This is a genomic window from Ramlibacter sp. bp-362 (assembly GCF_054956735.1).
In genome coordinates this window covers 1-54608 of record NZ_JBUDXE010000006.1, presented here as the reverse complement: position 1 = coordinate 54608, position 54608 = coordinate 1, and the positions used below count along the sequence as shown (strand labels likewise).

At 69.9% G+C, this 54608-nt stretch carries 57 protein-coding genes (1 of these 57 running past the window's edge); 23 read left to right on the top strand and 34 right to left on the bottom strand.

Translation table 11 applies throughout. The features are described 5' to 3' along the window. On the top strand, positions 1-432 hold the 3' end of the coding sequence (locus ACY0MJ_RS09900) for a hypothetical protein (protein ID WP_462638248.1). Its footprint begins 549 nt before the window's first position; the window shows 432 of its 981 coding nt (coding positions 550-981); the start codon falls outside the window, past its left edge; it ends in the stop codon at positions 430-432. A 4-nt stretch (positions 433-436) separates the two neighbouring features. Here ACY0MJ_RS09900 and nadA read toward each other — a convergent pair whose 3' ends face one another. Together nadA and nadC are read right to left on the bottom strand one after the other, a co-directional pair. Further along, positions 437-1555 carry a quinolinate synthase NadA gene (gene nadA, locus ACY0MJ_RS09895; RefSeq protein WP_462638247.1) on the bottom strand — a complete coding sequence of 373 codons (1119 nt, stop codon included), beginning with the start codon at positions 1553-1555 and terminating at the stop codon, positions 437-439. Further along, positions 1552-2418 carry a carboxylating nicotinate-nucleotide diphosphorylase gene (nadC, locus tag ACY0MJ_RS09890; RefSeq protein ID WP_462638246.1) on the bottom strand — a complete coding sequence of 289 codons (867 nt, stop codon included), beginning with the start codon at positions 2416-2418 and terminating at the stop codon, positions 1552-1554. The genes nadA and nadC overlap by 4 nt, the downstream gene beginning before the upstream one ends. A gap of 99 nt (positions 2419-2517) precedes the next feature. Here nadC and ACY0MJ_RS09885 point away from each other — a divergent pair, with 99 nt between their 5' ends. Next, positions 2518-2910, top strand: coding sequence for a PaaI family thioesterase (locus ACY0MJ_RS09885; RefSeq protein ID WP_462638245.1), 393 nt, complete (start codon positions 2518-2520; stop codon positions 2908-2910). 105 nt (positions 2911-3015) lie between these two features. Beyond that, positions 3016-3339: a thioredoxin family protein gene (locus tag ACY0MJ_RS09880; protein ID WP_462638244.1), complete on the top strand. Its 324-nt coding sequence runs from the start codon at positions 3016-3018 to the stop codon at positions 3337-3339. A 96-nt stretch (positions 3340-3435) separates the two neighbouring features. On the opposite strand, the gene ACY0MJ_RS09875 is transcribed toward ACY0MJ_RS09880, so the two are convergent. The 5 genes from ACY0MJ_RS09875 to ACY0MJ_RS09855 all read right to left on the bottom strand — a co-directional run bounded on the left by ACY0MJ_RS09875 (position 3436) and on the right by ACY0MJ_RS09855 (position 6497). Further along, complete coding sequence (locus ACY0MJ_RS09875; RefSeq protein ID WP_462638242.1) at positions 3436-4119, bottom strand: hypothetical protein; 684 nt, start codon at positions 4117-4119, stop codon at positions 3436-3438. Between the two features lie 79 nt (positions 4120-4198). Then, positions 4199-5203: an NAD(P)H-dependent glycerol-3-phosphate dehydrogenase gene (locus tag ACY0MJ_RS09870; RefSeq protein ID WP_462638241.1), complete on the bottom strand. Its 1005-nt coding sequence runs from the start codon at positions 5201-5203 to the stop codon at positions 4199-4201. A gap of 23 nt (positions 5204-5226) precedes the next feature. Continuing rightward, entirely contained in the window at positions 5227-5697 is a 471-nt protein-coding gene (secB, locus tag ACY0MJ_RS09865; RefSeq protein ID WP_462638240.1) for a protein-export chaperone SecB, read from the bottom strand. Between the two features lie 102 nt (positions 5698-5799). After that, complete coding sequence (gene grxC, locus ACY0MJ_RS09860; protein ID WP_462638239.1) at positions 5800-6066, bottom strand: glutaredoxin 3; 267 nt, start codon at positions 6064-6066, stop codon at positions 5800-5802. A gap of 20 nt (positions 6067-6086) precedes the next feature. Next, positions 6087-6497 (bottom strand): rhodanese-like domain-containing protein, encoded by a 411-nt coding sequence (locus tag ACY0MJ_RS09855; protein ID WP_462638501.1) that lies wholly within the window; start codon positions 6495-6497, stop codon positions 6087-6089. 93 nt (positions 6498-6590) lie between these two features. Between ACY0MJ_RS09855 and gpmA the strand changes: the two genes are divergently transcribed. The 3 genes from gpmA (at position 6591) to ACY0MJ_RS09840 (ending at position 9841) form a co-directional block, all read left to right on the top strand. Further along, entirely contained in the window at positions 6591-7337 is a 747-nt protein-coding gene (gene gpmA, locus ACY0MJ_RS09850) for a 2,3-diphosphoglycerate-dependent phosphoglycerate mutase (RefSeq protein WP_462638238.1), read from the top strand. Positions 7338-7515: 178 nt separating this feature from the next. Then, positions 7516-8961 (top strand): S41 family peptidase, encoded by a 1446-nt coding sequence (locus ACY0MJ_RS09845; protein WP_462638237.1) that lies wholly within the window; start codon positions 7516-7518, stop codon positions 8959-8961. Positions 8962-9085: 124 nt separating this feature from the next. Continuing rightward, the gene (locus tag ACY0MJ_RS09840) at positions 9086-9841 is read left to right on the top strand and encodes a HesA/MoeB/ThiF family protein (RefSeq protein WP_462638236.1); all 756 of its coding nucleotides are present in this window, start codon (positions 9086-9088) and stop codon (positions 9839-9841) included. Between the two features lie 4 nt (positions 9842-9845). On the opposite strand, the gene ACY0MJ_RS09835 is transcribed toward ACY0MJ_RS09840, so the two are convergent. After that, positions 9846-10001, bottom strand: a complete 156-nt coding sequence (locus ACY0MJ_RS09835) for a hypothetical protein (protein WP_462638235.1) — start codon at positions 9999-10001, stop codon at positions 9846-9848. 178 nt (positions 10002-10179) lie between these two features. Here ACY0MJ_RS09835 and ACY0MJ_RS09830 point away from each other — a divergent pair, with 178 nt between their 5' ends. Continuing rightward, complete coding sequence (locus tag ACY0MJ_RS09830; RefSeq protein ID WP_462638234.1) at positions 10180-10557, top strand: response regulator; 378 nt, start codon at positions 10180-10182, stop codon at positions 10555-10557. Positions 10558-10573: 16 nt separating this feature from the next. Here ACY0MJ_RS09830 and ACY0MJ_RS09825 read toward each other — a convergent pair whose 3' ends face one another. After that, positions 10574-11206, bottom strand: a complete 633-nt coding sequence (locus tag ACY0MJ_RS09825) for a response regulator (RefSeq protein ID WP_169418000.1) — start codon at positions 11204-11206, stop codon at positions 10574-10576. A gap of 119 nt (positions 11207-11325) precedes the next feature. Here ACY0MJ_RS09825 and ACY0MJ_RS09820 point away from each other — a divergent pair, with 119 nt between their 5' ends. The 7 genes from ACY0MJ_RS09820 to ACY0MJ_RS09790 all read left to right on the top strand — a co-directional run bounded on the left by ACY0MJ_RS09820 (position 11326) and on the right by ACY0MJ_RS09790 (position 15771). Beyond that, a complete protein-coding gene (locus tag ACY0MJ_RS09820; protein WP_462638500.1) occupies positions 11326-12702 on the top strand; it encodes a CHASE3 domain-containing protein in 1377 nt (458 codons plus the stop codon). Between the two features lie 143 nt (positions 12703-12845). Beyond that, on the top strand, positions 12846-13010 hold the full coding sequence (locus ACY0MJ_RS09815; RefSeq protein ID WP_462638233.1) for a DUF1328 domain-containing protein: 165 nt from the start codon (positions 12846-12848) through the stop codon (positions 13008-13010). A 30-nt stretch (positions 13011-13040) separates the two neighbouring features. Beyond that, positions 13041-13313, top strand: a complete 273-nt coding sequence (locus ACY0MJ_RS09810) for a glycine zipper domain-containing protein (protein ID WP_462638232.1) — start codon at positions 13041-13043, stop codon at positions 13311-13313. A gap of 14 nt (positions 13314-13327) precedes the next feature. After that, positions 13328-13702, top strand: a complete 375-nt coding sequence (locus tag ACY0MJ_RS09805) for a hypothetical protein (RefSeq protein WP_462638231.1) — start codon at positions 13328-13330, stop codon at positions 13700-13702. Beyond that, positions 13699-14154 carry a hypothetical protein gene (locus tag ACY0MJ_RS09800; protein ID WP_462638230.1) on the top strand — a complete coding sequence of 152 codons (456 nt, stop codon included), beginning with the start codon at positions 13699-13701 and terminating at the stop codon, positions 14152-14154. Before ACY0MJ_RS09805 ends, ACY0MJ_RS09800 begins: the two co-directional genes overlap by 4 nt. Before the next feature lie 97 nt (positions 14155-14251). After that, positions 14252-14566: a BON domain-containing protein gene (locus tag ACY0MJ_RS09795; protein ID WP_462638229.1), complete on the top strand. Its 315-nt coding sequence runs from the start codon at positions 14252-14254 to the stop codon at positions 14564-14566. A gap of 74 nt (positions 14567-14640) precedes the next feature. After that, a complete protein-coding gene (locus ACY0MJ_RS09790) occupies positions 14641-15771 on the top strand; it encodes a zinc-binding metallopeptidase family protein (protein ID WP_462638228.1) in 1131 nt (376 codons plus the stop codon). Position 15772: 1 nt separating this feature from the next. Here ACY0MJ_RS09790 and ACY0MJ_RS09785 read toward each other — a convergent pair whose 3' ends face one another. The 3 genes from ACY0MJ_RS09785 to ACY0MJ_RS09775 all read right to left on the bottom strand — a co-directional run bounded on the left by ACY0MJ_RS09785 (position 15773) and on the right by ACY0MJ_RS09775 (position 19313). Beyond that, the gene (locus tag ACY0MJ_RS09785; RefSeq protein WP_462638227.1) at positions 15773-16225 is read right to left on the bottom strand and encodes a BON domain-containing protein; all 453 of its coding nucleotides are present in this window, start codon (positions 16223-16225) and stop codon (positions 15773-15775) included. A gap of 99 nt (positions 16226-16324) precedes the next feature. Then, positions 16325-18793: a ligase-associated DNA damage response DEXH box helicase gene (locus tag ACY0MJ_RS09780; protein WP_462638226.1), complete on the bottom strand. Its 2469-nt coding sequence runs from the start codon at positions 18791-18793 to the stop codon at positions 16325-16327. A 1-nt stretch (position 18794) separates the two neighbouring features. Continuing rightward, the gene (locus ACY0MJ_RS09775) at positions 18795-19313 is read right to left on the bottom strand and encodes a MarR family winged helix-turn-helix transcriptional regulator (protein ID WP_462638225.1); all 519 of its coding nucleotides are present in this window, start codon (positions 19311-19313) and stop codon (positions 18795-18797) included. 84 nt (positions 19314-19397) lie between these two features. Between ACY0MJ_RS09775 and ACY0MJ_RS09770 the strand changes: the two genes are divergently transcribed. From ACY0MJ_RS09770 to ACY0MJ_RS09755, 4 genes are all read left to right on the top strand, one after another. Further along, positions 19398-20354 (top strand): Bug family tripartite tricarboxylate transporter substrate binding protein, encoded by a 957-nt coding sequence (locus tag ACY0MJ_RS09770; protein WP_462638223.1) that lies wholly within the window; start codon positions 19398-19400, stop codon positions 20352-20354. A 13-nt stretch (positions 20355-20367) separates the two neighbouring features. After that, the gene (locus ACY0MJ_RS09765) at positions 20368-21348 is read left to right on the top strand and encodes a Bug family tripartite tricarboxylate transporter substrate binding protein (RefSeq protein ID WP_462638222.1); all 981 of its coding nucleotides are present in this window, start codon (positions 20368-20370) and stop codon (positions 21346-21348) included. Continuing rightward, complete coding sequence (locus tag ACY0MJ_RS09760) at positions 21348-22682, top strand: sulfatase family protein (RefSeq protein ID WP_462638221.1); 1335 nt, start codon at positions 21348-21350, stop codon at positions 22680-22682. The genes ACY0MJ_RS09765 and ACY0MJ_RS09760 overlap by 1 nt, the downstream gene beginning before the upstream one ends. A gap of 144 nt (positions 22683-22826) precedes the next feature. Then, positions 22827-24521, top strand: a complete 1695-nt coding sequence (locus ACY0MJ_RS09755; RefSeq protein ID WP_462638220.1) for a SulP family inorganic anion transporter — start codon at positions 22827-22829, stop codon at positions 24519-24521. Here ACY0MJ_RS09755 and ACY0MJ_RS09750 read toward each other — a convergent pair. The 22 genes from ACY0MJ_RS09750 to ACY0MJ_RS09645 all read right to left on the bottom strand — a co-directional run bounded on the left by ACY0MJ_RS09750 (position 24478) and on the right by ACY0MJ_RS09645 (position 49319). Next, positions 24478-25554: a flavodoxin family protein gene (locus ACY0MJ_RS09750; protein WP_462638219.1), complete on the bottom strand. Its 1077-nt coding sequence runs from the start codon at positions 25552-25554 to the stop codon at positions 24478-24480. The two genes, ACY0MJ_RS09755 and ACY0MJ_RS09750, sit on opposite strands and share 44 nt — an antisense overlap. Before the next feature lie 64 nt (positions 25555-25618). Continuing rightward, complete coding sequence (locus tag ACY0MJ_RS09745) at positions 25619-26425, bottom strand: DUF429 domain-containing protein (protein ID WP_462638218.1); 807 nt, start codon at positions 26423-26425, stop codon at positions 25619-25621. Continuing rightward, positions 26425-26847: a BLUF domain-containing protein gene (locus ACY0MJ_RS09740; protein WP_462638217.1), complete on the bottom strand. Its 423-nt coding sequence runs from the start codon at positions 26845-26847 to the stop codon at positions 26425-26427. Before ACY0MJ_RS09740 ends, ACY0MJ_RS09745 begins: the two co-directional genes overlap by 1 nt. An 8-nt stretch (positions 26848-26855) precedes the next feature. Further along, complete coding sequence (gene folE / locus ACY0MJ_RS09735; protein WP_462638216.1) at positions 26856-27587, bottom strand: GTP cyclohydrolase I; 732 nt, start codon at positions 27585-27587, stop codon at positions 26856-26858. A 41-nt stretch (positions 27588-27628) separates the two neighbouring features. Next, positions 27629-29329: an ATP-dependent DNA ligase gene (locus ACY0MJ_RS09730; protein ID WP_462638215.1), complete on the bottom strand. Its 1701-nt coding sequence runs from the start codon at positions 29327-29329 to the stop codon at positions 27629-27631. Beyond that, complete coding sequence (locus tag ACY0MJ_RS09725) at positions 29326-30375, bottom strand: ligase-associated DNA damage response exonuclease (protein WP_462638214.1); 1050 nt, start codon at positions 30373-30375, stop codon at positions 29326-29328. Before ACY0MJ_RS09725 ends, ACY0MJ_RS09730 begins: the two co-directional genes overlap by 4 nt. Further along, positions 30372-31586, bottom strand: coding sequence for a cardiolipin synthase ClsB (clsB, locus tag ACY0MJ_RS09720; RefSeq protein ID WP_462638213.1), 1215 nt, complete (start codon positions 31584-31586; stop codon positions 30372-30374). Before clsB ends, ACY0MJ_RS09725 begins: the two co-directional genes overlap by 4 nt. Before the next feature lie 9 nt (positions 31587-31595). After that, positions 31596-32324: an endonuclease/exonuclease/phosphatase family protein gene (locus tag ACY0MJ_RS09715; protein WP_462638212.1), complete on the bottom strand. Its 729-nt coding sequence runs from the start codon at positions 32322-32324 to the stop codon at positions 31596-31598. Then, positions 32321-32773, bottom strand: a complete 453-nt coding sequence (gene nudB / locus ACY0MJ_RS09710; protein WP_462638211.1) for a dihydroneopterin triphosphate diphosphatase — start codon at positions 32771-32773, stop codon at positions 32321-32323. Before nudB ends, ACY0MJ_RS09715 begins: the two co-directional genes overlap by 4 nt. Positions 32774-32791: 18 nt before the next feature. Continuing rightward, complete coding sequence (gene aspS / locus ACY0MJ_RS09705; RefSeq protein ID WP_462638210.1) at positions 32792-34591, bottom strand: aspartate--tRNA ligase; 1800 nt, start codon at positions 34589-34591, stop codon at positions 32792-32794. Positions 34592-34630: 39 nt separating this feature from the next. Then, a complete protein-coding gene (locus ACY0MJ_RS09700; RefSeq protein ID WP_462638209.1) occupies positions 34631-35239 on the bottom strand; it encodes a DUF502 domain-containing protein in 609 nt (202 codons plus the stop codon). A gap of 7 nt (positions 35240-35246) precedes the next feature. Then, positions 35247-35597, bottom strand: coding sequence for an FmdB family zinc ribbon protein (locus ACY0MJ_RS09695; RefSeq protein ID WP_462638208.1), 351 nt, complete (start codon positions 35595-35597; stop codon positions 35247-35249). Between the two features lie 91 nt (positions 35598-35688). Then, positions 35689-37158, bottom strand: a complete 1470-nt coding sequence (locus ACY0MJ_RS09690; protein WP_462638206.1) for a high affinity choline transporter 1 — start codon at positions 37156-37158, stop codon at positions 35689-35691. A 76-nt stretch (positions 37159-37234) separates the two neighbouring features. Continuing rightward, positions 37235-38797 carry a ubiquinone biosynthesis regulatory protein kinase UbiB gene (gene ubiB / locus ACY0MJ_RS09685; protein ID WP_462638205.1) on the bottom strand — a complete coding sequence of 521 codons (1563 nt, stop codon included), beginning with the start codon at positions 38795-38797 and terminating at the stop codon, positions 37235-37237. Further along, a complete protein-coding gene (locus ACY0MJ_RS09680) occupies positions 38794-39372 on the bottom strand; it encodes a hypothetical protein (protein WP_462638204.1) in 579 nt (192 codons plus the stop codon). The genes ubiB and ACY0MJ_RS09680 overlap by 4 nt, the downstream gene beginning before the upstream one ends. 22 nt (positions 39373-39394) lie before the next feature. Beyond that, positions 39395-40375, bottom strand: a complete 981-nt coding sequence (locus tag ACY0MJ_RS09675; protein ID WP_462638203.1) for a Tim44 domain-containing protein — start codon at positions 40373-40375, stop codon at positions 39395-39397. A 31-nt stretch (positions 40376-40406) separates the two neighbouring features. Beyond that, entirely contained in the window at positions 40407-41138 is a 732-nt protein-coding gene (gene ubiE, locus ACY0MJ_RS09670; RefSeq protein WP_462638202.1) for a bifunctional demethylmenaquinone methyltransferase/2-methoxy-6-polyprenyl-1,4-benzoquinol methylase UbiE, read from the bottom strand. Between the two features lie 8 nt (positions 41139-41146). Further along, positions 41147-41572, bottom strand: coding sequence for a gamma-butyrobetaine hydroxylase family protein (locus ACY0MJ_RS09665; protein WP_462638201.1), 426 nt, complete (start codon positions 41570-41572; stop codon positions 41147-41149). A 26-nt stretch (positions 41573-41598) separates the two neighbouring features. Beyond that, positions 41599-43227, bottom strand: a complete 1629-nt coding sequence (locus tag ACY0MJ_RS09660) for a ShlB/FhaC/HecB family hemolysin secretion/activation protein (RefSeq protein WP_462638200.1) — start codon at positions 43225-43227, stop codon at positions 41599-41601. 247 nt (positions 43228-43474) lie between these two features. Next, positions 43475-44851: a FecR family protein gene (locus ACY0MJ_RS09655; protein WP_462638199.1), complete on the bottom strand. Its 1377-nt coding sequence runs from the start codon at positions 44849-44851 to the stop codon at positions 43475-43477. Between the two features lie 140 nt (positions 44852-44991). Further along, entirely contained in the window at positions 44992-45426 is a 435-nt protein-coding gene (locus tag ACY0MJ_RS09650; protein ID WP_462638198.1) for an HIT family protein, read from the bottom strand. Then, positions 45423-49319 (bottom strand): DUF3683 domain-containing protein, encoded by a 3897-nt coding sequence (locus tag ACY0MJ_RS09645; protein ID WP_462638197.1) that lies wholly within the window; start codon positions 49317-49319, stop codon positions 45423-45425. The genes ACY0MJ_RS09650 and ACY0MJ_RS09645 overlap by 4 nt, the downstream gene beginning before the upstream one ends. A 194-nt stretch (positions 49320-49513) precedes the next feature. On the opposite strand from ACY0MJ_RS09645, the gene ugpB reads away from it, so the two are divergent. The 5 genes from ugpB to ugpQ all read left to right on the top strand — a co-directional run bounded on the left by ugpB (position 49514) and on the right by ugpQ (position 54489). Further along, positions 49514-50824, top strand: a complete 1311-nt coding sequence (gene ugpB, locus ACY0MJ_RS09640) for a sn-glycerol-3-phosphate ABC transporter substrate-binding protein UgpB (RefSeq protein ID WP_462638196.1) — start codon at positions 49514-49516, stop codon at positions 50822-50824. Positions 50825-51003: 179 nt separating this feature from the next. Continuing rightward, entirely contained in the window at positions 51004-51885 is an 882-nt protein-coding gene (gene ugpA / locus ACY0MJ_RS09635; RefSeq protein ID WP_462638195.1) for a sn-glycerol-3-phosphate ABC transporter permease UgpA, read from the top strand. Between the two features lie 7 nt (positions 51886-51892). Next, positions 51893-52747 (top strand): sn-glycerol-3-phosphate ABC transporter permease UgpE, encoded by an 855-nt coding sequence (gene ugpE / locus ACY0MJ_RS09630; RefSeq protein WP_462638194.1) that lies wholly within the window; start codon positions 51893-51895, stop codon positions 52745-52747. Further along, the gene (locus ACY0MJ_RS09625) at positions 52748-53758 is read left to right on the top strand and encodes a sn-glycerol-3-phosphate import ATP-binding protein UgpC (RefSeq protein WP_462638193.1); all 1011 of its coding nucleotides are present in this window, start codon (positions 52748-52750) and stop codon (positions 53756-53758) included. It abuts the gene before it with no gap. Continuing rightward, complete coding sequence (ugpQ, locus tag ACY0MJ_RS09620) at positions 53755-54489, top strand: glycerophosphodiester phosphodiesterase (RefSeq protein WP_462638192.1); 735 nt, start codon at positions 53755-53757, stop codon at positions 54487-54489. Before ACY0MJ_RS09625 ends, ugpQ begins: the two co-directional genes overlap by 4 nt. Positions 54490-54608 lie beyond the last annotated feature (119 nt).

The following is a 54608-nucleotide window of genomic DNA, read 5'->3' as shown; positions in this document are numbered from 1 at the left end:
ATGCGGCCGCCCAACCTGGTGCTGTGCTTCACCACCGGCACCACGCTGCGCCTGCACTGCGCGAGCGGCGCCACGGCCCGGCGGGTCGCGGAACTGCTCATGGCCTCGCCGGCGATCCTGGAGGAAGACGACCCGGCGCTTGCGGTTGCGAAGCCGCAAGCGGTGCGCCGGCGCTGGCACGAGGTGCTGGCCTCGCTGCTGGTGCCCGGGACGGGGCAGTGGCTGCAGGGCCGCTTCGCCACGGGCGCCGTGCTGTTCGCGGCGGCCGTGCTGCTGGCGGTCTACGACTGGGCGCCGGTGGTCTGGGCGTTGCAGGCGCCGAAGGTGGACGTGTCGGCGCTGAGCGTGGTGTCGGCGGGGTTCACGTGGCTGCTGCTGGTGGGGCTGGCGAGCAGCGATGCGTGGCAGTTCAGCGCGACGCGGCGGCGTTGAGGCCTCACGCGGCGCCGATGTTCGGAACCAAGGCGCCCGCGGGCTGCCCCGCCTTCAACGCCGCCGTGAACGCCAGCATCCGGTCGATCGGCACGCGCGCCCGCTCGCCCAGCGCCGCGTCCACGAACACCTCGTTCGCCCCCGTCTCCAGCACGTGCGCCAGGCCCGCCAGGCCGTTCATGGCCATCCAGGGGCAGTGCGCGCAGCTCTTGCAGGTGGCGCTGTTGCCCGCCGTCGGCGCCTCGATGAACACCTTGCCGGGGTTCAGCGTGCGCAGCTTGTGCATCATGCCGTTGTCGGTGGCGACGATGAATTCGCGCGCGTCCATCTCGCGGGCCGCCTTCAGGATGCCCGAGGTGGAGCCCACCGCGTCCGCCAGCGCCACGACGTCGGCCGGCGACTCCGGGTGAACCAGCACCTTGGCCTTCGGATACTGCTTCTTCAGGTCCTCCAGCTCGAAGGCCTTGAACTCGTCGTGCACGATGCACGAGCCGTTCCAGAACACCATGTCGGCGCCGGTCTCGCGCTGGATGTAGCTGCCCAGGTGCTTGTCGGGCGCCCACAGGATCTTGTGGCCCTTGGCCTTGAGCGCGCCCACGATGTCCAGCGCGCAGCTGGAGGTGACGAGCCAGTCCGAGCGCGCCTTCACGGCGGCGCTGGTGTTCGCGTACACGACCACCGTGCGGTCCGGGTGCTGGTTGCAGAAGGCGTCGAATTCGTCGGCGGGGCAGCCGAGGTCCAGCGAGCAGGTGGCGTCCAGGTCCGGCATGAGCACGCGCTTCTCCGGCGACAGGATCTTGGCCGTCTCGCCCATGAACTTCACGCCCGAGACCACCAGCGTCTGCGCCGGGTGGTCGCGGCCGAAGCGCGCCATCTCCAGCGAGTCGCTGACGATGCCGCCGGTCTCCTCGGCCAGGTCCTGCAGGTCCGGGTGCACGTAGTAGTGCGACACCATGACGGCGTTGCGCTCCTTCAGCAGCTGCTTGATGCGCTCCTTCAGCGCCACGCGTTCGGCGGGCGAAGGCTCGACGGGCACGCGCGCCCAGGCATGCTTGGTGTCGCAGGTGCTCCCCGGCAGCGGGTGCTCGTATTCGACGTCCTTGATCGGGATCACGGCGCTCATGGCAGTTCTTTCAGCCGCATGGAGAAATCGGTCGCCTTCACGTCCTTGGTGAGGGTTCCGATGGAGATGCGGTCCACGCCCGTTTCCGCAAGGGCGCGCAGGGTCTCGAGGGTGACGCCGCCGGAGATCTCGAGGATCGCGCGGCCCGCGTTGAGCCGCACGGCCTCGCGCAGCACGGGCAGCTCCATGTTGTCCAGCAGGACCATCTTCGCGCCGGCGGCCAGGGCCTCTTCCAGCTGGGCCAGCGTCTCGACCTCGATCTCGATGAAGGCCGCATTCGCGGCCACGCGCTGCGCCGCCTGCAGCACGGGCGTGACGCCGCCGGCCGCCGCGATGTGGTTTTCCTTGATCAGGACGGCGTCGTAGAGGCCGATGCGGTGGTTCACGCCGCCGCCGGCCTGCACCGCGTACTTCTGCGCGAGCCGCAGCCCGGGCAGCGTCTTGCGCGTGTCGACGATCTGCGCGCGCGTGCCGCGCACGGCCTCGACGTAGCCGGCCGTCTTGGTGGCGACGCCGCTGAGCAGCTGCAGGAAGTTGAGCACCGTGCGCTCCGCGGTGAGCAGCCCGCGGGCGCTCCCCTCGACTTCCAGCACCACCTGGCCGGCCTCGCAGCGCCGGCCTTCCGGCACCAGCCAGCGCACCTGCGCGCCGGGATCCACCTGGTGCACGGTCGCCTCGGCCCAGGGGGCGCCGCAGATCACCGCGCTTTCGCGCGCGATCACGCGCGCCTGTGCGCGCCGCGCCGGGTCCACCAGGGCGGCCGTGAGGTCGCCCGCGCCGACGTCCTCGGCCAGGGCGCGCGCCGCATCGGCACGCGCGAGTTCCGCCACCGCGGCAGCGGAGAAATCGAACACCGCAGTCATCCCGCGAGCATAACGGAGGGCGCATCCACTGCTCGCCGCGGGGACAAGCTCGGCTACAGTGGGGCCTCCCTTTTCCGGAGCGAGGCGATGGATCTTGACGTGGAACAAATCCAGCAGCTGTTCCAGGACCAGTTCCCGGGACTGCTGGGCGTCCAACTCACCGAAGCGACCCCCACGCGCGTGGTCGCCACCCTGCGGGTGCGGCCCGAGCTCTGCACCGCCGGGGGCATCCTGCACGGCGGCGCGCACATGGCCTTCGCCGACACGCTGGGCGCGATCGGCACGCTGCTGAACCTGCCGAAGGGCAAGCGCACGACCACCACCGATTCCAGCACCAAGTTCATCGGCGGCGCGCGGGTGGACACGGTCGTGACCGGGGAAAGCGTGGCGCTGCATCGCGGGCGGACGACGAACGTGTGGCAGACGAGCATCCGGAATGCGGAGGGCAAGCTCTGCTCGGTGGTGACGCAGACGCAGCTGGTGCTTGACTAACGTTGCTGGGGTTCGCTCCGCTCACCTCCAGCCTACGGCAGGAACCCACAAGCAGTCCCGGGGGCCGCTGACGCGGCCGAAGCCCGTCGGCCCGACAATGGCGGCATGGAAACGAGCTATGCCACCGAAGCCGAGGCGCCCGAGCGCAGCGAGGTCGATGCCCTGCCCGGCCCCACGGTCCTGGAGTTCGGCACGGGCTGGTGCGGCTGGTGCCGCGCCGCCCAGCCGCTGATCGCCGGCGGCTTCGCCTCGCATCCGGGCGTGCGCCACATCAAGGTGGAAGACGGCCCCGGCCGCGCGCTGGGGCGCAGCTTCCGCGTGAAGCTGTGGCCCACCCTGGTCTTCCTCAAGGACGGACAGGAAGTCGCCCGCCTCACGCGTCCCTCGAACCTCGACGAAGTGCGCGAGGCAATGGCGAAGATCGCGTAGGCGCTGGGGTTCGCCTTCGGCTCACCGCCAGCCTACGATGCCCGCGCATCACGGGATTTCGTAGGCTGGCGGTGAGCGAAGCGAACCCCAGCAAACTCAGTCCGCCGCGAAGCAGTACAGCAGCCCCGCCCCGCCGGTCGCCTTCAAGGCCTCCATCCCGCACCCGCGCGTGGCGTGCGAGGAATTCCACGAACGCGAGGGCGCGTCGTCGCGCAGGCCCATGCGGTCGTGGTGGCCGACGATCGCGGAGCCCTCGCCGCTGCGCGTCCAGTTGCCGCAGGTGGTGTCGGCAGCGGCGCCGCCCGTGGCGCGGCCATCGGGCGTGGATCCCGTCAGGATGTCGTGCATGTTGACGGCGTCGCCGCGGCCCATCACCACCTCGCCGCGTTCCGTGAGCGCCGTCATCTTGTTCAGCTGGTTGTCGCCGTGCAGTTCGTCGACGTTGCGCGCGACCTGCACGCCCTTTGCGTCGACCCAGGGCCCCCGGCCGATGCGGTCGCGCGCGTTGACCGCGCCCGGCCCCGTGGTGCTCAGGTAGGCGCGCCAGGTGCGGTGCCCCGCGCCGGCCGAGGCCGCGAGGGCTTGGCAGTGCCGGTCGGCGCCCGCCAGCCCGCCGAAGTCCGCGCCCTGTCCCGGATTCCTGCTCGTGACGAAGAAGCTCATGGGATTCGCGGACTGCATGCGGTAGCCGTCGTCCATCATCCCGCCCATGCCGCCGGCGCAGGAGGCCAGCAGGAGGACGGACGCGGTGGCGGCGAGGGCAAGGGGCAGGCGGCGCATGGGGGTCTCCGGTGGGGATGGAGGCCGCAGGCTAGCCCAGCACCGCCACTGGCGGACGGGGGAAGCTCCCTACGTAACTTCAGGAATATTCTGCGGCCGGGTCGCGGCCCATGAGCTCCGCGACGGCCTGGGCCGGCGCCAGGCGCCCGGCGAGCAGTTCCACCACCGCCTCGGCGATCGGCATCTCCACGCCGAGCCGGCGCGCGCGCTCCACCACGGTGCGCGCGCTGTACACGCCTTCGGCCACGTGCCCCAGCGATTCCACCGCCTGCTGCAGGCTGCGGCCTTCCGCGAGCAACAGGCCGACGCGGCGGTTGCGGCTCAGGTCGCCGGTGGCCGTGAGCACCAGGTCGCCCAGGCCCGAGAGGCCCATGAAGGTCTCCGCCCGCGCACCCAGCGCGACGCCCAGGCGCGTCATCTCCGCCAGCCCGCGCGTGACCAGGGCGGCGCGCGCATTCATGCCCAGCGCGAGGCCGTCGCACAGGCCCGTGGCGATGGCCAGCACGTTCTTCACGGCGCCGCCGACTTCCACGCCGGCGAGGTCGTCATTCGCATAGATCCGCATCGCCGGCCCGTGGAAGGCGGCCACCAGCGCGTCGCGCAGCACGGGGGCGTGGCTGGCCGCGACCAGCGCCGTCGGCTGGCCGCGGGCCACTTCCTGCGCGAAGCTGGGGCCGCTCAGGGCGCCCGCCGCGAGTTGCGGCGCCACTTCGGCGTGCACCTCGTGGCCCAGCAGCCCGTAGTCGCGCGTGAGCGGCGCCTCGAAGCCCTTGCACAGCCAGGCGACCGGGCGGCCGGCATCCGCCAGCGCGCAGAGCATGCCGCGCAGGCCCGCCATGGGCGTGGCGACGATCACGAGATCGTGGCGTGGCGCGAGCGCGGCCGGCGCGCCCTCCTGCGGCGAAGCGACGGTCACGCCCGGCGGCAGCGCGTGCCCGGGGAGATAGGTGGGGTTCTCGCGGCGCGCCGCGAGCGTCGCGGCCTGCGCCGGATCGCGCGCCCACAGCGTGACGCCGTGGCGCGCGCCCGCGCTGATGGCGAGCGCCGTGCCCCAGGCGCCGGCCCCGAGCACCAGGATCTGCATCGTGCGCGGCCGCCCTGCGGCGCTCAGGCCGTGGTGATGATGGGCGAGGCCTGGCCGCCGTTGCCGGCCTGCTGGGCCTGCTGCTGCTCGTACATGGCCTGGAAGTTGATCTCGGCCAGGTGCACCGGCGGGAAGCCGGCGCGGGTGATCAGGTCGGAGACGTTGCCGCGCAGGTAGGGATAGACGATCTGCGGGCAGGCGATGCCCATCACGGCCTGCATCTGGTCGGCCGGGACGTTGCGGATCTCGAAGATGCCCGCCTGCTTCACTTCGACCAGGAACACCGTCTTGTCCTTGATCTTGGTCGTGACGGTCGCCGACACGGCGACCTCGAACATGCCCTCGGCCGCCTGCTGGGCTTCCACCCCCAGCTGGATGTCCACGCTGGGCTGCTCCTGCTCCAGCAGGATGGCGGGGGAATTCGGCTGCTCCAGCGAAGCCTCCTTGAGGTAGACGCGCTGGATCTGGAAAACGGGATCGTTGTTGTCGGCCATGGCCATGCCTTTCGGGTGCGAATGAAAAAGCCCGCCGGAACGCTCCGGCGGGCGCAGTGCGTGTCCCGGGGATTATCTCAGGCCGGAACGCCGGCCCGTGCCTCAGCCGGCCTGGCCGTTGAGCAGCGGCACCAGACCGCCGCGGCCGTCGAGCGCCACGAGGTCGTCGCAGCCGCCGACGTGGGTCTCGCCGATGAAGATCTGCGGCACCGTGCGCCGGCCGGTGATCTCCATCATCTTCATGCGCTCTTCGGGCTGCATGTCGATGCGGATCTCCTCGATGGCTTCGACGCCCTTGGACTTGAGGATCTGCTTGGCGCGGATGCAGTAGGGGCAAACGGCCGTGGTGTACATCTTGACGGGTTGCATGGAGGAATGGTGCTCTCGGTTCAGGCTTTCTCGACCGGGAGGTTAGCTTCTTTCCATGCGCGCAGTCCGCCACCCAGGACGACAGCCTTGTCGTACCCCAGGGATTTCGCGGTCGCCAGGCAGCGCTGGGCCCGGGCGCCGCTGGCGCATACCAGGATCAGCGGCACCGTCTTGTTCTTCACCACCTCGGGCAGCCTCTTCTGCAGGTCCGACACCGGGATGTTGCGCGAGCCGACGATGTGGCCGGCGGCGAACTCGTCCGCCTCGCTCACGTCCACCACCACCGCCCGCTCGCGGTTGATCAACTGCACGGCGCCGCCGGGCGTGAGGCCGCCCGCGCGGGTGCCCGCGCGGATGCTGGGCGCGAGCAGCATGCCGCCCGAGGCGACGGCGATGAGCACCAGCGCCCAGTTGTGCTGCAGGAAGGGCATGACGTCCATGGAAAGCTCTCTTGTAAGGATCCGGCCCGCGCCGGACAGCCCGCAATTCTAGAATGCCGGGTTTCCCCTTCCCGTCCAACCCTCATGCACAAGCTCGTCCTGATCCGCCACGGCGAATCGACCTGGAACCTGGAAAACCGCTTCACCGGCTGGACCGACGTGGACCTGACGCCGCTGGGCCTGGAGCAGGCGGTGCAGGCCGGCCGCCTGCTGAAGGCCGAAGGCTACGAGTTCGACCTCTGCTATACGAGCGTCCTGAAGCGCGCCACCCGCACGCTGTGGCACGTGCTGGACGAAATGGACCGCACCTGGCTGCCCGTGGTGCACTCCTGGCGGCTCAACGAGCGCCACTACGGCGCGCTGCAGGGCCTGAACAAGGCGGAGACCGCGCGCGAGTACGGCGATGCGCAGGTGCTGCTCTGGCGCCGCAGCTACGACGTGCCGCCGCCGGCGCTCGAGCCTGGCGACCCGCGCAGCGAGCGCGGCGACATCCGCTACGCCAAGCTCAAGCCGGAGCAGGTGCCGCTGACCGAGTGCCTCAAGGACACCGTCGCCCGCGTGCTGCCGTTCTGGAACGAATCCATGGCGCCCGCCATCCGCGCCGGCAAGCAGGTGCTGGTGGCGGCGCACGGCAACTCGATCCGCGCGCTGGTGAAGTACCTCGATGGCATCTCCGACCAGGACATCGTGGGCCTCAACATCCCGAACGGCATCCCGCTGGTCTACGAACTCGACGCGGACCTGAAACCGTTGCGCCATTACTACCTGGGCGATGCCGAGGCGGCGGCGAAGGCCGCGGCCGCGGTCGCGAGCCAGGGCAAGGGAACCTGAGCAGCGGCTTTCGCGTTGAGCGGGGACCCACTTTCTTCGTCCTTGTAGGACTGTTCCTGCGGCAATGCGCGTTTTTTTCACATGCCGTCCGTGGCCTCCTGGGAACCCCTGATCCGGCCCGGCGTCAGAGAAGTTTCTCAGGTGTATATTGAAGTCGAGAGGACCTGGACCCCATCCCATGAGCCACAAACTGAAGATTGCCGGCTGGATTTCCGTAGGCGCCCTCGCCGGAGCGCTGACCACGGTTTCGTTGCAGACCGTAGCCCGTGGCTCGCTCGCGCCGCTGCCGCTGGAAGAACTGCAGCAGCTGGCCGCCGTGTTCAGCATGGTCAAGACCGACTATGTCGAACCGGTCGACGAGAAGAAGCTGATCACCGACGCCATCTCCGGCATGGTGTCCAGCCTCGACCCGCACTCGCAGTACTTCGACAAGAAGTCCTTCAAGGAATTCCGCGAGGGCACGTCGGGGCGCTTCGTCGGCGTCGGCATCGAGATCTCGCAGGAGGATGGCCTGGTGAAGGTCGTCTCGCCGATCGAGGGCTCGCCCGCCTACCGCGCCGGCCTGAAGACCAATGACCTGATCACCAAGATCGACGACACCGCCGTCAAGGGCCTGTCGCTGTCGGAGGCGGTCAAGCGCATGCGCGGCGAGCCGAACACCAAGGTCACGCTGACGATCTACCGCAAGGACGAGAACCGCAGCTTCCCGGTGACGATCACCCGCGAGGAGATCAAGACCCACTCGGTCAAGGGCAAGATCGTCGAGCCGGGCTACGGCTGGATCCGCCTGTCGCAGTTCCAGGAGCGCACCGTCGAGGACTTCGTGAAGAAGATCGACGAGATGTACAAGCAGGAACCCAACCTGCGCGGCCTGGTGCTCGACCTGCGCAACGACCCGGGCGGCCTGCTGGATGCGGCGGTCGCGATCTCCGCGGCCTTCCTGCCGGAGAACGTGACGGTGGTCTCCACCAACGGCCAGCTGCCGGAAAGCAAGTTCGTCTACAAGGCGGCGCCGGAGTTCTACCAGCGCCGCGCCGGGGCCGACCCGCTGCGCCGCCTGCCGCCGCAGCTGAAGAACGTGCCGCTGGTGGTGCTGGTGAACGAAGGCTCGGCCTCGGCTTCCGAGATCGTGGCCGGCGCCCTGCAGGACCACCACCGCGCCACCATCCTGGGCAGCCAGACCTTCGGCAAGGGCTCCGTGCAGACGGTGCGCCCGCTGGGTCCGGACACCGGGCTGAAGCTGACGACGGCGCGCTACTACACGCCCAGCGGCAAGTCGATCCAGGCGCGCGGCATCGTGCCGGACGTGCTGGTCGACGAGACGGCGGAAGGCAACATCTTCGCGGCGCTGCGCACGCGGGAAGCCGACCTCGACAAGCACCTCTCGAGCGGCCAGAACACGACCGAGATCACCAAGGATCCGGCGTTCGAGCGGGCCCGCGAGGAAGCGCGCAAGCGCGCCGAGGAAGAGGCGAAGAAGGCCCCGGCCGATCGCAAGATCCCGGAGTTCGGCAGCGACAAGGACTTCCAGCTCGCCCAGGCCCTGAACCAGCTGAAGGGCCGGCCGGTGATGGTCTCCAAGACCCAGGTCGTGGAGAACAAGGAAGAGAAGAAGGAGAACTGATCTCCTTCGTCATCCCCGCGGAGGCGGGGACCCAGAGAAGCGGCCCGGCGGGCCGCTTTTTTTTGGAAGCCCTGGGTTCCCGCCTTCGCGGGAATGACATTGGCGGGTGCCGCACAATCCGCTCATGACCGACGACCAGCTCCTGCGCTACTCCCGGCACATCCTGCTCGATGAACTGGGCGTGGAGGGCCAGCAGCGCCTGCTCGCCTCGCACGCGCTGGTGCTGGGCGCGGGCGGCCTCGGTTCGCCGGTGGTGCTCTATCTCGGCACCGCGGGCGTCGGCCGCATCACGCTGATCGACCACGACGCCGTGGACCTCACCAACCTGCAGCGCCAGATCGCGCACAACCTGGAACGCGTCGGCCGGCCCAAGGCGGAATCGGCGCGCGATGCGGTGGCCGCGATCAACCCGGACGTCCTCGTGCGCCCGCTGGTGCTCAAGGCCGACGCGCAGTCGCTCGACGAACTGGTGCCGCAGGCCGACGTGGTGATCGACTGCAGCGACAACTTCGCGGCCCGCCAGATGCTCAATCGCGCCTGCGTCGCCCACGGCAAGCCGCTGGTCTCGGGCGCCGCGATCCGCTTCGACGCGCAGGTGACCGTGTTCGACCCGCGCGATCCCGCGAGCCCCTGCTACGCCTGCGTGTTCCCGCCGGACCAGGAGGTGGAGGAGACGGCGTGCGCCACGATGGGCGTGTTCGCGCCGCTGGTGGGCATCGTCGGCGCGGTGGAGGCGGCCGAAGCGCTGCGCCTGCTCACGGGCGTGGGCACCTCGCTCGCGGGCCGCATGCAGATGCTGGACGGACGCCGGATGGAATGGACGGAAATGCGGCTGCGGCGCGACCCGGCCTGCCGCGTGTGCGGCCACCGGCACGGTTAGGCCTTCACTGGTCGAGACCGAGCAGCGCGACGATCATCTCGGAGGGCGGGGCCTGCACCGCCATCTGCACTTCGGCGTTGCCGGGTTCGCCCAGCGCCACCAGCGCGGCGGCGATGAGGGTGCCGAAGAAAACGATGACGGATTGGAGCACGAGCTTCATGGTGGCCTCGGGGCGGAACTGCACTGCCCTGACGAGCAGTGTCGCCCGGCGGCCCTGCGGGGGAAGTCGGCCCGCTGCACCGCAGCACGTCGTCCCGGGCCTACAGCCGGCATCGTAGGACCGCTCCTACCGCGGCGCGGAGGGACCGCTGGCACAATGGCGCCCGCCCGAGCGTCCCGTGGAACTGCGAACCTATCTCGTCGAAGACAACGCGACCATCCGCGAGAACCTGGTGGAGACGCTGGAGGAACTGGCCTCGGTGCGTTCGCTGGGCTGGTCCGACACCGAGGAGGATGCGAGGCACTGGCTCGCCGCGCATCCGGGCGGCTGGGACCTCGTGATCGTGGACCTCTTCCTGCGGCAGGGCAGCGGCCTGGGCGTGCTGGAGGCGGCGCGCGAACGCTCCGGGGAACAGAGAACCGTGGTGTTGAGCAACTATGCGACGCCCGACATGCGCAGGCGCTGCGCCGAACTCGGCGCGGACGCCGTGTTCGACAAGTCGAACGAGATCGATGCCCTCGTGGAGTACTGCCTCGCGCTGGCGGCGCGGCCCTGAGCCGCGCGCCCCGGCTTCAGTCGATCAGCTTGTTCTTCAGCGCGTAGTACGTGAGGTCGCTGTTGGAGGAGAGGTTCATCTTCTCCATCAGGCGCGTGCGGTACGTGCTGACCGTCTTCACGGAGAGCGACAGGGCCTTGGCGATGTCGCCGGCCGTCTCGCCCTTGGCGAGCTTGAGGAAGACCTGGAACTCGCGCTCCGACAGCTGTTCGTGCGGCGCGCCGCCTTCCTTGCGATTGAGCTGCTGCGCCAGCAGTTCGGCGACCGCGGGCGAGATGTAGCGGCGGCCCAGCGCGATCGTGCGGATCGCGTTGACGATCTCCATCGGCTCGCATTCCTTGTTCAGGTAGCCGCTCGCGCCCTGCCGGATGAGGTTCATCGCGTAGTGCTCTTCCGGATAGCCGGAGAGGATCAGGATGCCGACGTCCGGTGCTTTCGCGCGGATCATGCCGAGCGCATCGATGCCGCTCTGGCCGGGCATGGACAGGTCCATCACCAGGACGTCCATCTCGGTCGTGCGCACCAGGTCGATGGCTTCACGGCCGCTGGCCGCCTCGCCGACGACGCGCAGGTCCACCTGCTCGGAAAAGAACTGTTTGAGGCCGGACCGCACGATGGCGTGGTCGTCCACAATGCCCACTTTGATCATGCTTCACCTTCTACGTCAAGCCGTTTCATTGTGCCCCACTTCCGGATGGAAATGGCCTACCCTTGAGTCATGACGTGCGCGGATTTTATTCACATCGATGAGCCTTTAGGGTGAATCTGCTGTCATCTTTCCGCTCGTCGCGCGGTGCGATCAGTCTGGTCCTCGCGCTGCTCGCCGCCCTCGTGCTCATCGGTATCAACGAGACGGGCTACGACCGCTCGAGCGACGCGCTCGGCCGCATCGAGGCGGCCACGCGCACGCGCAACCGCGTGAACCTGCTGCTGCAGCACGTCGTCGACGCCGAGACCGGCTCGCGCGGCTACCTGCTCACCGGGGACCCGCGCTACCTCGAGCCCTACAATGCCGCGCTCGCGGAGATCAACCAGAACCTCGACGACCTGCGCACCAGCTATGCGCCCCACGCGCCCGAGTCGCGCACGCTGGCCGCGCTCACGCGCAACGTGCAGCGCAAGCTCGCCGAGATGGACCTGTCCGTGCGCATGCGCAAGCAGGGCAACGAGGACGCGTGGAAGACGCTGCTGCTCACCGACGTTGGCAAGGAGCAGATGGACGCGATCCGCGAGCAGGCCGGCAAGCTGATCGAGGCGGCCACGCAGTCCATGCTGGTCGCGCAGGGCCAGGTGCAGCAGACGCTCGGCCTCGCGCGCGCGGGCATCGCCCTCGTGGCGCTCGCGGCGCTGGTCGCCTTCGCGCTGTACCTGCGCCAGACCACGCGGCTGAAGCTCGCGGGCGAGCAGCAGCAGGCCGCGCTGCAGCAGGAACGCGACCTGCTGGAAAGCCAGGTGCGCGAGCGCACGGCCACGCTGGCGCAGCTGGCCACCCACCTGCAGCAGGTGCGCGAGGAAGAGCGCGGCCACCTCGCGCGCGAGCTGCACGACGAGCTGGGCGCGCTGCTCACCGCGGCCAAGCTGGATGTCGCGCGGCTCAAGTCGCGCATGGGCCCGCAGCCGCCGGAAGTGACCGAACGCCTGCAGCACCTGACCGAGGCGCTCAACAGCGGCATCGCCCTGAAGCGCCGCATCATCGAGGACCTGCGGCCCTCCTCGCTCGCGAACCTGGGCCTCACCGCGTCGCTGGAGATCCTCGCGCGCGAGTTCTCGGAGCGCTCGGGGATCGAGGTGGCCTGCAGCCTGGAGCCGGTGGAACTCGACGAGCAGGCGCAGCTGACCGTCTACCGCACGGTGCAGGAGTCGCTCACCAACATCGGCAAGTACGCCGAGGCGAAGCAGGTCGTCGTGGCCGTGCGCGAGTACAGCAACCACATCGAGGTGGAGATCCGCGACGACGGCAAGGGCTTCGACCCCGAGACCGCGAAACCCACGACGCACGGCCTGGCCGGCATGCGCCACCGCGTCGAGGCCGCCGGCGGCCGGCTGAACGTGAGCTCGCATCCGGGCGGCGGCACGCGCGTGCTCGCCACGCTGCCGCGCAGCGCGGTGCCGGCACCGCAGGCGTCCGAACCCGCGACGCTGTAGGCCCCTTCCTACACGCGCACCCTCCTGCGCGACTACAGCCGGTCACGCCCGCCCCTGATCCTTGCGTCGGCGCATATGCCTAAGCTAGCCGCAGGCACGGATTGCCTCCCGTGCCGCGCGCAGAAGTTCAACGAGGAGGTCCCGTGCTGCATTACGCCGTCGTGTTCCTGGTCATCGCGCTGATCGCCGCGGTGCTGGGCTTCGGCGGCATCGCTGCAGACGCCGCCGGGCTCGCGAAGCTGACGTTCTACGTCTTCGCGGCGCTGGCGGCGGTCGCCTTCCTCGTGGGGCTCAGGCGCAGGTCCTAGGCAGCCGCACAAACACACAAGAGGATCACCATGAACGACACCCACCCGCTCGACAGCACCCGCCGGATGGCCTCCGAGGCGCTGCAGCGCGCCAGCGACACGATGAGGGACCTGCGCTCCGGCATGTCGGAGCGCGCCAGCGCCGCCCAGCGCACGATGGGCGACTACACGAGCGCGAGCACGCGCTACGTCGCCGAGCATCCGCTGAAGTCGGCGCTGGTCGCCGCCGCCGTGGGCGCGGCGGTCGCCGGGCTGGTGCTCGCGATGCGGCACCGGCGCGAGCTCGACGACCGCTGGTTCTGAAGCCGCGCGCGCCCATGGTGCATCCGATCTTCTCGGTGCTGATCACCAAGCCCGGCCTGGTGATGGAACACGTGGCCGGCTACGCCGCGCTGATGCGCGAGGAGGCGTCGACGGTCGGCCTGGAAGTCGCCAAGCGGGCGATCGCCTGGGCCGTGACGCTGTTCGCCTTCCTCGTGTTCCTGGTCCTGGCCGGCGTCGCCGTGATGCTGGGCGCGATCGAGGAGCAGTTCCACTGGGCCTTCGTGCTGGTGCCGGCGATCGCGCTCGCGATCTCCGCCGCGGCCTTCACCGTCGCGCGCAAGCGCCTGCCGGAGAAGGCCTTCACCGAGCTGAAGGCGCAGCTGGACGCCGACGCCCAGGCCCTGCGCGCGATCGGTGCGCGCTCATGAGCGAAGCGGGCGACAAGCTGGCGCGGAGCCGGCGGGCGATCCTCGAGCACATCGCGCGGCGCACGCGCCGGCACGACCCGCGGGAAGAGACGGCGCAGGGCTTCAGCGCGGACGACGCCTACGAGGAATTCGACGAGCCGCCGCCGATGCCCGGCGGCGGCTGGTTCGGCCACGTCGGGCACGCCGTGCGCACGTGGTGGCGCTACCACCCGGCGCACATGGCGGTGGACCTGGCCACGCCGCTGATGCGCAGCTACGCCCGGCGCAAGCCCGCGCAGCTGCTGGGCATCTCGCTGGCCGCCGGCGCGGCGCTGACCTTCGCGCGCCCCTGGCGCCTGATCTCGCTCACGACGCTGCTGGTCGCGCTGCTGAAGTCCTCGCAGCTGTCGCAGCTGTTCCTTGCGGCGATGTCGGCGGCGGACTACCGCAAGGATCAGGACCGTCCTCGATGAATGCGGCGCGCGGGGAGGTACGGTGCGGCCTCCCGGTGCGCTCTCGGCAAGCCAACGCACCAATCAACAAGCCACCTGACAAGGAAGGGAGTTCACCATGAAGCAAACCCGCGCCATCGCCTTCGCGATCCTGACCGGCCTGACGCTGGTCACCACCGGCTGCGCCGTCATGCGCGGCCAGACCGACGTCGGCACCTATGTCGACGACCGCAGCATCACCACGGCCGTCAAGGCCAAGCTGATCGAGGACAAGCGCACCGGCGGCCTGTCCATCAACGTCGACACGCTCAACGGCACCGTCGCGCTCTCCGGCTTCGCGAAGTCGCAGGCCGAGAAGGACGCGGCCGGCCAGATCGCCGCGACGACCCGCGGCGTGCGCGAAGTGCGCAACAACCTGGTCGTGCGGCCGTAAGCGGCCCGCGGCCGGCAAGGCATGGGCAGGCGGCCCCGCGGCGCCTGCCCTTTTTCTTTGGCAAAGTCTCCCGCATGAAGACCTTCCACTGCCAGTTCTGCGGCAACCCGGTGTTCTTCGAGAACGTGCAGTGCCTGCGCTGCGGCAGCGCCCTGGCCTTCCTGCCGGACCGCCTGAACATGGCGGCGATGGAGCCGGCGCCCGGCGAAGCGGGGCTCTGGCGGCCGCGGACGGCGCACGCCCGGAAGTCCGCCGCGCGCTACCGCCCCTGCCACAACCACACGACGCAGGACGCCTGCAACTTCGCCGTCGTCGCGTCCGACCCCAACGGCCTGTGCGTTTCGTGCCGGCTCACGCGGGTGCTGCCGGACCTCTCGCAGCCCGGGAATTTCCAGCGCTGGTACAAGCTGGAGGCGGCGAAGCGGCGGCTGTTCTACTCGCTCGCCCACCTGGGCCTGCTGAGCGCCACGCCGCGCGACGGCGGCGCGGACGGTCCCGTGTTCGAGTTCCTCGCGGACCTGCCCGGCCAGCCCGTGATGACCGGCCACGCGCAGGGGGTGATCACCATCAACGTGGCCGAAGCTGACGACGCCGAGCGCGTGCGCCGGCGCGTGGAGATGCACGAGCCCTATCGCACGCTGCTCGGTCACTTCCGCCACGAGTCGGGCCACTACTACTGGGACCGGCTGATCGACGAGGGCGGGCGCGTGGAGTCGTTCCGGCGCCTGTTCGGCGACGAACGCCTGGACTACCAGCAGGCGCTGCAGGACCACTATGCGCGCGGCGGCACGCTGCCGGACTGGCAGGACCGCTTCGTGAGCGAATACGCCACGGCCCACCCGTGGGAGGATTGGGCCGAGACCTGGGCGCACTACCTGCACATGGTGGACCTGCTGGAGACCGCCGCGTCGTACAACACGCGGCTGGCGATCCCCGGGCAGGAATCGGAAACCGAGGAAGTGGAAAACCCGCTGGATCCCGGGCATCCGGACTTCGACGCGCTGGTGGAGCAATGGGTGCCGGTGACGCTGCTGCTGAACAGCCTCAACCGCAGCCTGGGCCAGGAAGACGCGTACCCCTTCGCGCTGTCACCCGGCGCGCTGCAAAAACTGCGCTACGTCCACGACGTCATCGGCGCCCAGCGCACCTCCTCTCCTCCCCCTCTCCCGCTGGCGGGAGAGGGCCGGGGTGAGGGCGGCAAGTGAGCTACCCCAGCGTCAACTGGTTATCGACCGACTTCACGCTCCGCACCGAACGCGCGATCTCCGTCGCCCGCTCGCGCGCCTGCGGATCCGGCGCCTGCCCGCGCAGCGTGACCTCGCCGTCGTCGCTGTGCACGTCGACCTTGCTGGTCCCGTATTCCGGGCTGGCGGCCAGGGCCGCCTTCACCTGTTCGGCGATCAGCACGTCCGGATCCATCACGCTCGTGTCGCCGGTGGCGCCCAGCGTGCCCGCGTGGCCCGCGTCCGCATGACGCTCCTCCACGCCGACGGCGGCGCTCTCGTCCTTCGCGCCTTCCATGCCCTGGCGGTTGATCTCCACGTTCGGCTGCGCCACCTCGGGCATCTCGGTGTTCTCGATGCGGTCGCCGCAGCCGGCCAGCACCAGCAGCGTGGCCAGCGAGGACGCGACGAAGGCGGCCTGCGCGATCTTCTTCATGGTCTTGCTCCCTAGCGACGCCTCCACTGTAGGCAGCGGGCCGCGCGCGGCCGGTCGGGACCGGGAGGAGGCTGCTGTAGGAAAAGGGCAGAGCGGGCCCTAGGAGGCTTCGTCGGCTTCCATGTCCTGCAGGATGCGCTCGAGCCGCGCGGCCAGCGTCTCCGTGCTCAGTTTCTCCCGGAAGCGCTCCACCATCAGCGGCAGGCTCATCGGGCTCGGGTGGCGCAGCGGCTGGAACACCAGCCGTTTCGCGCGCATGCGGCGCAGGGTGCCGTCCAGCCGCGCGATCTCCAGCTCCTGGCTCAGCACCTCGTTCTCGGCCTGCGACAGCAGCAGGTTGCCCGCGTCGTACTTGCGGAACACCTCGAAGAACAGCGCGCTGGAGGCCTGCAGCTGGCGCGTGCTTTTCGGCTGGCCCGGGTAGCCCGTGGAGACCAGGCCCGCCACGCGCGCGATCTCGCGGAAGCGCCGCTGCGCAAGCTCGCTGGAGTTCAGCGAGGCCAGCACGTCGTGCAGCAGGTCGGTGGCCGAGAACACGGCCCCGCCGGTGACCGGCTCCACGTCGAAGGGCGCGGCGCTCACCAGCTCGAAGCCGTAGTCGTTGATCGAGATGCTGAAGGTGTTCGGCTGCGCGCGCGCCAGCCGCCACGCGAGCAGGCTCGCGAGCCCCAGGTGCACGTTGCGCCCCGCGAAGGGATAGATGTACAGGTGCTGGCCTTCGCGCGACTGGTAGGCCTCCACCAGCAGCGTGTCCGGCGTCGGGATGCGCGAGAGCCGCTGCTGCGTCAGCAGCATCGGCCGCGCCGCCTGCAGCTCCGGCTGCACGAACTCGCCCTGCGCCGCCGCCTGCATCATTTCCAGCACCGCGTCGGACAGCTCGGTGGACAGCGCCATCTTGCTGCCCTGCCAGGTGGGCACGGTGCCACGGTTCTTCGTGGCCTTGCGCACGTAGGCCGCCATGTCGCGCACGCGCACGAACTCCAGCAGCCGGCCGGCGAAGAAGAAGCAGTCGCCCGCCTTCAGGCGGGCGATGAAGCCCTCCTCCATCGTCCCGATCGTCGCGCCGCTCAGGTACTTCACCTGGATCGCCGCGTCGCTCACGATGGTGCCCACGCCCAGCCGGTGGCGCTTCGCCACGCCGCTGTCCTTGACGCGGTAGACGCCCTCCTCGTCGCGCACGATGCGGTGGTACTCGGGATAGGCGCCGAGGCTCTCGCCGCCGCGTTCGCAGAAGGCGAGCGCCCAGTCGAACTCGGCGCGCGTGAGCGCCCGGTAGGACCAGGCGCCGCGCACCTCCGCGTAGAGATCGTCGGGCCGGAAGCCGCCCCCGAGCGCCACCGTCACGAGGTGCTGCACCAGCACGTCCAGCGGCTTGTCCGGAGGCACCCGCTGCTCCACGCGCCCGGTCTGCGCCGCCCAGCGCGCGGCGGCCGCCTCGATGATCTCCATGGTGTTGGTGGGCACCAGCGTCACGCGGCTCGGGCGGCCCGGCGCATGCCCGCTGCGGCCGGCGCGCTGCATCATGCGCGCGACGCCCTTGGCCGAGCCGACCTGCAGCACGCGTTCGACGGGGAGGAAGTCGACGCCGAGATCGAGCGAGGAGGTCGCGACGACCGCGCGCAGCGTGCCCTCCTTGAGCCCCTGCTCCACCCACTCGCGCGTCGCCTTGTCCAGCGAGCCGTGGTGCAGCGCGATGTGGCCGGCCCACGCGGGCCGCGCTTCCAGCAGCAGCTGGTACCAGACCTCCGCCTGCGAGCGGACGTTGGTGAACACCAGCGTGGTGCCGGAGCGCTCGATCTCCTCCACCACCGGCAGCTGCATGCGCGCGCCCAGGTGGCCGGCCCAGGAGTACTTGCCCGGGTCCGGCGGGATCAGCGTGTCGATGACGAGCGTCTTGTCGACCTTCCCCTGCACCAGCAGCGGCGGCGGCGGCCGGGACAGGCCGGGCTGGCACAGCACCGCCATCGCCTGCTCCAGGTTGCCCAGCGTCGCGCTGAGCGCCCAGGCCACGAGCGCCGGGTTCCAGCGCCACAGGCGCGCGATGGCGAGCTGCGCCTGCACGCCGCGCTTGCTGCCGATCAGCTCGTGCCACTCGTCGACGACGACGTACTCCACGCCCGAGAGCTCCTCGCGCGCATGCTCGCGCGTGAGCATTAGCGTCAGCGACTCCGGCGTGGTGACCAGCACCGTCGGCATGCGCCGGTCCTGCCGCGCCCGCTCGGCGCCGGGCGTGTCGCCGGTGCGCAGTCCGATCGTCCAGTTCGGCGCGAGGTCGCGCAGGGGGCCGGCCAGCGCCTTCGTCGTGTCGGCGGCGAGCGCGCGCATGGGCGTGAGCCACACCACGCGCAGCGGCTCGGCGCCCCGGCCATGCGGGTGCCGGCGCAGCAGCGCGTCCAGCATCCCCAGCCACACGGCGTAGGTCTTGCCGGACCCGGTGGTCGCGTGCAGCAGGCCGCTGCGGCCGGCCGCGATGGCCTGCCAGGCTTGCTGCTGGAAGGGGAAGGCCTGCCAGCCCCGCGCCGCCATCCAGGCGGCGGCGCGGGCGCCGGGCTGCTCCTCGTCCGCCATCTCAGCCCATGGCCAGGCGCGCGCGGGCGCCGCGGCGGCGATCGGCCTTGGGCAGCTGCGCCGCCTCGACCATCGCGTCCGCCTGCGGTTGCAGCCGCGCCAGCATGGAATCGAGCTGCCGCCGCTCCGCCGCCGACAGCGGCGCCAGCAAGCCGCTGTTGATCTCGCACACGAGCGGGAAGAGCTGCCGGTGCAGCGCGCGCCCCTGCTCGGTGAGCGCGAGCCGCGCCTGGCGCCGGTCGGCGTCGCCCACCTGCCGGCGCACCAGCTTCTTGGCGACCAGCGAGGACACGGCGCGCGAGGTGCGCGCCCGGTCGAGCTGGATGCGGTCGGCCAGCTCGGAGGACAGCAGGTCGCGCTCCTGCGCCAGCCGGGCGATCACGCGCCATTCGCGCCGCGTGATGCCGAAGCGGCCCTCGCACAGGCGGATCACCATGCTGCCGCCCACCGCGAGGATGCGGCTGAGCTTGTACAGCAGCAGTTCGTCCAGCCCTTCGGGCGGGCGGGTGGAGGTCGGCATGGCCAAAATGATTGATTTGATCAATCGATTGTGCGGCAATTAGAGTGAGCCCTGGCGGGAAACGCCCCGCTCCCGGAGACCTCCATGCACAGAAGAACCCTCGCCGCGGCGGCGCTGCTCGCCGCCGTCGCCGCCTTCCCGGCCGCCGCCCAGGACAAGCCTCCCCTCAGGATCCTCGTCGGCTTTCCGCCCGGCGGCTCCGCGGACGTGATCGCGCGGATGGTGGCGGAGGGCCTGCGCGAGGACTTCTCGCCCATCGTGGTGGAGAACAAGCCCGGCGCCGGCGGCCGCATCGCCCTGCACGCGGTGAAGACCGCGAAGCCCGACGGCCAGACCGTCATCATCCTGCCGAGCGGGCCGATGGTGATGTTCCCGCACGTGTACCGCAAGCTGGACTACGACGCGCTGAAGGACTTCACGCCGGTCTCGCTGCTCGCGCGCTTCCAGTTCGGCGTGGTCGCGGGCCCCGCGAGCGGCGCGACGACCTTCGCCGAGATGCTGGCCAAGGCCAAGGCCGACCCGCAGCACGCCACCTACGGCACGGCGGGCGCGGGCACCATGCCGCACTTCATGGGCGTGCTGCTGCAACAGAGCACCGGCGTGCCGTTCACGCACGTGCCCTTCCAGGGCAGCTCGCCCGCGAACAACGCGCTGCTGGGCGGCCACGTGGCGTACAAGTTCGACGTGGTCTCCGAGACCGCGCAGCACCACAAGGCCGGCAAGGTGCGCATCCTCGCCGTCACCGGAAACAGGCGCGACCCGCAGGTGCCCGAAGTGCCGACGCTGAAGGAGCTGGGCATCCCCATGGAAGCGACGGCCTGGTTCGCGATGTACGCGCCCGCGAACCTCCCGCCCGCGACGCTGCAGCGCCTCGAGAAGGCCGTGGCCGCCGCCGTGCGCACCCCGGCGCTGCACGAGCGCCTGGAGAAGCTCGGCTACGAAGCCGTCGGCTCCACCTCCGCCGAACTGGGCGCCGCGCAGCGCGCCGACCTCGCCCGCTGGGAAAAGCCGATCAAGGCCACCGGCGTCGTCCTCGACTGAACCTCCGCAAGACATGAAACCCTCGTCCTCCTCCCTGCTGCGCCGCGGCCTGCTCGCCTCCGCGCTGGCGCTCGCCGCCCTCCCCGTCTTCGCGCAGGCCCCGGCCTGGCCCGCCAAGGCCGTGAAGCTGGTCGTCAACTTCCCCGCCGGCGGCCCGCTGGACCTGATCGCCCGCTCCGTCGGCGACGCGATGCAGAAGGCCACCGGCCAGCCCTTCGTGGTGGAGAACAAGCCCGGCGCCGCCGGCAACATCGGCGCCGACGCCGTGGCGCGCGCGCCCGGCGACGGCTACACCATCCTGTTCGGCATCGACACGACCTTCACGATCAATCCGCACATCTACAAGTCCATGCCCTTCCAGCCGGCCGACCTGAAGCCGGTGACCATCATGGCCTCCTCGGGCCTGCTGGTGGGCGTGAACCCGGGCACCGGCTTCAAGACGCTGGCCGACATGGTCGCCGCGGGCAAGAAGCAGCCCGTCACCTTCAGTTCCGCCGGCAACGGCAGCCCGGGCCACCTGGCCGCGGAGCTGTTCAACGCCGCGACCGGCGCGAAGATCACGCACGTGCCGTACAAGGGCAATGCGCCGGCCGTCGCGGCCCTGCTCTCCGGCGAGGTCAACGCCGGCGTGCTCGCCACGCCGGGCCTGCTGCCGCACGTGAAGGCCGGCAAGGTCACCGCGCTGGCCGTCACCAGCCCCAAGCGCTCGCAGCTGGCGCCGGAGATCCCCACGGTGGCCGAGGCCGGCGTGCCGCAGATGCAGCAGGAGGTGCTGTACCTCGCGCTCGTGCCCGCCGCCACGCCCGCGCCGCTCGTCGAGCAGATCGAGCACGCGATCGCCGCGGCGCTGAAGCAGCCCGAGGTGCAGACCCGCCTGCAGAAGCTGGACCTGTTCCACGAAGGCCAGAGCGGCGCCGCGGCCAGCAAGCGCCTCGCGGAATTCTCCGAGCGCTACGGCAAGCTGATCCGCGCCACGGGCATGAAGGTGGAGTGATGGCGAAGCGTCCCAACATCGTCTTCATCGTCGCCGACGACCTGGGTTTCGCGGACCTGGGTTGCTACGGCGGCCGCGAAGCGGACTTCGGCCCCGTCTCGCCGCAGCTCGATGCGCTGGCCGCGAACGGCATGCGCTTCACGCAGGGCTATTCCAACTCGCCGGTCTGCTCGCCCACGCGCTTCGCGCTGATGACGGCGCGCTACCAGTACCGCCTGCGCGGCGCGGCGGAGGAGCCGATCAACAGCAAGAGCCGCGGCAGCAAGACCCTGGGCCTGCCCACCGACCATCCCACCATGCCCTCGCTGCTGAAGCAGGCGGGCTACCGCACGGCGCTGGTCGGCAAGTGGCACCTGGGCTACCCGCCCACCTTCGGGCCGCTGCGTTCCGGCTACGACGAGTTCTTCGGGCCGATGTCGGGCGGCGTCGACTACTTCACCCACTGCAGCTCGAACGGCCAGCACGACCTGTGGTTCGGCGAGGAGGAGAAGGCGGAGGAAGGCTACCTGACCGACCTGCTGTCGCAGCGCGCCGTCGACTTCGTCGACCGCATGGCCGCCGCCAACCATGCGCAGGGCGAGGCGCCCTTTTTCCTGAGCCTGCACTACACGGCGCCGCACTGGCCCTGGGAGACGCGCGACGACGCCGCGCTGGCGCAGGAGGTGAAGTCCAACCTGTTCCACCTGCACGGCGGCAACATCCACACCTACCGCCGCATGATCCACCACATGGACGAAGGCATCGGCCAGCTGATGCAGGCGCTGCGCAGGCACGGCATGGAGCGCGACACGCTGGTGATCTTCACCAGCGACAACGGCGGCGAACGCTTCTCCGACAACTGGCCGCTGGTGGGCGGCAAGATGGACCTCACCGAAGGCGGCATCCGCGTGCCCTGGATCGCGCACTGGCCCGCCGTGATCCGCCCCGGCCAGGTGAGCGCGCAGCACTGCATGTCGATGGACTGGTCGGCAACGGTGATCGAGGCCGGCGGCGCGCAGCCCGACCCTGCCTACCCGCTGGACGGCGTGTCGCTGCTGCCGGTGCTGCAGGATCCGGCGCGGACTTTCGCGCGCCCCATGCACTGGCGCATGAACCACCGGGGACAGCGCGCGCTGCGCGACGGCGACTGGAAGTATTTGCGCGTGGACGGCCACGACTACCTGTTCGACCTCCCCGCCGACGAACGCGAACGCGCCAACCTGGCCGGCCGCGAGCCCGCCCGGCTGGCCGACATGCGCGACGCATGGGAACGCTGGAACGAGACGATGCCGCCGATCCCGGAGGACGCGACCGTCAGCCTCGGATACGGCGTGAAGGACATGCCGCAGCGATGAATGCGGACAGCCGGACGCAAAGGTCGCAAAAACTGCGCAAAAGTCGCCAAAGGAACTCCTGATTTGCTTTTGCGACTTTTGCGGAACCTTGGCGACTTTTGCGTCCGGCTGTTCATAGGCCGCGCTTAGGCATACTCGGTGCCGATGTCCAACCTGTCGCGCTGGTTTCCCTTCCTCGCCTGGCCTCGTCTCGACCGGAGCCTGGTGCACAGCGAGGGCATGGCGGCGCTGACGGTGGCTGTGGTGATGATTCCGCAGTCCGTGGCGTATGCCGGGCTGGCGGGCATGCCGTTGGTGACCGGCCTGTACGCCACCTTCCTGCCCGCGCTGTTCTCGGTGCTGTTCAGCGCCTCCACGCGCCTGTCGGTCGGGCCCTCGGCCCTCAGCAGCGTGCTGGTGGGCGCTTCGCTGATCGGGCTGGCGCAGGCGGGCAGCGCCAGCTGGGTCGCGCTCGCCGTGTGGCTGGCGCTCCTGGCCGGCGGGCTGCAACTGCTGGTGGGCCTCACGCGTTCCGCCTGGGTGCTGAACCTCGTGAGTTCGCCCGTGCTGGCCGGCTTCAGCCAGGCCGCCGCCCTGCTGATCATCGCCTCGCAACTGCCCGCGCTGATCGGGCTCGATGGCTCGCTCGCCCAGCTGCTGCACGAGCCGCGCATCGACCCGCAGGCGCTCGCCTATGGCGTGGCGAGCCTGGCGCTGTTCGTGGGGGCCAAGCGCGTCGCGCCCCGGCTGCCAATCATGCTGATCGTGCTCGCCGCGGCCGGCTTCCTCAGCTGGCTCACGGGCTATTCGCGGCACGGCGCCGTCGTCGGCGCGCTGCCGCAGGGCCTGCCCGCGCCCTACTGGCCGGACTGGCCGGGCTGGGACCGCTTCTCCAGCCTGGTCGCGCCGGCGCTCGTTCTGGCGCTGGTCAGCTCGCTGGAGATGGCGGCCAGCGCCAAGATCGAGAACCAGCGCGAGGGCCGCCGCTGGGACGCCAACCAGGACCTGGTGGGCCAGGGCATGGGCAAGCTCGCGTCGGCCTTCTCCGGCTCCTTCGCCACCAGCACCTCCTTCTCGCGCTCGGCGCTCACGCTCTACGCCGGCGCGAAGACCGGCTGGGCCACGGTGATCGCCACCGGCTTCGTGCTGCTGGTGCTGCTGTTCCTCACGCCCGCGCTGTCGCACGTGCCGCGCGCCGTGCTGGCCGCCGTGGTGGTCGCGGCCGTGTCCAGCCTGTTCAAGCCGCGCACCTTCTTCGCCCTGTGGCAGATCGACCGCGTCGAGGCTGTGACGGCCTTCGTGACCTTCGCCGTCACCATCCTCTCGGCGCCGCGCATCTACTGGGGCGTGCTCACGGGCGTGCTGCTGGGGCTCGCGCACTTCCTGGTCCTGCGCCTGCACCCGCGCATCATCGAGGTGGGCCTGCACCCGGACGGCAGCCTGCGCGACCGGCACTTGTGGAAGCTGCCGCCGCTGGGGCCCGACGTGTATGCGCTGCGCATGGACGCGGAACTGGATTTCGCCTCGGCCAGCGCCATGGAGCGCGACATCGTCGAGCACCTCGCGATGCACGCGGACGTGCGCCACGTGGCGCTGTTCGCGCAGCCGATCAACCGCGTCGACGCCACCGGCGTGGAGATGTTCGGGCAGCTGCGCAAGCTGCTCGCCGAACGCGGCATCACGCTGCACCTGGTGGGCATGAAGCTGCCGGTGGAGCGCGTGCTGGAAAAGGCGGGCGCGCTCCACGCCGGGCCGCTGCTGAAGGTCTACCGCACCGATGCGGAGGCGCTGCAGGCCTTCGCGGCGGAAGCCGGCCTCACTTCCGCCGCGGCCGCGGAAGCCCCTGCCCCGGCGCGCTGAGCCGGCCCGCGCGCAGTTCGCCCACGGCCTGCGCGAGCGCGCGCGCGACGTTGCGCACCTCGGCCTGCACGGCCTGGTCGCGATCCAGCCCCTGGTGGCTGGTCGCGTAGGGCTCGTAGTAGTTGATGTAGCGGTCCAGGCGCGCCTGCGGGCCCGCGTCGATGAGCCCCATCCAGTCCAGCCAGTCGCACAGCACGCGCCGGCTCTCTTCCACGCCGGCGACGTCGCCGTGCACGAACACGCCGTAGGTGCGGCCCTTCAGGTGCTGCGGATAGTCCCAGCCTTCCAGCTCCAGCGCCTTGGCCTTCGCCGGGTCCTTGCCGGATGTGCGGGTCGGGTCGGGATTGCCGCCGTCGGCGCAGACCAGCCGGTCGATCATCTGCTTGAGCGGGCTGGACACCGTGTACCAGTGCACCGGCGTCACGATCAGCACGCCGTGCGCCGAGACCCAGCGCTCGTAGATCTCGTTCATCCAGTCGTTCACCTGCGACAGCTCGTGGTTGGGATAGCAGCTGCACGGCCAGTGGCACAGCGGCATCGCCGTCGACACGCAGTTCTTGCAGGGGTGGATGTGCAGGTCGTAGTCGGAGGCGAGCAGGCTCAGGTCCAGCAGGTCCGTCTGCAGGCCCTCGGCTTCCAGCATCTCCACCGCGATCCGCGCGAGCCGCCAGCTCTTGGAGACCTCGCCCGGGCAGGTGCCGTCGTTGCGCGTGGAGCCGTTGACCACCAGCACGCGCGACCGCGTGGCCGGGTCTTCCCAGCGGCGCTGCGCGGCGATGAGGCGCTCCCGCGCTTCCAGCCACTCCACGGAGAGTTCGTAGTCGGGATCCTGGAAGCCGGGCCCGGCCTTGCGCGTCACCGGCGCCTTGCGTGCCTTGCAGTAGCCGTCCCAGGCGATCTCCTCCAGCCGCGCGATCGCGGCGTCCTCCGGCCGGAAGGCGGGATCGAAGAAGCGGGCACGGAAGCGTTCGCGGAAGGCGTCGCGCGACATCGCCGGCGGCGCCTGCCCCTTGCGCACCTCGGGTGCGGCCATGCGGGTCTCCTGGTTGAAAGCGCCAGCCTAGCCCGAATGGCGCCCATGCGGGGCGCCGTCCTGCTCAGGCGCTGACGATCCAGCCTTCCAGCGGGTCCAGGTCCGGCGGCAGCCCGTAATGCGGCGCGCCGTGGTGCGCGGCCCAGGCGGCCTGCAGCAGGCACAGCACCGCGTCCAGGCTGTCGCCGCTCGCGTCCTCGACCAGCGCGTCGTGCTGCGCATGGCTGAGCTTCAGGCGCAGGCCCAGGCGGGTGCGGCCCTGCTCCAGCGCCGTGACGAGGTCCTTGCGCGCGATCAGGCGGTCCGGCGTCTGCTTGGCCTTCTCGTCGCTCTTGTAGCTGCGCCGCCCGATCAGCTCGCGGGCGAGCAGGCCCGGATAGGCCTCCAGCGCCACGCGCTGGGGGTCGCCCGCGTGCAGCCCCGGGATGTGCACGCCGGCCTCCAGCAGCAGCGGCACGGCCGCGTGCAGCATGTAGGCCACCGGGGGGTTCACCCACTTCATGGAGGGGCTGGAGCCGGCGCGCTTGTCGAAGCGCCGGTGCGCGAACTTGGCGCCGGCCGGCCGGCTCGCGCAGTACGCCGCGAAGGTCTCGCGGATCTGCGGGCGCGTGAGGCTCGCGTAGTGGCGCATGCAGTCGCGCCAGGACGTGGGCCAGCCCAGGTGCTCCACCAGTTCGCGCGGCAGGCCGAAGGGGAAGTCGAAGCCGGCGATCCACGCGTGCGGGGCCTGCAGCCACTCGGCGAAGGCCTGCAGGGATTCCAGCTTCTCCAGGCGCGTGAGCTGCACCCGGCCGCCGGCGGCGTGGCCGAGGGCGAGGACGATCGGCTTGCGGCGGGTGGGGGTGGAGGAGAAGTCGCAGCCGACCAGCATCAGCTGCGGCCGCAGATGGCGGCGGTCGCCGCCAGGTCCTCCAGCAGCGCGAGCGAGACGCGGCCCGACACCGAGTACGGGTCGAGCTCGGGCTTTTCGGAATACTTCAGCAGGATGGACTGGTTCAGCTTGGACACGTTGACCTGGCCCATGCTCCAGCCGCTGAAGCGGCGCTCCGCGATCTCCTCGAAGTGCAGCAGGGCGACGTCCTTGTGGCGGGCGTCGTGCTGGATGCTGCCGTACAGCGCGCTCACCTGCATGCGGCCACCCTCGATGCACTGCAGGAAGATGCCGTCGCCGTAGCAGAGGATGCCCGTGATGCCGCTCACCGGGTTGTGCTGGCGCGATTGCGCCAGGATGGCCTCCACCGCTTGCGGACGGGTGTCGACTGCACGGCTGCAGTACAGGAGGCGCACGAGCATCTTCAACCCTAGTCTTTCTGCGGGATCAGCGCGAGGAATTCGCGGCGCAGCGCGGCGTCCTTCAGGAAGGCGCCGCGCATCACCGAGTTGATCATCTTGCTGTCCAGGTCCTTCACGCCGCGCCAGGCCATGCAGTAGTGGCGGGCCTCCATCACGATAGCCAGGCCGTCGGGCTGCGTGCGTTCCATGATCAGGTCGGCCAGCTGCACCACGGCCTCTTCCTGGATCTGGGGCCGGCCCATGATCCATTCGGCGAGGCGCGCGTACTTGGACAGGCCGATCACGTTGGTGTGCTCGTTGGGCATCACGCCCACCCACAGCTTGCCGATCACCGGGCAGAAGTGGTGGCTGCACGCGGAGCGCACCGTGATCGGGCCGACGATCATCAGCTCGTTCAGGTGTTCGGCGTTGGGGAACTCGGTGATCCGGGGCGCCTGGACGTAGCGGCCGCGGAACACCTCGGTGAGGTACATCTTGGCGATGCGCCGCGCCGTGTCGCTGGTGTTGTGGTCGCTCTCGGTGTCGATGACCATGCTGTCCAGCACGGCCTGCATCTTGTGCTCGACCTCGTCGAGCAGCGCTTCCAGCTCGCCGGGCTCGATGAACTCGGCGATGTTGTCGTTGGAATGGAAACGCTTGCGCGCCGCGAGCACGCGCTCGCGGATCTTCACCGACACGGGCGTGCCCTCGTCGGGCAGCGCCGGGGTGAGCTGGCTGGACGGGTCGGCTTTCATCAACATGGTGAACTTTAACATCCAGGGGTTGGGACCCTCCATGGATGCTACGAGCCCAGCAGGCGTTCCAGCTCCCGCAGGCTGTCGGCCTCGTGGAGGGGCTTGTCGGGCCGCAGGCGCAGCATGCGCGGGAAGCGCACGGCGATGCCGCTGCGGTGGCGGCCGCTGCGGTTGATGCCCTCGAAACCCAGTTCGAACACCAGGCTGGGCTTGACGCTGCGCACCGGGCCGAACTTCTCGACGGTCGTCCGCCGGATCACGGCGTCCACCTGGCGGAATTCCTCGTCGGTGAGGCCGGAATAGGCCTTGGCGAAGGGCACGAGCTGCAGCGCCTCCGGCCCGGGCGGTTCCTTGCGGGCGATCGCTTCCAGCACGGCATCGGCCTCCGCCTTGTCCGCGGGCGGGCGGTTCCAGACGGCGAAGGTGTAGTCCGTGTAGACCGACGAACGGCGTCCGTGGCCGGGCTGCGCGTAGACCAGCACGCAGTCCACGGTCATGGGCGCGATCTTCCACTTCCACCACAGGCCCTCCGCCTTGGTGCGGCCCGTGCCATAGGCGGCGTCGCGGCGCTTCAGCATGAAGCCTTCGACGCCCAGCTCGCGCGAGCGCTCGCGCCGGCGCGCGAACTCCAGCCACGATTCCGCGGTCTCCACCGGCGACAGCAGGAAGCCGGTGCCCGCCAGCACCGCCTCGAGCCGCGCGCGGCGCTCGCCCTGCGGCAGCCCGCGCAGGTCGGCGCCGTCCTGCTCCAGCAGGTCGTAGGCCATGAAGCTCACCGGCGCGTCGGCGAGGATCTTCTTCGTGAGGTTCTTGCGGCCGATGCGCTGCTGCAGCAGCGCGAAGGGCGCGGGCCGCCCCGCGTCCGCGTTCCACACGAGGATCTCGCCATCGAGCACGGTGCCATCGGGCAGCGCGCGCGCCAGCGCCGCGATCTCGGGGAAGCGCTCGGTCACCAGTTCCTCGCCGCGCGACCAGATCCATGCCTCGCCCGCGCGCCGCACCACCTGGCCGCGGATGCCGTCGTACTTCCATTCCACCAGCCAATCGTCCACGGGGCCGAGGCGGTCGGAGAACAGTTCCGGCGCCACGTCCAGCTGGTGCGCCAGGAAGAAGGGATAGGGCTGGCCGGCGTCGCGCTGCTCCGGCGCGCCCTCTTCCGCCTGCGCGATCAGCGCCTCGTAGCGCTCGGGCGAAGGCATCATCTTGCCGTCGGTGTAGCCCATCATGCGCTGCGCGACCCGCTTGGCGTCGATGCCGGCGTGCGCGGCGAGCGCGCGCTGCACCAGCAGCTTGCTGACGCCCACGCGGAAGCCGCCGCCCACCAGCTTGGTGAGCAGGAAGCGGCCCAGCGCGTCGAGCTCGCCCCAGTAGCCCGCCACGCGGCGCGCGACTTCCTCGTCCGGCAGGCCGCGCAGGGGCAGCAGGCGGTCTTCCACCCATTCGGCCAGGCCGACGTCCGAAGGCGCATCGCCGCGCGGCAGCACCAGGGAGATCGTCTCCGCGAGGTCGCCCACGGCCTGGTAGCACTCGTCGAACAGCCAGTCCTCGATCCGCGCCATGTGGCAGGCCAGCCCGATCAGCGAGGCCGTCTTCACCACCTGCCGCGGCTTGCCGCCCGCGAGAAAGTACACGGCCCAGGCCGCGTCCCGCGCCGGCGCCTCGGCGAAGTAGCGCGTGAGCGCCTCCACCTTCTCGTTGGTGGAGGTGGTCGCGTCCAGTTCGCTGAAGAGGCGGGCGAAGCGCTTCATCTGGCGAACAGCCGGACATCCGGTAGTTCTCCCCCCTCCTCGCCCCGAAGATCCGCCTCCACCACGTCGTCTCCGTACTCGGTGGCAAACGCTTCGGCCTGCAGGCCACGCTCGCGCAGGTAGCGCACCAGGACGTTGGCGCTGCCATGCGTGACGATCACGCGCTGCGCGCCGGTCGCCGTGATGGCCTCCAGCAGCCCGGGCCAGTCGGCGTGGTCCGAGAGCACGAAGCCGCGGTCGTAGCCGCCGCGGCGGCGGTTGCCGCGGACCTGCATCCAGCCGCTCGCGAAGGCCGTCTGCGCGTCGCCGAAGCGGCGCAGCCAGGGGCTGGCGGCGGCGCTGGGCGGGCAGATCACCAGGCAGCGGCGCAGGTCCGCCTTGTCCTGCACCTCGGTCACCATGCGCGTTTCGGGCAGCTCCACGCCGGCCGCCCGGTACGCGTCGTTCAGCGGCTGCACGGCCCCGTGCACGATGACGGGCCCGATGCTCGCGTCGACGCCGCCCAGCACGCGCTGCGCCTTGCCGAAGCTGTAGCAGGCCAGCACGCTCGCGCGCGCATGGCTCGCGTTGCGCGCCCACCAGGCGTTCACGTCCGCGAAGACCTCCTCGTCCGGGCACCAGCGGTAGATCGGCAGGCCGAAGGTGGACTCGGTGATGAAGACGTCGCAGCGCACCGGCTCGAAGGGCGCGCAGGTGGGATCCGGCGCCACCTTGTAGTCGCCGCTCGCCACCCAGACCTGCCCGCCGTGCTCCAGGCGCACCTGGGCCGATCCGAGCACGTGTCCCGCCGGGTGCAGCGACAGCGTGACGCCGTGGTGCACGATGCGCTCGCCGTAGGCGAGCAGCTGCAGCGGAACGTCGCCCAGCCGTGCGCGCAGCACGCCCTCGGCCGGCGCGGCCGCCAGGTAGTGGCCGTTGCCCCAGCGCGCGTGGTCCGAATGCGCGTGCGTGATCACGGCGCGCGCGACCGGGCGCCACGGGTCGATGTAGAAGTCGCCGGGCGGGCAGTACAGGCCTTCCGGCCTTTGGACGACGAGGTCGCTCACAGGTATTTCTTCCCCTGCACGGCCAGCAGCACGCGCATGACGATCCGCGCCAGCCGCTCCTTCGCGCGCTGCAGCAGCGGCCGCTGCTCGTAGGCCGCCGGGTCCACCGCCTCGCCCTCGAACAGCATCGCGTGCACGAGCCGCTCGCGCAGCCGCGCGGCGAAGCGGCGGTCGGCCACCACCACGTTGGCTTCGCGCGCGAGCAGCAGGCTCAGCGGGTCGAGGTTGGAGGAGCCGACCGTGGCCCAGCGGCCGTCGATCACCGCCACCTTGGCGTGCAGGAAGCTGGGCGCGTACTCGTGGATGTGGATGCCGGCGCGCAGCAGCGCCCCGAACACCGGCCGCGCCGCGTAGTACTGCATGAAGTACTCGTAGCGCCCCTGCAGCAGCAGGTGCACGCGCACGCCGCGGCCGGCCGCGTTCACCAGCGCCCGCCGCATGCGGCCGCCCGGCACGAAATAGGCGTTGGCGATGATGATCTCCTCGCGCGCGCGGCCGATCGCGCGCAGGTAAGCATGCTCGATCACGGCGCGGTTGGCCAGGTTGTCGCGCAGCAGCAGCGCGGCGCGCACGTTGCTGTCGGCCGGATGGCGCAGCGGAAGCCGCGGCTCCATGCCCGCGCGGGCCGCGCGCCAGGATTCCAGCGCGCCGGTCCACTGCGCGCGCCGCAGCTGGCCGACGGCGGCGATGCGGGACCACTGGCGCTGCATGGTGCCCTGCATCTCCCGCACCAGCGGGCCCTCGACGCGCAGCGCGAAATCCAGCCGCGGCGACTGCAGTTCGCCATGGTTGGGGTCGTGGAAGTCGTCCAGGATGTTGATGCCGCCGCAGAAGCCGACCGCCCCGTCGATCACGCACAGCTTGCGGTGCAGGCGCCGCCACTGCCCGGGCCACAGCAGGCCCAGCGCGCGCGTGCGCGAATAGAGCGCCCACTGCACGCGCGCGGCATCGAAGCGCATGGCCCAGAAGGGCGGCAGCTGCGGCGTGCCGAAGCCGTCGATCACCACGTGCACGGTGATCCCCCGGCGGGCGGCGCGCTCCAGCGCGTAGGCGACCTCGGTGGCGCTGCCGTTGAAGTCGAAGATGTAGGTCTCGAGCAGGACTTCCCGCTGCGCCGCGTCGATGGCGGCGGCGAGCGCGGGAAAGAAGTCCCGGCTGCCCTCCAGCAGCTGCAGGCGGTGACCGGCGCGCAGGGGGACCGCGTGCGGCATCGGCGGGCGCTAGAGCTTGAACTCCGCGATCAGCGGCAGGTGGTCGGACATCTGGCCCCAGATGCGACCGCGCGGGATCTCCAGGCCAGAGGGCTTCAGGCCGCGGGCGTAGGCGAAGTCGAGCTGCGTGAGGGGCAGGCGCGAGGGATAGGTGAGCGCGCGCTCGCCCACGAAGTCCTTGAAGCCCAGCTTGTTCAGCGCCGGCCGCAGCTTCGCGCCCCAGTCGTTGAAGTCGCCGGCGATCACCACCGGCGCCTTGCGCGGGATCTCGCGCTGGATGTACAGCCCCAGTTGCTCGATCTGGCGCACGCGGCTGGCCGCGATCAGCCCCAGGTGCAGCACGATCACGTGCACGTCGCGCCGGCCCACCTGCACCTGCACGTGCAGCAGGCCGCGCTGCTCGAAGCGGTGGTCGGACATGTCCTCGTGGCCCTGCGACACGACGGGCCAGCGTGACAGCAGCGCGTTGCCGTGCTCGCCGTGGCGCGTCCTCGCGTTGGTCTGGTAGACGGCGAAGTAGCCTTCCGGGCACAGGAACTCGGCCTGCGGCAGCTCGGGCCAGCGCTTGAAGTACAGCTGCTCGCGCCGGTGCAGCTTGCGCACTTCCTGCAGGCAGACGATGTCGGCATCGAGCTGCTCCACGGCGTGGCCGAGGTTGTGGATCTCCAGCCGCCGTACCGGGCCGAGCCCCTGCACTCCCTTGTGGATGTTGTAGGTGGCAACCCGCAGGACCGTCATGCCATGAATTCTGGCAGCATCAGGATCGCTTCGGCGTTGGATGGCGAGAAGCAGGCATCGGCCGCCTGCCGCCACGGCAGCCAGCGGTACGCCGTGTGCTCGCGCGGGTTGAGGGTGACCGGCGTGCCGGCCGGCACGCACAGGCCGAACACGTGCTCGGTGTTGCGCGTCACCCCCGGCGCGTAGCGGTGCAGCCAGCGCGGGTAGATGTCGTAGACGTTCTCGAGCTGCCAGTCCGTGAGGGTGCCGCCGGCGCAGGCGATGCCGGTTTCCTCGGCCACCTCCCGCACCGCCGTCTGCTCGAAGGTCTCGTCCTCGCGGTCCTTGGCCCCCGTGACCGACTGCCAGAACTCCGGCGCATCGGCCCGGTTGATCAGCAGGACGTCCAGCGCGGGCGTGTGGATGACGACCAGGACGGATTGGGGGATCTTGAAGGGCTTGGCGGCCACCCTCCGAGAATACCGCCGTCAGGCCGGCGTCGGATTCCGCAGCCGGATGTGCAGTTCGCGCAGCTGCTTTTCGTCGACCGGGCCGGGCGCCTGGGTCAGCAGGTCCTGGGCGCGCTGGGTCTTGGGGAAGGCGATCACGTCGCGCAGGGACTCGGCGCCCGTCATCAGCATCACGAAGCGGTCCAGGCCGATGGCGATGCCGCCGTGCGGGGGCGCGCCGTACTGCAGCGCGTCCAGCAGGAAGCCGAACTTCGCCTGCGCCTCCTCGGCGTCGATCTTCAGCGCGCGGAACACCTTGCTCTGCACGTCCTCGCGGTGGATACGGACGGAACCGCCGCCGAGCTCGATGCCGTTGAGCACCGCGTCGTAGGCCTTGGCGAGGCAGCGGCCCGGGTCGGTCTCCAGCCAGTCCTCGTGGCCGTCCTTCGGCGAGGTGAAGGGGTGGTGCACCGCGTTCCAGCGCTGCGCGTCGTCGTCGAACTCGAACATCGGGAAGTCCACCACCCACAGCGGCTTCCATTCGCCTTCCAGCAGGCCGTTGGCCTGGCCGAACTCGCTGTGGCCCACCTTCACGCGCAGCGCGCCGATGGCGTCGTTGACCACCTTGGCCTTGTCGGCGCCGAAGAACACCAGGTCACCGTCCTGCGCGCCCGTGCGCTGCAGGATCTCCGCGATGGCGCGGTCGTGCAGGTTCTTGACGATGGGCGACTGCAGGCCCTCGCGGCCCTTCGCCGCCTCGTTGACCTTGATCCAGGCGAGGCCCTTGGCCCCGTAGATCTTGACGAACTCGCCGTAGCCGTCGATCTCGCCGCGGCTCAGGCCGGCGCCGCCCGGCACGCGCAGGCCCACCACGCGGCCGTCGGCCTGGTTGGCCGGGCCGGAGAAGACCTTGAAGTCGACGTCCTTCATGACGTCGGTGAGCTCGGTGAACTCCAGCTTCACGCGCAGGTCCGGCTTGTCGGAGCCGTACAGGCGCATCGCGTCGGCGTGCTTCATCACCGGGAAGGCGGGCAGGTCGACGTCGATCACGTTGCGGAAGGTGCTGCGGATCATGCCCTCGAACATGGTCCGGATCTCCTCCTCCGTCATGAAGGACGTCTCCACGTCGATCTGCGTGAACTCGGGCTGGCGGTCGGCGCGCAGGTCCTCGTCGCGGAAGCACTTGGTGATCTGGTAGTAGCGGTCGAAGCCGGCCACCATCAGCAGCTGCTTGAACAGCTGCGGCGACTGCGGCAGCGCGAAGAACATGCCGTCGTGCACGCGCGAGGGCACGAGGTAGTCGCGCGCGCCTTCCGGCGTGGACTTCGTGAGCATCGGCGTCTCGATGTCGATGAAGCCGTTGGCGTCGAGGAACTTGCGCACCTCCATCGTCACCCGGTAGCGCAGCATCAGGTTCTTCTGCATGTACGGGCGGCGCAGGTCCAGCACGCGGTGCTGCAGGCGCGTCGTCTCCGACAGGTTCTCGTCGTCCAGCTGGAAGGGCGGCGTGACCGAGGGGTTCAGCACCTTCAGTTCCTGGCACAGCACCTCGATCCTGCCGCTCTTGAGGCCCTCGTTCACGGTGCCCTCCGGACGCGCGCGCACCACGCCCTTGACCTGGATGCAGAACTCGTTGCGCAGGCCCTCGGCCGTCTTGAACATCTCCGGGCGGTCGGGGTCGCACACGACCTGCACGTAGCCTTCGCGGTCGCGCAGGTCCACGAAGATCACGCCGCCGTGGTCGCGCCGGCGGTTCACCCACCCGCACAGGGTGACGGTCTGGCCCAGGAGGGCCTCGGTCACGAGGCCGCAATAGGTGGAACGCATGGATTGGGACATGGAAAAACCTTCACTTGGAGGCGCCGCCGCCGGCGCGCCTCAGGCTCTGTTGCCGGGGGAGACGACGCCCATCGAGACCACGTACTTCAGGGCCTCGTCGACGCTCATCTTCAGTTCGATGCAGTCGCTCTTGCGCAGCATCACGAAATAGCCGCCCGTGGGGTTGGGCGTGGTGGGAACGTACACGCTGACGTATTCCTCGCCGCGCAGGTAGGTGGTGACGTCGCCGCCGGGCGTGCCGGTCACGAAGGCGATGGTCCACACGTCCGCGCGGGGCCACTGCACCAGCACCGCCGTGCGGAAGGCGTTGCCGCTCTCCGAGAACAGCGTGTCGGAGACCTGCTTCACGCTGGAGTAGATGGACCGCACCACCGGGATGCGGGTGACCACGCGGTCGCCCAGGTGCACCAGCTTCTTGCCGACGAAGTTGCTGGCGACGGCGCCCACCAGCAGCAGGATGCCGAGCGTCAGCAGCACGCCGAAACCGGGGATGTGGAAGCCGATCAGGCGATCGGGCTGCCAGGCCTCCGGCAGGATGAGCAGCGTCTGGTCCAGCGTCTCGATGATCCAGCGCAGCACGGCGACCGTGATGGCCACCGGAACGATGACGAGCAGCCCCGCCAGCAGCCATTTGCGCAGGGCAGCCATCAGGTGCTCAGTGGCAGGCGCAGGACGCGCCGCAGCCGCCGGCCGACGCGCTCGGGGCGTCGCTCTTGGGCGCCGCGGGCGCGCTGTCGCCCTTGCTCTCGGCGGGCTTGTCGCCGGCCGGCTTCTCGCCGCCGGACTTCTCGGCGGAGGAGGACGAGGAACCGCCGTTGCTGTTGCCGCCGCGGAAGTCCGTGACGTACCAGCCGGAACCCTTCAGCTGGAAGCCGGCGGCGGTGATCTGCTTGGTGAACGTGTCGGCACCGCAGGCGGGGCAGGCCGTCAGCGGCGCATCGGAAACCTTCTGCAGGACGTCCTTGGCGTGGCCGCAGGATCCGCATTTGTAGGCGTAGATGGGCATGGCTGTGTCAGGTGGGCACCGTGGGGTGCAAAGCCCTCAATTATAGGCGGGGGCCCCGTTCTCAAGCCACGCGGGGGTTCTCCCCCCGTTTTCAGGCCATGGAACCGCCGGCGGTGCTGCCCTCGAAGTGGTGCACGTGCCCGGTGTGGTTCGCCACCCACTGGGGCGCCAGCGAGCCGGCCACCATGCCGCCCAGGCTGGCCAGCAGGCCCGCCAGCTGCTGCGGGAAGGCCTCGGCCAGGGCCGGGGACGCCATGAAGAACATCCAGGTGCCCAGCCCCAGGACCACCGCGGCCAGCGCGCCCTGCGTCGTCGCCCGCTTCCAGTACAGGCCGAACACCAGCGGGATGAAGGCGCCCACCAGCGGCACCTGGTAGGCGCCGGAGACCAGTTCGTAGATGGACGTGCCCTGCATGCTGATCGCGTACACGAGCACCAGCACCGTGAAGCCCACCACCGTGATGCGCATCGCCTTCAGGGTCTGCGCGTCGCTCATGCCCGGGCGGATGTTGCGCAGGATGTTCTCCACGAAGGTGGTGCTGGGCGCCAGCAGGGTCGCCGAGGCCGTGGACATGATGGCCGACAGGAGCGCGCCGAAGAACGCGACCTGCAGGAACAGCGGCATGTGCGTCATCACCAGCGTGGGCAGGATCTTCTGCGGGTCGTCCTGCAGCATCCTGCCGCCCTCGGTGCCCATGACCATCACCGCGGCGGTCACGATGAACATCGGCACGGCCGCGAACAGGAAGTAGAGCGTGCCGCCGATCACCGGGCCGCGCACGGCGGTGGGGGCGTCCTTGGCGGACATCACGCGCTGGAACACGTCCTGCTGCGGGATCGAGCCGAGCATCATGGTGATGCCGGCGGCGAAGAAGAACAGCCAGGCGTGGCCGTCGCCGCCCTCGGGGAAGAAGCGGAACTTGCCCTCGCGCGAGGCGTAGTCGACCACCTGCCCGGCGCCGCCGGCGAGGTCCGCCGCGAACCAGGCGATCGCCAGCAGGCCCAGCACGATGACGATCATCTGCACGAAGTCGGTGAGCGCGACCGACCACATGCCGCCGAACAGCGTGTAGACCAGCACGATGGCCGTGCCGATGAACATGCCGCCGATGACCGAGACGGTCTCGGGCATCAGGAGGTGGAACACGAGGCCGAGCGCCGTGACCTGCGCGGCCACCCAGCCCAGGTAGCTGATCAGGATGACCACGGAGCAGATGATCTCGATGGTGCGGCCGAAGCGCTGGCGGTAGTAGTCGCCCAGCGTGATCAGGTTGCGCTGGTAGAGGCGATAGGCGAAGAAGAGGCCCACCAGCACCAGGCACATGGAGGCGCCGAACGGGTCTTCCACCACCTCGCCGAGGTTGCCGGCGACGAAGCGCGCCGGGATGCCCAGCACGGTCTCGGAGCCGAACCAGGTGGCGAAGGTGGTCGCCACCACCACGGCCAGCGGCAGCCGGCGGCCGGCCACGGCGTAGTCCGCCGTGTTGCTCACGTGCGTCGCGGCGTACAGGCCGATGGCGATCGAGGCCAGCAGGTACAGGACGATGAAGCCGATCAACATCGAGGCTCTCCCGGGATTGAAGTGCTGGGGCGGGCTGGCGCCCGCGAACTGCCGAGCATTATGGGGGAACTGCGGCTCAGAACAACTGGACGCGGACCAGGAGCTGCATCGCGATCAAGCCCAGCGCGAAGCCGATCGCACCATAGATGATTCCCTGCAACAGGCGGTTGGTGCGCTTCAGTTCGCCGATCAATTCGTCCGCATCGCGCTGCAGGATGCCGCGCTCGCGCCGCAGGTAGCGGTGCACCAGGTGCGGCAGCTCCGGCAGGATCTTGGCGTAGCGCGGCGCCTGCGCGCGCAGCTCCTGCCACAGCTTCTGCGGGCCGATCTGGTCCAGCATCCAGCGTTCCAGGAAGGGCTTGGCCGTGTTCCACAGGTCCAGCTCGGGATCGAGCTGGCGCCCCAGGCCCTCGATGTTCAGCAGCGTCTTCTGCAGCAGCACCAGTTGCGGCTGGATCTCCACGTTGAAGCGGCGCGAGGTCTGGAACAGCCGCATCAGCACCATGCCCAGCGAGATCTCCCGCAGCGGCCGGTCGAAGTACGGCTCGCACACCGTGCGCACGGCGGCCTCCAGTTCGTCCACGCGCGTGCCGGGCGGCACCCAGCCCGATTCGATGTGCAGTTCGGCGACGCGCTTGTAGTCGCGCCGGAAGAAGGCGGTGAAGTTCTGCGCCAGGTAGTCCTTGTCGAACTCCGTGAGCGTGCCGATGATGCCGAAGTCCAGCGAGATGTAGCGGCCGAAGGTCCCCGGCTCCAGGCTCACCTGGATGTTGCCGGGGTGCATGTCGGCGTGGAAGAAGCCGTCGCGGAACACCTGGGTGAAGAAGATCGTGACGCCGTCGCGCGCGAGCTGCCGCAGGTCCACGCCGGCGGCGCGCAGGCGCTCGGTCTGGCCGATCGGGACGCCCCGCATGCGCTCCATCACGATCACTTCCGGGTGCACGAAGTCCCAGTACATCTCCGGGATCAGCACCAGGTGCAGGCTGGCCATGTTGCGCCGCAGCTGCGCCGCGTTGGCGGCCTCGCGCACGAGGTCCAGCTCGTCATGCAGGTACTTGTCGAACTCGGCGACCACCTCGCGCGGCTTCAGGCGCCGCGCGTCGACCCAGAGCTTCTCGACCCAGCGCGCCATCATGCGCATCAGGTCGAGGTCCTTCTCGATGACGCTCAGCATGCCCGGGCGCAGCACCTTCACCGCCACTTCCTTCACCTCGCCGTTGCGCAGCCGCACGGTGGCGAAATGCACCTGCGCGATCGAGGCGCTGGCCACCGGCTCGCGCTCGAAGCTCTCGAACACGGCATTGAGCGGCCGGCGGAAGGCGCGCTCGATGGTCGCGACGGCCACCTCCGTCGGGAACGGCGGGACGCGGTCCTGCAGCAGGGCGAGCTCGTCGGCGATGTCGGGCGGCAGCAGGTCGCGCCGCGTCGACAGCACCTGCCCGAACTTCACGAAGATCGGGCCCAGGTGCTCCAGCGCCCGGCGCAGGCGCTGGCCGCGCGGGGCGTCGATGTGGCGGCGGCGGCCGATCGTGATGATCCGGGCCAGCCCGCGCAGCCGGAAGCCGGAGAGCGCCAGCTCGTCCAGTCCGTAGCGCAGGATCACCCAGAGGATGACGATGCCGCGCAGGGTGCGCGTCATCCGCCGGCCTGCCCGGGTGGCGTGCCCGGCGCCGGCGACGGGGCCGGAGCGGCGGCCGGGCCGCGCGCGGCGAACTGCCGCAGGGCGTCCGCCATCCGGCGCAGGACGCCGGCCATGGCGTGGGCCGGCGCGTCGCCGACCAGGCGCGCGAGGTCTTCCTCGAGGTCCCAGCGGACGTGGTCCACCAGCCACTGCACCTCGGCGGCCAGCTGCACGTCGCCGGCGATGGTCACGGGCGGCTTGTCGCCCCGCAGGGCGGCCTGGGCCAGCGACCAGGGCGACTCCTCGGTCAGCGTCAGCGTGAGGTCCGGGATCTGGGTGATCGGCCCCAGGTCCAGCAGCCCGGCCGGCGTGGCGACCAGGCGCACGCTGAAGTGGCGCCAGTGCGCCTCCACCAGCCGGCCCGCCTGGCGCTTGAGGCGCGCCTGCGCTTCCGGTTCCTGCTGCAGCACGTGATTGAGCAGCAGCACCAGCCGGCGCTGCAATTCCTCCACCAGCCAGGGCGGCGGCTGCAGGGCCTGCCCGACGCGGTCGAACAGCTGGTCGAAGAAGGAAGCGGGAGACGGTGTCGTCATCCCGCGATTATGGCCTCGGGCCTTACTGCAAGGCCTGCACGCCGGCTACGAGCCACCCGGCGGAACCATCCTTCGGCTTGACCATGTTCCAGACCTCGCGGAAGGGGCTGGGGCCGGCGGAGGGTTCCTCGCGGATCATCCCGGAGAACTCGACGCTGGCCATGTACTCGGTGTCGAGCTCCTCGATGCCGAGCAGCTGCGCCTCCAGCATCACCACGTCGGTCTTCTGGCCGTCCGGCGCCGGTTCGCGGTCGCGCTCGGCCATCTGGCCGCGGATCTCCTGCAGCATCCCGTCGGTCATCATGCTGCGCAGCGTGGCCGTGTCGGAGCGGTCCCAGGCGTCCTGCAGCGTCACGAAGTTGCGCTTGGCCGCCTTCAGGAAGCCCTCGGTGTCGAAGCCCGCCGGCACGCCCCAGTTCTGCGAGCCGCGCAGCGCGTCGCCGGCCAGGCCGGAGCCGATGCGCACGCCGGTGTCCGGCTGGTGCATGGTGTCGAAGCCGCTTTCCCAGGGCCGCGCCGAGGCGTCGTTGCCCACCTTCTGCGGGTTGTACTGGCGCGGCGACAGCGGCGCATCGGCGCTCAGGCCGCTGTTCTGGTACGCGTAACCTGCGGTGGCCGGTTGCTGGCGGCGGCGCAGCGTGCCGATGACCATCAGCACCACCAGGCCGACCAGCAGGAGCAGCAGCACGTTGGCGAAGCCGGGCCCGAAGCCAAGCGCATGCGCCAGCGCGGCCAGGCCCAGTCCGGCGGCGAGGCCGCCCAGCATGCCGCCCCAGCGGCTGCGCTGCGGCTGCGCCGCGGGCGTGGCCGGCGTCGCCTGGGGCGCCGTGCTGCGCTGCGCGTTGGCGGGCGCCGTGGGCGTGGCGGGCGGCAGGCTCTGGCGCTGCGTCACGTTGGGGGACATGCGGCCGATGGAGCCGCCGCCACCGAGCCGGCGCGCGGCTTCCGCTTCGAAGGCGCCGAAGGCGAGCACGGCGGCGAGGAGGACGGTCCAGTATTTCATTGCTTGCTCCTGTGCGGCTCCAGATGCGGCCTCAACACTTGATTGCAACATGCAGCGCGGCGACGCCGGCGCTGAGGTTGTGGTAGTCCACGTGGCCGAAGCCGCACTGGCGCATCATCGCCTTCAGTTCCTCCTGGCCCGGGTGCATGCGGATCGACTCGGCGAGGTAGCGGTAGCTGGCCTCGTCGCCGGCCACCAGCCGCCCGAGCCGGGGCAGCACATTGAACGAATACCAGTCGTAGGCCTTCTGCAGCGGCCGCGCGACCTTCGAGAACTCCAGCACCAGCAGCTTGCCGCCCGGCTTGAGCACCCGGTGCATTTCCGCCAGCGCCCCGTCCTTGTGCGTCATGTTGCGCAGCCCGAAGCCGACGCTGACGCGGTCGAAGCTCGCGCTGGCGAAGGGCAGTTTCTCCGCGTCGCACACGACGGTCGGCAGGACGACGCCGGCATCGAGCAGCCGGTCGCGTCCGACGCGCAGCATGGAGGCGTTGATGTCGCTGTGCACCACCAGCCCCTGGCTGCCCACCTTGCGGGCGAAGGCCTGGGCGAGGTCGCCGGTGCCGCCCGCGATGTCCAGCACGCGCTGGCCCGGCCGCAGGTCGGCGGCCAGCACCGTGTACGCCTTCCAGGCGCGGTGCAGGCCCAGGGACATGATGTCGTTCATCAGGTCGTAGCGCGGCGCCACGGAGTCGAACACGCCGCGCACGCGCCGCGCCTTCTCGCGCTCGTCGACGGACTGGTAGCCGAAATGCGTCTGTGCCATCGCGGACCTCAGTGGCCGCAGCCGTGGCCGTGCCCGTGTCCATGGCCCGCGGCGGCCATCGGCGCGTCGCGGTCCACGCCGGCTTCCGCCAGGCGCCGCTCGTAGTCCTGCCACAGCTCGCCCTGCTGCGAACCGAGGAAGTACAGGTAGTCCCAGGAGAAGATGCCGCTGTCGTGCCCGTCCGAGAAGGTCGGCTTGACGGCATAGTTGCCCACCGGCTCCAGCGAGACGATGTCGACCTCGCGCTTGCCCGTCTGCAGGATCTCCTGGCCGGGGCCGTGGCCCTGCACCTCCGCCGAGGGCGAGTAGATGCGCATCAGCTCGAAGGGGATGCGGAAGGTGGACCCGTCGGAAAAACCGACCTCCAGCACGCGCGAACGCCCGTGCAGGGTGATGGATTCGGGAGAAGGTGTCTCGTTGCGCAGGCCGGCCATGGGGCCAGTTTAAGCGCACTGCGCGTTCAGAATCGTATGGAAACGCTGACGTAGATGCGGTCGTCGCCTCTTTTGGGCGCGTCGGAGTTCTGCGAGAGCGGCACGCGGCTGCCCTTCACGATCACGCCGTAGTCCACCGAGGCCCCGAAGTTGCCGCTGGCGTAGCGCATGCCCACGCCGACGCTGGCGAGCCGGTCGGACGAGGGGTTCGCCAGGCCGTCGGGCTTGTTGTTGCGGAGATACCCGGCGTCGACGAAGCCCAGCACGCGCATGCCCGGCGCGACCTCCGGCGTCATCGCTTCCAGGCTCGCGGACAGGCCCTTGTCGCCGGTGATGGGCCGCTCGATCTCGGTGCCGCGCACCGAGCCCAGGCCGCCCAGGCCGAACTGCTCGCCCGCGATGAGCACGTCGGGGCTGAACTGCCAGGCGCCGCGCGCCGCCCACAGCCAGGCGCTCCCCAGCAGCGGCGCCGTGTAGCTGGCCGTGCCGCGCAGGGCCTTCCAGTGGACGGTGTCGATGCGGGCGTCCTCGCTGCGGTAGGAGGCCAGGTCGTTGTTCGATCCCCAGCCTGTGTTCCACGCGAGGGCCGTGCTGTAGCCCCACACGGCGGCGTCGGTCTCGGTGCGCGCCGTGTAGCCGATGCTGACCGGCACGCTGCGCCGGTCGCGCTGGCCGAAGGAGACGCCGTTGAGCAGCGCCTCCTCGAACAGCTTGTTCTCGATGCCGGCCGTGACGTAGCTGCGGCGGCCGCCCTGCGGCGGCAGGTACATCGTGTAGTCGAGGCCGAAGGTGTGGCCGGCGCCCGTGCTGGTGAAGGCGCCGAAGTCGCCCACCACGTCCGAGCGGGTGTAGGTCGCGCCGAGCACCCCGCCCAGCGCGTACAGCGGGATCTTGTAGGCCAGGCCCAGCTGCTTGACGTCGTCGGTGCGCTCGAACGAGGTCGTGTAGGCGCCGATGAACTGGTGGTCGCGGTTGAACAGGTTGGTGTGGCCGGCCGTCACGGTGAAGCGGTCGTGCCCGGACGAATCGGAGCCGGCGTTGGAGAGCGACGCGCCCACGGTCCAGGGCCGCTGCTCGCGCACCGTGATGGTGGCGTCGATGCGGTCCGGCTGCTCCGACTCGCGCAGGCCCACCTGCACCTGCTTGTTGGGGTTCTCGTTGGCGATCGCCGTCTGGATCGCGAGCGTCTTGAAGTTGGGGCTCTCGCCCTCGCGCAGTTCCGGCAGCGTGCGGCGGATGTTCTCCTCGTCGTAGATCTGCCGGCCCTCGATGGCGACCTGGCCGATCGTGAACTTGACGATGTCCAGCCGGACCGTGCTGCCCACTTCCTGCGGCGGCAGCGCCACCCGGTGCAGGCCGAAGCCGCGGGCGCGCAGCTCCGCCTCGAGCGCGGCCGTGGCGTGCTGCAGCGTCTCGATGGTGGCGTCCGGCCGCACGAAGGGGGCGAGGACGCGCTGGGCGGCGGCGTCGCCGATCGGGTTCTCACCCTCGATGCGGAAGCCGCGGATGGGGAACACGGCCGCGGCGGCCGGCTTCGCCATGGGCGGGGTCGCGGGCGGGCTGGGCGCCTGCGCCTGCGCGGCGGCGGGACCGGCACACACCAGGCAGGCCAGCAGGACGGGCCGCGTTCGCCGCGGCAGGGCAGAGCCGTTCATGTTTCTGTCGCCCGCTCGTTCTTGTGGAGCGGGCATTCTGGCGTGGAGCGAACAAATTGTCACTTCCTCCGGATGCAGGAGGCGAGGAGCAGACCGAATGAACATCCGGACGCAAAGGTCGCAAAGGTTTCGCAAAAGTCGCAAAGCAGACCAGGAATTCGTTTTGCGGCTTTTGCGTAGTTTTTGCGACCTTTGCGTCCGGCTGTCCGCATTCACCCGGCCCTCCCGCGCGCGGGAGAGGGAGAAGTCACTTGCAGACCTCGCTGCTGCGGATGCCCGTTTCGCCGAGGATGCTGGTGAGCAGCGGGTTCCTGGAGGTGGGCAGCGGGATCTTGTCGAAGTCCAGGAACTTCGGGATCTCCAGGGGACGCGCCGTCTCGCCGTTCAGGCCGGCGAAGCCGGCTTCGCCCTTGCCGAGGTGCAGCACCTCGCCAGCGGTGGCGATCTCGATGTGGCCGTCGCGCACGAACACGAAGAGGCCCTCGGCCGCGTCGGACACGCTGGTTTCGGCGAACAGCTTGGGCGGCACCTCGACCTGGTCGGGCCGCGGCGTGTCCATGGACGGCTGGTTGTTGATCTGCTGGACCGGGCCCACGGCCGGGATGAACAGGCCCTGGCCGGCCTGCAGCACCTCCAGCGCCGTCTGTCCGGTCTGCCCCACCTCGATCGCGCCCAGCCAGGTCCACAGCGTCAGGCCGGTGCCCGGGTCGCCCGGTTCGCCGGCGCAGGGGCCGGTGCAGGCGACGTCGAAGCCGGTGCCGCGGATGCCGATGGTGGCGGTGGCCGTGCTGAAGCCGACGTTGCGGTTGTTCGCCTTGGCGATCAGGCCGGTGAGCGCCCGCACCGTGCCCCGCAGGATGGAGGCGAGGAAGCGGCCTTCCCCGGCATTGCCGTTGTCGTAGACGAAGTTGTCGAGCCGGAAGCGCGTCTGCGAGCCCAGCGTGATGCGGCTGTCGTCGCGGAAGGCGAGCACGCCCTGGGCGCCGCGCGCCGTCTCGACGATGTCGCCGGGATAGACGCTGCCGCCCTCGACCAGGCGGCGGCGCTGGCCGGCGCCGTCCACCGCGTGGATCTCGCCGCGCACGTTCACCAGCTTGGCGCTGGCCTGCACGGCATTGGGCCGCGCGGCCTCCTGGATCCGGCTGGATTCCTGCGCGCACTCGCCGCTGCACAGGCGGGCGTCGAAGTCGGTGCCGCGGATCCCGATGGTGGCGGTGTTGGTCTGCACGCGCGCGGCGTCGGGCGAGGCCTTGGAGATCAGGCCGGTCACGGCCCGGAAGCCGCCGCGCACCAGCTGCATCAGGAAGCTGTTGTCGGGCGCGTTCTCCCGGAACTGGTAGTGCTGCAGCACCAGCTCGGAGTTGGGCCGCAGGGTCATGCGGGTGCCGTCCTGCAGCTTGATGATCGCGGAGGCGCCCTCGGACGTGGTGAGCCGGTCGCCTTCCTTCAGGGCCAGGCCCTTGCCCAGGGTGCGCGGCGTCTCGCCGGGGGTCTGGGCGAAGCCGACGCCGCGGGCGAATTCCACCTCGCCGGCGGACTGGGCGCGCGCGGGGAAGGCCGCCAGCAGCAGGGCGGCCATGGCCAGCGACGCGAGCCAGTGCGATCGGGGCGGAGCGGCGAACATGGGCGAACCTCCGGTAACCGGCGTTGCAACCGGAATCTTCGACTCCCCGGGTTTATACACGGTCACCGCCGGCGGCGAACCTGCCCTTCGGAGGAGGGCCGGACGGGCGTCGTGCGGGATTTCACGACGCCACCCGATTTTCAGGCGCCGCGCGGCAGCGCCGAAAGCAGGGCTTTCTCCAATGCCGGCAGGCGGTCCGCCAGCTCCCGCAGGCGGGCGGGATCGGGCGCGCGCTCCGGCGGCGCCCAGACGGCGCCGGGGAAGTGGCTGTCCCAGTCGAAGCGCGCGATGACGTGCCAGTGCAGGTGGGGCACGGCGTTGCCCAGGGAAGCGAGGTTCACCTTCGCGGGCTGCAGGTGCCGCAGCAGGGCCTGCTCGATCGTCACCAGCACGTCGGTCAGTTCCTGCCGGTCGGAGCGCGCCAGCTGGGAGAACTCGCGCACGTGGTCCTGCCAGACCACGCGGTAGAAGGCCGGGAAGCCGGGTTCGTCGGCGTGGACCAGGCGCCAGCGGGGGGTCTGCAGCAACACCCGCCCGCCGGGACCGCCGCACAGGGCGCAGCCGGGCTGCTTCATACCAGCACCCGCTCGATGCCGCCGTCGTTGGCGGCCTTGACGTACTGCTGCAGCCAGTCGGGCCCCAGGATCTTGCTGGCCATCTCGATCACGATGTAGTCGGCTTCCAGCAGCCCGTTCTGCAGGTCGTGGCGGTAGCGGTGCATGCCCTGCAGGCAGCTCGGGCAGCTGGTCAGGATCTTGATGTTGTCCTTCTCGCCCACGGCGCCCGAGGCGCGCAGCGCGGCCTCGTCCTTGCGCAGCTCCTCCTCCTTGCGGAAGCGCACCTGCGTCGCGATGTCGGGGCGGGTGACGCCGAAGGTGCCCGACTCGCCGCAGCAGCGCTCGGACTTGCGCACGTTGTCGCCCAGCAGCGCCTTCACGGTGAGCATCGGGTCCTGCAGCTTCATGGGCGTGTGGCAGGGGTCGTGGAACAGGTAGCCGCCTGCGTTCTCCAGCCGGATGCCCTTTTCCAGCAGGTACTCGTGGATGTCGATGATCCGGCAGCCGGGGAAGATCTTGTCGAACTCGTAGCCCTGCAGCTGGTCATAGCAGGTGCCGCAGGAGACCACCACCGTCTTGATGTCCAGGTAGTTCAGCGTGTTGGCCACCCGGTGGAACAGCACCCGGTTGTCGGTGATCATCTTCTCGGCCTTGTCGAACTGGCCGGAGCCGCGCTGCGGGTAGCCGCAGCAGATGTAGCCGGGCGGCAGCACCGTCTGCACGCCGGCGTGCCACAGCATCGCCTGCGTGGCCAGGCCCACCTGCGAGAACAGGCGCTCGGAGCCGCAGCCCGGGAAGTAGAAGACGGCCTCGGTCTCGGCGGTGGTCGCCTTCGGGTCGCGGATGATCGGGACGTACTCCTTGTCCTCGATGTCCAGCAGCGCCCGGGCCGTGCGGTTCGGCAGGCCGCCGGGCAGCTTCTTGTTGACGAAGTGGATCACCTGCTCCTTCACCGGGGCGGCGAAGTGCGTCTCGGGCGGGCGCTTCACCTGCAGGTGGGCGAAGCCGCGCAGCACCGTGTTGCCCAGCCGCTGCGCCTTGAAGCCCAGGCCCACCATGCCCGCGCGGATCGCCTTGATCGCCTGCGGGCTGGTCGCGTTGAGCATCAGCATGGCGGCGGCGTTGCCGGGACGGAAGCTCTTCTGCCCCATCTTGCGCAGCAGGTTGCGCATGTTCATCGACACGTCGCCGAAGTCGATCTTCACCGGGCAGGGGTTCACGCACTTGTGGCAGACCGTGCAGTGGTCGGCGACGTCCTCGAACTCCTCCCAGTGCTTGATGGAGACGCCGCGGCGCGTCTGCTCCTCGTAGAGGAAGGCCTCCACCAACAGCGAGGTCGCGAGGATCTTGTTGCGCGGGCTGTACAGCAGGTTGGCGCGCGGCACGTGGGTCGCGCACACCGGCTTGCACTTGCCGCAGCGCAGGCAGTCCTTGACGGAATCGGCGATCGCGCCGATGTCGGACTGCTGCATGATGATCGACTCGTGCCCCATCAGCCCGAAGGACGGCGTGTAGGCGTTGGTGAGGTCGGCGTACACCGAGGTGTCGGCGTCCACGCCGCCGGCCCTGGAGGGGCGCAGCAGCTTGCCCTTGTTGAAGCGGCCTTCCGGGTCGACCTTCTGCTTGTACTCGGCGAAGGGCGCGATCTCCTCGTCCGAGAGGAATTCCAGCTTGGTGATGCCGATGCCGTGCTCGCCCGAGATCACGCCGTCCAGCGAGCGCGCCAGCGCCATGATGCGCTTCACCGCCTCGTGCGCCGTCTGCAGCATCGCGTAGTCGTCGCTGTTGACGGGGATGTTGGTGTGCACGTTGCCGTCGCCCGCGTGCATGTGCAGCGCCACCCACACGCGGCCCTTGAGCACGCGCTGGTGGATCGCGTTCGCCTCGAACAGGATGGGCGCGAAGGCGTTGCCGGAGAAGATCGCGGCCAGCGGCGCGCGGATCTGCGTCTTCCAGCTGGCGCGCAGGCTGTGGTCCTGCAGCTGCGGGAACAGCGCGTCGACGTTGGCCAGCCAGTGCTGCCACTGCGCGCGCACGTCGCGCACCAGCGCCAGCGCCTGCTGCACGCGGTCCTCCAGCAGTTCCGCCGAGGGGATCTCGCCGGCGTCGTCCTGCTTGCCCAGGGGCAGGCGCCCGCGCGAGAAGAACAGCTCCAGTTCGTCGGCCAGGCGGATCTTGTTGCGCAGCGACAGCTCGATGTTGATGCGCTCGATGCCCTCGGTGTACTCCGCCATGCGCGGCAGCGGGATCACCACGTCCTCGTTGATCTTGAAGGCGTTGGTGTGCTTGCTGATCGCGGCCGTGCGCTTGCGGTCCAGCCAGAATTTCTTGCGCGCTTCCGGGCTGATGGCGACGAAGCCCTCGCCGCTGCGGGAATTGGCGAGCCGCACCACCTCGGAGGCGGCGCGCGCGACGGCGTCGGCGTCGTCGCCGGCGATGTCGCCCACCAGCACCATCTTGGGCAGGCCGCCGCGCCTGGACTTGGTGGCGTAGCCGACGGCGCGGAGATACCGGTCGTCCAGGTGTTCCAGGCCCGCCAGCACGGTGCCCGTGCGGCGCTGCTCGGCGAACATGAAGTCCTTGATCTCCACGATGCTCGGCACGGCGTCGCGCGCGTTGCCGAAGAACTCCAGGCAGACCGTGCGCGTGTGCTGCGGCATGCGGTGCACGACCCAGCGCGCGCTGGTGATCAGGCCGTCGCAGCCTTCCTTCTGGATGCCGGGCAGGCCCGAGAGGAACTTGTCGGTGACGTCCTTGCCCAGGCCTTCCTTGCGGAAGCGCGCGCCCGGGATCTCCAGGCGCTCGGTGCGCACCGGCCTGGTCCAGTCGATCCGCGGGGCGGCGTCGAAGTACCGCAGCTCGAAGCTCGCCACCGGCGCGTCGTGGATCTTGCCCAGGTTGTGGTCCAGCCGGACCACCTCCAGCCACTGCGCGTCGGGCGTCACCATGCGCCAGGAGACCAGGTTGTCGAGCGCCGTGCCCCACAACACCGCCTTCTTGCCGCCGGCGTTCATCGCGATGTTGCCGCCGATGCAGGAGGCTTCGGCCGAAGTCGGGTCCACCGCGAACACGAAGCCGGCGCGCTCGGCGGCATCGGACACGCGCTGCGTGACGACGCCCGCCTCGGTCCAGATCGTGGGCACCGGCTCCGCATGGCCGGGGATCGCGAAGCGCTCCACCTCGGTCATGGACTCGAGCTTCTCGGTGTTGATCACCGCGCTCTTCCACGTGAGCGGGATGGCGCCGCCGGTGTAGCCCGTGCCGCCGCCGCGCGGGATGATGGTCAGTCCCAGCTCGATGCAGCCCTTCACGAGGCCCGCCATCTCCGCCTCGGTGTCGGGCGTCAGCACCACGAAGGGATATTCCACGCGCCAGTCGGTCGCGTCGGTGACATGCGAGACGCGCGAGAGGCCGTCGAACTTGATATTGTCCTTCGCCGTGTAGCGGCGCAGCAGGCGCTGGGCGCGCGAGCGCAGGGCCGCCGTCTCGGCGAAGGCGCTGTCGAAGTGGTGCACGGCCGCCTGGGCCGCCTCCAGCAGTTCGCCCACGAGGCCGTCGCGCTGGGCATCGGCCTGCGGTTCGCGGCGCTTCTCGATCTCGGCGAGGCGGTGGTGCAGGGCCTCGACCAGCAGCTTGCGCCGCCGGGGGTTGTCCAGCAGGTCGTCCTGCAGGTAGGGATTGCGCTGCACGACCCAGATGTCGCCCAGCACTTCGTAGAGCATGCGGGCCGAGCGGCCGGTGCGGCGCTCCTCGCGCAGGCGGTTCAGGACGTCCCAGGCATGCGAGCCGAGCACCCGGATCACGATCTCGCGGTCCGAGAAGGAGGTGTAGTTGTAGGGAATCTCGCGCAGGCGCGGCGCGTCGCCGTCCACCGCAGCCATCAGTTGTTCGAGTGTCGTGGGCGCGTTCATCTGGTCAGGGCAATGTCAGCCAAGGAAGGCGCGTGGGCGGAGCGGCTGAAAAGGGATGTTACCGCAGTGCAGCATGGCCTTGCGCCGCGTCATGGGAAACCCGCTTGCTGGGCCGCGGAGGCCGACTGTCTAATCCGCGTCACACCGAAGACCGTAGAGTTACGGCTTTTCGTCATCGTCAACAGGAGTCATCGATGAAATCCAAGCTTTCCGCGCTGGCGCTGGCCGCCGCCGCATTCGCCGCCTTCCCGGCGCATGCGCAGACCGAGATCCAGTGGTGGCACTCCATGGGCGGCGCCCTGGGCGAGTGGGTCAACGACCTTGCCAAGGAGTTCAACGCCAGCCAGAAGGACTACAAGGTGGTGCCCACCTTCAAGGGCAGCTACACCGAGTCGATGACGGCCGGCATCGCCGCCTTCCGCGCCGGCAACGCGCCCAACCTGATCCAGGTGTTCGAGGTGGGCACGGCCACGATGATGGCGTCCAAGGGCGCGATCGTGCCGGTGGCGCAGGTGATGAAGCAGGCCGGCCTGAAGTTCGACCCGTCGGTGTACGTGCCGGCCGTGGCGGGCTACTACACCGCGCCGAACGGGCAGATGCTCAGCTTCCCGTTCAACAGCTCCACGCCCGTCTTCCACTACAACAAGGACGCCTTCCGCGCCGCCGGCCTCGACCCTGAGAAGCCGCCGAAGACCTGGCCCGAAGTGGCGCTGGCCGCGGCCAAGCTGAAGGCCTCGGGCCACAAGTGCCCGTTCACCACCAGCTGGATCAGCTGGACGCAGCTGGAGAGCTTCTCGGCCTGGCACAACGTGCTGTTCGCCACGAAGAACAACGGCTTCGGCGGCCTGGACACGCGCCTGGCCTTCAACAGCCCGCTGCACGTGCGCCACATCGAGAACCTGGCGAACATGGCCAAGAGCGGCCTGTTCGTCTACAAGGGCCGCGACAACAAGGCCGACGCGACCTTCGTGTCAGGTGAATGCGCGATGGCCACCGGCTCCTCGGCGCTCGCCGGCAGCGTGAAGCGCAACAGCAAGTTCGACTACGGCATCAGCACCCTGCCCTACTACCCGGACGTCCCGGGCGCGCCGCAGAACACCGTGATCGGCGGCGCCAGCCTGTGGGTCATGTCCGGCAAGACGCCCGAGGAATACAAGGGCGTGGCGAAGTTCCTGGCCTTCCTGTCGCAGCCCGAAGTGGCCGCGGCCAGCCACCAGCGCACCGGCTACCTGCCCGTGACCAAGGCCTCGTTCGAACTGACCGAGAAGTCCGGCTTCTACAAGAAGAACCCGGGCTACGACGTCTCCGTGAACCAGATGATCCGCAAGACCACCGACAAGTCGCGCGGCGTGCGCCTGGGCAACTTCGTCCAGATCCGCACCATCATCGACGAGGAACTCGAGGGCGTGTGGCAGGGCAGCAAGCAGCCCAAGGAAGCCCTGGACAACGCGGTTCGCCGCGGCAACGAGCAGCTCGAGCGCTTCCAGCGCGCGAACAAGGGCTGATCGCTCCCCCGTCATTCCCGCGCAGGCGGGAACCCAGGGCTCCCGCATTGAAGAAGACCCCGCGCCGCGGGGTCTTTCTTTGAAAGCCCTGGGTCCCCGCCTCCGCGGGGATGACGAGGCAGGAGTCGCGGGGATGACGAAGCGGGGATGACGACAACAACCTGACACAATACGCGCCCATGGAGAAGAGGGTCCTGTTCAAGTCGGCGTGGCTGCCGTGGGTGTTGATCGCGCCGCAGATGGCCATCATCCTGGTGTTCTTCTTCTGGCCCGCGGGCCAGGCGCTGTACCAGAGCCTGTTGCAGGAGGACGCCTTCGGCGCCACGCGCGAGTTCGTGGGCATGGCGAACTTCCGGCGCCTGTTCACCGATCCGGGCTACCTCGATTCCTTCCGCATCACGGGCATCTTCTCGGTCCTGGTCGCCGTCGGCGGCCTGGCGATCTCGCTGCTGCTGGCCGTCATGGCGAACCGCGTCGTGCGCGCCTCGGGCCTGTACAAGACGCTGCTGATCTGGCCGTACGCGGTGGCGCCCGTCGTCGCCGGCGTGCTGTGGCTGATGATGTTCGCCTCGCCCTACGGCACGGTCCGCTACGCCCTGATCCAGATGGGTTTCGAGTGGAACCACGTGCTCAACGGCCGGCACGCCATGGCGCTGATCGTCATGGCCGCCATCTGGAAGCACATCTCGTACAACTTCCTGTTCTTCCTGGCCGGCCTGCAGTCCATCCCGCAGTCGCTGATCGAGGCGGCCACCATCGACGGAGCCTCGCCCTGGAAGCGCTTCTGGAGCATCGTGTTCCCCCTGCTGTCGCCCACCACGTTCTTCCTGCTGGTGATCAACGTGGTGTATTCGTTCTTCGAGACCTTCGCCATCGTGGACGCGGCCACCAGCGGCGGCCCGGGCAAGGACACCTCGATCCTGGTCTACAAGGTCTACTACGACGGCTTCAAGGCCATGGACATCAACGGCTCGGCCGCGCAGTCCGTGGTGCTGATGGTGATCGTCGTCGCGCTGACGGTGATCCAATTCCGCTTCGTCGAGAAGAAGGTGCACTACTAGAAGAATCATGATCGAGCGCCGACCCATCCTCGACCTCGTCTCCCACGCGATCCTGATCGTGGGGGTGATCGTCATCTGCTTCCCGATCTACATGACCTTCATCGGGTCCACGCAGACGGCGGAGCAGATCTCGTCCAGCAACCCGATCTCGCTGCTGCCCGGCAGCAACATCGTCGAGAGCTACCGCTTCGCGCTGTTCGGCGGCAAGACGCACGCCGGCGCGACCGTCGCCCCCGCGCTGCCGATGATGGGCATCAGCCTGGCCAGCGCGCTGATCATCGCCATCGGCAAGATCGCGATCTCGATCCTGTCCGCCTTCGCGATCGTCTACTTCCGCTTCCCGGCCAAGAGCCTCGTGTTCTGGATGGTGTTCGTCACGCTGATGCTGCCGGTGGAGGTGCGCATCGGCCCGACCTACGAGGTGATCTCCGACCTGCACATGCTCAACTCGATGGCGGGCCTGACGGTGCCGCTGATCGCGTCGGCCACCGCCACCTTCCTGTTCCGGCAGTTCTTCCTGACCGTGCCGGACGAACTGGTGGAGGCCGCCCGCATGGACGGCGCGGGGCCCATGCGCTTCTTCAAGGACGTGCTGCTGCCGCTGTCCAAGACCTCGATGGCGGCGCTGTTCGTCATCCAGTTCATCTACGGCTGGAACCAGTACCTCTGGCCCCTGCTGGTGACCACCGACGAGCGCATGTACCCGATCGTGATGGGCATCAAGCGGCTGATCTCCGGCGAGGTCTACATCGAATGGAACGTGGTGATGGCCACGGCCATCCTGGCCATGGTGCCGCCGGCGATCGTGGTGATCCTGATGCAGAAGTGGTTCGTCAAGGGCCTGGTGGATACGGAAAAGTAAATGGCTGCAATCTCCCTCCGCAACGTCGTCAAGAAGTACGGCACCGGCAAGCAGGCGCTGCAGGTGATCCACGGCATCGACGCCGAGATCACCGACCGCGAGTTCATCGTCATCGTCGGTCCTTCGGGCTGCGGCAAGTCCACGCTGCTGCGCATGGTCGCCGGGCTGGAGGAAATCAGCGGCGGCGAGATCGCGATCGGCAACCGCGTGGTGAACCAGCTGGAGCCGGCCGAGCGCGACATCGCCATGGTCTTCCAGAACTACGCGCTGTACCCGCACATGAGCGTGTTCGAGAACATGGCCTACGGCCTGAAGATCCGCAAGGTGCCCGCCGCCGAGATCAAGGCGCGCGTGGACAAGGCCGCCGGCATCCTGGAACTCTCCCACCTGCTGGACCGCAAGCCGCGCCAGCTCTCCGGCGGCCAGCGCCAGCGCGTCGCGATGGGCCGCGCGATCGTGCGCCAGCCGCAGGTCTTCCTGTTCGACGAGCCGCTGTCCAACCTGGACGCGAAGCTGCGCGCGCAGACCCGCCTGGAGATCCAGAAGCTGCACCGCGAGCTGGGCATCACGTCGCTGTTCGTCACGCACGACCAGGTGGAGGCCATGACGCTGGCCGAACGCATGATCGTGATGAACGCCGGCAACATGGAGCAGTTCGGCACGCCGGAGGAGGTCTACCACCGCCCGGCCACCACCTTCGTGGCGAGCTTCATCGGCTCGCCGCCCATGAACCTGCTGAAGGACGTGCAGGGCGGCCGCGACGGCACGATCACCGGCATCCGCCCCGAGCACCTGGACGTGACGGACAGCGGCTGGGAAGTCCGCACCGAGACGGTGGAGATGCTGGGCGCCGAGCGCCTGGTTTATGGCCGGCTCAATGGCGAGCAGATCATCGTGCGCATCGAGGAACACCAGCGCGCGCCGCGCGCCGACGAGGTGATCCGCGTCAAGCCGCGCGAGGACCGCCTGCACTGGTTCGACGCCGGCAGCGGCAAGAGGATCGCGGCGTGAAGCACTGGCCCTACCCGCGCTGGATCGCGCATCGCGGCGCGGGGCACCTGGCGCCGGAGAACACGCTGGCCGCCTTCCGCTTCGGCGCGGAGCACGGCTACCGCATGATCGAGTGCGACGTGAAGCTCTCGGCCGACGGCGTGCCCTTCCTGATGCACGACGCCGCGCTGGAGCGCACGACCAACGGCATCGGCCTGGGCGGCGACCAGCCCTGGGGCCAGCTGGCGCTGCTGGACGCCGGCAGCTGGCATTCGCGCCGTTACGCGGGCGAGCCGCTCCCCAGCTTCGAGAACGCGGCGCGCTGGTGCCTCGCCAACGGCGTGTTCCTGAACATCGAGATCAAGCCGACGCCGGGGCAGGAAGCGCCCACCGGCAAGGTGGTGGCCGACTACGCGGCGCGGATCTGGCGGGGGCAGGACGTGCCGCCGCTGCTGACGTCGTTCCGGCCGGAGTCGCTGCAGGCCGCGCAAGCGGCGCAGCCGCAGCTGCCGCGCGGGTTGCTGCTGGATACGCTGTGGGAGGGCTGCTGGGACGTCGCGCAGAGGCTTGCCTGCGTGGCGGTGGTGTGCAATCACGCGCTGTGGGACAGCGGGACGGTCGCGAAGGCGAAGGGCTTGGGGTTGCGGTGCCTGAGCTATACCGTGAATGACGAGTGGGCGGCGGAGCGGCTGGTCGCGCTCGGGACCGACGGCATCATCACGGATCGGGTGGATCTGTTCGCGCCTGCGTGAGGTGCTGGGGTTCGCCTGCGGCTCACCGCCAGCCTACGGTGGCGGTGGCGGTGGCGGTGGCGGTGGCGGTGGCGGTGGCGGTGGCGGTGGCGGTGGCGGTGGCGGTGGCGGTGGCGGTG

Bases quoted from the DNA above. Each gene is read 5' to 3' on its own strand.
- nadA (WP_462638247.1), bottom strand. From the start codon at position 1,555: ATGAGCGCCGTGATCCCGATCAAGGACGTCGAATACGAGCACCCGCTG.
- nadC (WP_462638246.1), bottom strand. From the start codon at position 2,418: ATGACTGCGGTGTTCGATTTCTCCGCTGCCGCGGTGGCGGAACTCGCG.
- ACY0MJ_RS09880 (WP_462638244.1), top strand. From the start codon at position 3,016: ATGGAAACGAGCTATGCCACCGAAGCCGAGGCGCCCGAGCGCAGCGAG.
- ACY0MJ_RS09875 (WP_462638242.1), bottom strand. From the start codon at position 4,119: ATGCGCCGCCTGCCCCTTGCCCTCGCCGCCACCGCGTCCGTCCTCCTG.
- ACY0MJ_RS09870 (WP_462638241.1), bottom strand. From the start codon at position 5,203: ATGCAGATCCTGGTGCTCGGGGCCGGCGCCTGGGGCACGGCGCTCGCC.
- secB (WP_462638240.1), bottom strand. From the start codon at position 5,697: ATGGCCGACAACAACGATCCCGTTTTCCAGATCCAGCGCGTCTACCTC.
- grxC (WP_462638239.1), bottom strand. From the start codon at position 6,066: ATGCAACCCGTCAAGATGTACACCACGGCCGTTTGCCCCTACTGCATC.
- ACY0MJ_RS09855 (WP_462638501.1), bottom strand. From the start codon at position 6,497: ATGCCCTTCCTGCAGCACAACTGGGCGCTGGTGCTCATCGCCGTCGCC.
- gpmA (WP_462638238.1), top strand. From the start codon at position 6,591: ATGCACAAGCTCGTCCTGATCCGCCACGGCGAATCGACCTGGAACCTG.
- ACY0MJ_RS09845 (WP_462638237.1), top strand. From the start codon at position 7,516: ATGAGCCACAAACTGAAGATTGCCGGCTGGATTTCCGTAGGCGCCCTC.
- ACY0MJ_RS09840 (WP_462638236.1), top strand. From the start codon at position 9,086: ATGACCGACGACCAGCTCCTGCGCTACTCCCGGCACATCCTGCTCGAT.
- ACY0MJ_RS09835 (WP_462638235.1), bottom strand. From the start codon at position 10,001: ATGAAGCTCGTGCTCCAATCCGTCATCGTTTTCTTCGGCACCCTCATC.
- ACY0MJ_RS09825 (WP_169418000.1), bottom strand. From the start codon at position 11,206: ATGATCAAAGTGGGCATTGTGGACGACCACGCCATCGTGCGGTCCGGC.
- ACY0MJ_RS09810 (WP_462638232.1), top strand. From the start codon at position 13,041: ATGAACGACACCCACCCGCTCGACAGCACCCGCCGGATGGCCTCCGAG.
- ACY0MJ_RS09805 (WP_462638231.1), top strand. From the start codon at position 13,328: ATGGTGCATCCGATCTTCTCGGTGCTGATCACCAAGCCCGGCCTGGTG.
- ACY0MJ_RS09800 (WP_462638230.1), top strand. From the start codon at position 13,699: ATGAGCGAAGCGGGCGACAAGCTGGCGCGGAGCCGGCGGGCGATCCTC.
- ACY0MJ_RS09795 (WP_462638229.1), top strand. From the start codon at position 14,252: ATGAAGCAAACCCGCGCCATCGCCTTCGCGATCCTGACCGGCCTGACG.
- ACY0MJ_RS09790 (WP_462638228.1), top strand. From the start codon at position 14,641: ATGAAGACCTTCCACTGCCAGTTCTGCGGCAACCCGGTGTTCTTCGAG.
- ACY0MJ_RS09785 (WP_462638227.1), bottom strand. From the start codon at position 16,225: ATGAAGAAGATCGCGCAGGCCGCCTTCGTCGCGTCCTCGCTGGCCACG.
- ACY0MJ_RS09780 (WP_462638226.1), bottom strand. From the start codon at position 18,793: ATGGCGGACGAGGAGCAGCCCGGCGCCCGCGCCGCCGCCTGGATGGCG.
- ACY0MJ_RS09775 (WP_462638225.1), bottom strand. From the start codon at position 19,313: ATGCCGACCTCCACCCGCCCGCCCGAAGGGCTGGACGAACTGCTGCTG.
- ACY0MJ_RS09770 (WP_462638223.1), top strand. From the start codon at position 19,398: ATGCACAGAAGAACCCTCGCCGCGGCGGCGCTGCTCGCCGCCGTCGCC.
- ACY0MJ_RS09765 (WP_462638222.1), top strand. From the start codon at position 20,368: ATGAAACCCTCGTCCTCCTCCCTGCTGCGCCGCGGCCTGCTCGCCTCC.
- ACY0MJ_RS09760 (WP_462638221.1), top strand. From the start codon at position 21,348: ATGGCGAAGCGTCCCAACATCGTCTTCATCGTCGCCGACGACCTGGGT.
- ACY0MJ_RS09755 (WP_462638220.1), top strand. From the start codon at position 22,827: ATGTCCAACCTGTCGCGCTGGTTTCCCTTCCTCGCCTGGCCTCGTCTC.
- ACY0MJ_RS09750 (WP_462638219.1), bottom strand. From the start codon at position 25,554: ATGGCCGCACCCGAGGTGCGCAAGGGGCAGGCGCCGCCGGCGATGTCG.
- ACY0MJ_RS09745 (WP_462638218.1), bottom strand. From the start codon at position 26,425: ATGCTGGTCGGCTGCGACTTCTCCTCCACCCCCACCCGCCGCAAGCCG.
- ACY0MJ_RS09740 (WP_462638217.1), bottom strand. From the start codon at position 26,847: ATGCTCGTGCGCCTCCTGTACTGCAGCCGTGCAGTCGACACCCGTCCG.
- folE (WP_462638216.1), bottom strand. From the start codon at position 27,587: ATGTTGATGAAAGCCGACCCGTCCAGCCAGCTCACCCCGGCGCTGCCC.
- ACY0MJ_RS09730 (WP_462638215.1), bottom strand. From the start codon at position 29,329: ATGAAGCGCTTCGCCCGCCTCTTCAGCGAACTGGACGCGACCACCTCC.
- clsB (WP_462638213.1), bottom strand. From the start codon at position 31,586: ATGCCGCACGCGGTCCCCCTGCGCGCCGGTCACCGCCTGCAGCTGCTG.
- ACY0MJ_RS09715 (WP_462638212.1), bottom strand. From the start codon at position 32,324: ATGACGGTCCTGCGGGTTGCCACCTACAACATCCACAAGGGAGTGCAG.
- aspS (WP_462638210.1), bottom strand. From the start codon at position 34,591: ATGTCCCAATCCATGCGTTCCACCTATTGCGGCCTCGTGACCGAGGCC.
- ACY0MJ_RS09700 (WP_462638209.1), bottom strand. From the start codon at position 35,239: ATGGCTGCCCTGCGCAAATGGCTGCTGGCGGGGCTGCTCGTCATCGTT.
- ACY0MJ_RS09695 (WP_462638208.1), bottom strand. From the start codon at position 35,597: ATGCCCATCTACGCCTACAAATGCGGATCCTGCGGCCACGCCAAGGAC.
- ACY0MJ_RS09690 (WP_462638206.1), bottom strand. From the start codon at position 37,158: ATGTTGATCGGCTTCATCGTCCTGTACCTGCTGGCCTCGATCGCCATC.
- ubiB (WP_462638205.1), bottom strand. From the start codon at position 38,797: ATGACGCGCACCCTGCGCGGCATCGTCATCCTCTGGGTGATCCTGCGC.
- ACY0MJ_RS09680 (WP_462638204.1), bottom strand. From the start codon at position 39,372: ATGACGACACCGTCTCCCGCTTCCTTCTTCGACCAGCTGTTCGACCGC.
- ACY0MJ_RS09675 (WP_462638203.1), bottom strand. From the start codon at position 40,375: ATGAAATACTGGACCGTCCTCCTCGCCGCCGTGCTCGCCTTCGGCGCC.
- ubiE (WP_462638202.1), bottom strand. From the start codon at position 41,138: ATGGCACAGACGCATTTCGGCTACCAGTCCGTCGACGAGCGCGAGAAG.
- ACY0MJ_RS09665 (WP_462638201.1), bottom strand. From the start codon at position 41,572: ATGGCCGGCCTGCGCAACGAGACACCTTCTCCCGAATCCATCACCCTG.
- ACY0MJ_RS09660 (WP_462638200.1), bottom strand. From the start codon at position 43,227: ATGAACGGCTCTGCCCTGCCGCGGCGAACGCGGCCCGTCCTGCTGGCC.
- ACY0MJ_RS09655 (WP_462638199.1), bottom strand. From the start codon at position 44,851: ATGTTCGCCGCTCCGCCCCGATCGCACTGGCTCGCGTCGCTGGCCATG.
- ACY0MJ_RS09650 (WP_462638198.1), bottom strand. From the start codon at position 45,426: ATGAAGCAGCCCGGCTGCGCCCTGTGCGGCGGTCCCGGCGGGCGGGTG.
- ACY0MJ_RS09645 (WP_462638197.1), bottom strand. From the start codon at position 49,319: ATGAACGCGCCCACGACACTCGAACAACTGATGGCTGCGGTGGACGGC.
- ugpB (WP_462638196.1), top strand. From the start codon at position 49,514: ATGAAATCCAAGCTTTCCGCGCTGGCGCTGGCCGCCGCCGCATTCGCC.
- ugpA (WP_462638195.1), top strand. From the start codon at position 51,004: ATGGAGAAGAGGGTCCTGTTCAAGTCGGCGTGGCTGCCGTGGGTGTTG.
- ugpE (WP_462638194.1), top strand. From the start codon at position 51,893: ATGATCGAGCGCCGACCCATCCTCGACCTCGTCTCCCACGCGATCCTG.
- ACY0MJ_RS09625 (WP_462638193.1), top strand. From the start codon at position 52,748: ATGGCTGCAATCTCCCTCCGCAACGTCGTCAAGAAGTACGGCACCGGC.